Annotated in this window: 41 protein-coding genes, 1 other RNA gene and 1 pseudogene (1 of these 43 only partly in view); 9 read left to right on the forward strand and 34 right to left on the reverse strand. The window is 69.5% G+C overall.

Annotation, left to right across the window (positions count from 1 at the left end; all coding sequences use genetic code 11):
- The 15 genes from ftsA to rsmI form a co-directional block, all read right to left on the reverse strand.
- Positions 1-421, reverse strand: the beginning of a protein-coding gene (gene ftsA / locus AC2EWF_RS05800; RefSeq protein ID WP_483639115.1) for a cell division protein FtsA. Its footprint begins 815 nt before the window's first position; 421 of the gene's 1,236 nt are visible here — the first part of the coding sequence; it begins with the start codon at positions 419-421; the stop codon falls past the left edge of the window.
- Positions 422-434: 13 nt separating this feature from the next.
- Entirely contained in the window at positions 435-1,178 is a 744-nt protein-coding gene (locus tag AC2EWF_RS05805) for a cell division protein FtsQ/DivIB (protein ID WP_483638420.1), read from the reverse strand.
- On the reverse strand, positions 1,175-2,143 hold the full coding sequence (locus AC2EWF_RS05810; protein WP_483638421.1) for a D-alanine--D-alanine ligase: 969 nt from the start codon (positions 2,141-2,143) through the stop codon (positions 1,175-1,177). The genes AC2EWF_RS05805 and AC2EWF_RS05810 overlap by 4 nt, the downstream gene beginning before the upstream one ends.
- Positions 2,143-3,588 carry a UDP-N-acetylmuramate--L-alanine ligase gene (murC, locus tag AC2EWF_RS05815; protein WP_483638422.1) on the reverse strand — a complete coding sequence of 482 codons (1,446 nt, stop codon included), beginning with the start codon at positions 3,586-3,588 and terminating at the stop codon, positions 2,143-2,145. Before murC ends, AC2EWF_RS05810 begins: the two co-directional genes overlap by 1 nt.
- Entirely contained in the window at positions 3,585-4,661 is a 1,077-nt protein-coding gene (gene murG / locus AC2EWF_RS05820; RefSeq protein WP_483638423.1) for an undecaprenyldiphospho-muramoylpentapeptide beta-N-acetylglucosaminyltransferase, read from the reverse strand. The genes murC and murG overlap by 4 nt, the downstream gene beginning before the upstream one ends.
- On the reverse strand, positions 4,658-5,893 hold the full coding sequence (gene ftsW, locus AC2EWF_RS05825; protein WP_483638424.1) for a putative lipid II flippase FtsW: 1,236 nt from the start codon (positions 5,891-5,893) through the stop codon (positions 4,658-4,660). Before ftsW ends, murG begins: the two co-directional genes overlap by 4 nt.
- A 102-nt stretch (positions 5,894-5,995) precedes the next feature.
- Complete coding sequence (mraY, locus tag AC2EWF_RS05830) at positions 5,996-7,096, reverse strand: phospho-N-acetylmuramoyl-pentapeptide-transferase (protein ID WP_483638425.1); 1,101 nt, start codon at positions 7,094-7,096, stop codon at positions 5,996-5,998.
- The gene (locus AC2EWF_RS05835) at positions 7,086-8,453 is read right to left on the reverse strand and encodes a UDP-N-acetylmuramoyl-tripeptide--D-alanyl-D-alanine ligase (protein ID WP_483638426.1); all 1,368 of its coding nucleotides are present in this window, start codon (positions 8,451-8,453) and stop codon (positions 7,086-7,088) included. Before AC2EWF_RS05835 ends, mraY begins: the two co-directional genes overlap by 11 nt.
- Positions 8,450-9,940, reverse strand: a complete 1,491-nt coding sequence (locus AC2EWF_RS05840) for a UDP-N-acetylmuramoyl-L-alanyl-D-glutamate--2,6-diaminopimelate ligase (protein ID WP_483638427.1) — start codon at positions 9,938-9,940, stop codon at positions 8,450-8,452. The genes AC2EWF_RS05835 and AC2EWF_RS05840 overlap by 4 nt, the downstream gene beginning before the upstream one ends.
- Positions 9,937-11,802 carry a peptidoglycan D,D-transpeptidase FtsI family protein gene (locus AC2EWF_RS05845; protein ID WP_483638428.1) on the reverse strand — a complete coding sequence of 622 codons (1,866 nt, stop codon included), beginning with the start codon at positions 11,800-11,802 and terminating at the stop codon, positions 9,937-9,939. The genes AC2EWF_RS05840 and AC2EWF_RS05845 overlap by 4 nt, the downstream gene beginning before the upstream one ends.
- A complete protein-coding gene (ftsL, locus tag AC2EWF_RS05850; protein ID WP_483638429.1) occupies positions 11,799-12,071 on the reverse strand; it encodes a cell division protein FtsL in 273 nt (90 codons plus the stop codon). The genes AC2EWF_RS05845 and ftsL overlap by 4 nt, the downstream gene beginning before the upstream one ends.
- Complete coding sequence (rsmH, locus tag AC2EWF_RS05855; RefSeq protein ID WP_483638430.1) at positions 12,068-13,003, reverse strand: 16S rRNA (cytosine(1402)-N(4))-methyltransferase RsmH; 936 nt, start codon at positions 13,001-13,003, stop codon at positions 12,068-12,070. The genes ftsL and rsmH overlap by 4 nt, the downstream gene beginning before the upstream one ends.
- 48 nt (positions 13,004-13,051) lie before the next feature.
- Positions 13,052-13,498 (reverse strand): division/cell wall cluster transcriptional repressor MraZ, encoded by a 447-nt coding sequence (gene mraZ / locus AC2EWF_RS05860; protein ID WP_483638431.1) that lies wholly within the window; start codon positions 13,496-13,498, stop codon positions 13,052-13,054.
- A 322-nt stretch (positions 13,499-13,820) separates the two neighbouring features.
- An RNA gene (gene rnpB / locus AC2EWF_RS05865) (RNase P RNA component class A) lies at positions 13,821-14,183 on the reverse strand.
- Positions 14,184-14,252: 69 nt separating this feature from the next.
- The gene (rsmI, locus tag AC2EWF_RS05870) at positions 14,253-15,080 is read right to left on the reverse strand and encodes a 16S rRNA (cytidine(1402)-2'-O)-methyltransferase (RefSeq protein ID WP_483638432.1); all 828 of its coding nucleotides are present in this window, start codon (positions 15,078-15,080) and stop codon (positions 14,253-14,255) included.
- Positions 15,081-15,164: 84 nt separating this feature from the next.
- Between rsmI and AC2EWF_RS05875 the strand changes: the two genes are divergently transcribed.
- The 5 genes from AC2EWF_RS05875 to azu all read left to right on the forward strand — a co-directional run bounded on the left by AC2EWF_RS05875 (position 15,165) and on the right by azu (position 20,479).
- Positions 15,165-17,111, forward strand: a complete 1,947-nt coding sequence (locus tag AC2EWF_RS05875; RefSeq protein ID WP_483638433.1) for a penicillin-binding protein activator — start codon at positions 15,165-15,167, stop codon at positions 17,109-17,111.
- Entirely contained in the window at positions 17,111-17,467 is a 357-nt protein-coding gene (locus tag AC2EWF_RS05880) for a YraN family protein (RefSeq protein ID WP_483638434.1), read from the forward strand. The genes AC2EWF_RS05875 and AC2EWF_RS05880 overlap by 1 nt, the downstream gene beginning before the upstream one ends.
- A gap of 169 nt (positions 17,468-17,636) precedes the next feature.
- Complete coding sequence (locus AC2EWF_RS05885) at positions 17,637-19,010, forward strand: FAD-binding oxidoreductase (protein WP_483638435.1); 1,374 nt, start codon at positions 17,637-17,639, stop codon at positions 19,008-19,010.
- Positions 19,007-19,600, forward strand: coding sequence for a uracil-DNA glycosylase family protein (locus AC2EWF_RS05890; protein WP_483638436.1), 594 nt, complete (start codon positions 19,007-19,009; stop codon positions 19,598-19,600). Before AC2EWF_RS05885 ends, AC2EWF_RS05890 begins: the two co-directional genes overlap by 4 nt.
- A 432-nt stretch (positions 19,601-20,032) precedes the next feature.
- Positions 20,033-20,479, forward strand: a complete 447-nt coding sequence (gene azu / locus AC2EWF_RS05895; RefSeq protein ID WP_483638437.1) for an azurin — start codon at positions 20,033-20,035, stop codon at positions 20,477-20,479.
- Positions 20,480-21,318: 839 nt separating this feature from the next.
- On the opposite strand, the gene AC2EWF_RS05900 is transcribed toward azu, so the two are convergent.
- Both AC2EWF_RS05900 and AC2EWF_RS05905 read right to left on the reverse strand, forming a co-directional pair.
- Positions 21,319-22,698, reverse strand: a complete 1,380-nt coding sequence (locus AC2EWF_RS05900) for a cytochrome C (RefSeq protein ID WP_483638438.1) — start codon at positions 22,696-22,698, stop codon at positions 21,319-21,321.
- Positions 22,699-23,187: 489 nt separating this feature from the next.
- Positions 23,188-23,817 (reverse strand): annotated as a pseudogene (locus tag AC2EWF_RS05905) (homoserine/threonine efflux transporter).
- Positions 23,818-23,972: 155 nt separating this feature from the next.
- On the opposite strand from AC2EWF_RS05905, the gene AC2EWF_RS05910 reads away from it, so the two are divergent.
- On the forward strand, positions 23,973-25,259 hold the full coding sequence (locus AC2EWF_RS05910; protein WP_483638439.1) for a nucleoside permease: 1,287 nt from the start codon (positions 23,973-23,975) through the stop codon (positions 25,257-25,259).
- Positions 25,260-25,269: 10 nt separating this feature from the next.
- Here AC2EWF_RS05910 and AC2EWF_RS05915 read toward each other — a convergent pair whose 3' ends face one another.
- Complete coding sequence (locus AC2EWF_RS05915; RefSeq protein WP_483638440.1) at positions 25,270-26,982, reverse strand: GGDEF domain-containing protein; 1,713 nt, start codon at positions 26,980-26,982, stop codon at positions 25,270-25,272.
- 227 nt (positions 26,983-27,209) lie between these two features.
- Between AC2EWF_RS05915 and dusB the strand changes: the two genes are divergently transcribed.
- A complete protein-coding gene (gene dusB / locus AC2EWF_RS05920) occupies positions 27,210-28,196 on the forward strand; it encodes a tRNA dihydrouridine synthase DusB (protein WP_483638441.1) in 987 nt (328 codons plus the stop codon).
- A gap of 7 nt (positions 28,197-28,203) precedes the next feature.
- Here the strand turns inward: dusB and AC2EWF_RS05925 are convergent, their stop codons facing one another.
- Positions 28,204-29,031 carry a UDP-2,3-diacylglucosamine diphosphatase gene (locus AC2EWF_RS05925; RefSeq protein ID WP_483638442.1) on the reverse strand — a complete coding sequence of 276 codons (828 nt, stop codon included), beginning with the start codon at positions 29,029-29,031 and terminating at the stop codon, positions 28,204-28,206.
- Positions 29,028-30,734: a bifunctional ornithine lipid synthase OlsF gene (olsF, locus tag AC2EWF_RS05930; protein ID WP_483638443.1), complete on the reverse strand. Its 1,707-nt coding sequence runs from the start codon at positions 30,732-30,734 to the stop codon at positions 29,028-29,030. Before olsF ends, AC2EWF_RS05925 begins: the two co-directional genes overlap by 4 nt.
- Before the next feature lie 281 nt (positions 30,735-31,015).
- On the opposite strand from olsF, the gene metK reads away from it, so the two are divergent.
- The gene (gene metK / locus AC2EWF_RS05935) at positions 31,016-32,215 is read left to right on the forward strand and encodes a methionine adenosyltransferase (RefSeq protein ID WP_483638444.1); all 1,200 of its coding nucleotides are present in this window, start codon (positions 31,016-31,018) and stop codon (positions 32,213-32,215) included.
- 85 nt (positions 32,216-32,300) lie between these two features.
- Here metK and AC2EWF_RS05940 read toward each other — a convergent pair whose 3' ends face one another.
- Complete coding sequence (locus AC2EWF_RS05940; protein WP_483638445.1) at positions 32,301-35,198, reverse strand: serine/threonine-protein kinase; 2,898 nt, start codon at positions 35,196-35,198, stop codon at positions 32,301-32,303.
- 163 nt (positions 35,199-35,361) lie between these two features.
- Positions 35,362-36,489, reverse strand: coding sequence for a D-alanyl-D-alanine carboxypeptidase family protein (locus AC2EWF_RS05945; protein WP_483638446.1), 1,128 nt, complete (start codon positions 36,487-36,489; stop codon positions 35,362-35,364).
- 218 nt (positions 36,490-36,707) lie between these two features.
- Between AC2EWF_RS05945 and AC2EWF_RS05950 the strand changes: the two genes are divergently transcribed.
- On the forward strand, positions 36,708-38,567 hold the full coding sequence (locus AC2EWF_RS05950; protein WP_483638447.1) for an ATP-binding cassette domain-containing protein: 1,860 nt from the start codon (positions 36,708-36,710) through the stop codon (positions 38,565-38,567).
- A gap of 70 nt (positions 38,568-38,637) precedes the next feature.
- Here the strand turns inward: AC2EWF_RS05950 and AC2EWF_RS05955 are convergent, their stop codons facing one another.
- The 12 genes from AC2EWF_RS05955 to ppc all read right to left on the reverse strand — a co-directional run bounded on the left by AC2EWF_RS05955 (position 38,638) and on the right by ppc (position 57,666).
- Positions 38,638-39,135 (reverse strand): TA system VapC family ribonuclease toxin, encoded by a 498-nt coding sequence (locus AC2EWF_RS05955; RefSeq protein ID WP_483638448.1) that lies wholly within the window; start codon positions 39,133-39,135, stop codon positions 38,638-38,640.
- Positions 39,123-39,362 carry a hypothetical protein gene (locus AC2EWF_RS05960; RefSeq protein ID WP_483638449.1) on the reverse strand — a complete coding sequence of 80 codons (240 nt, stop codon included), beginning with the start codon at positions 39,360-39,362 and terminating at the stop codon, positions 39,123-39,125. The genes AC2EWF_RS05955 and AC2EWF_RS05960 overlap by 13 nt, the downstream gene beginning before the upstream one ends.
- Positions 39,363-39,465: 103 nt before the next feature.
- Positions 39,466-40,797, reverse strand: a complete 1,332-nt coding sequence (locus AC2EWF_RS05965; protein ID WP_483638450.1) for a sensor histidine kinase — start codon at positions 40,795-40,797, stop codon at positions 39,466-39,468.
- Entirely contained in the window at positions 40,787-42,178 is a 1,392-nt protein-coding gene (locus AC2EWF_RS05970; RefSeq protein ID WP_483638451.1) for a sigma-54-dependent transcriptional regulator, read from the reverse strand. The genes AC2EWF_RS05965 and AC2EWF_RS05970 overlap by 11 nt, the downstream gene beginning before the upstream one ends.
- A gap of 28 nt (positions 42,179-42,206) precedes the next feature.
- Positions 42,207-44,621: an ADOP family duplicated permease gene (locus AC2EWF_RS05975; protein WP_483638452.1), complete on the reverse strand. Its 2,415-nt coding sequence runs from the start codon at positions 44,619-44,621 to the stop codon at positions 42,207-42,209.
- Between the two features lie 2 nt (positions 44,622-44,623).
- Positions 44,624-47,065 carry an ADOP family duplicated permease gene (locus AC2EWF_RS05980; protein ID WP_483638453.1) on the reverse strand — a complete coding sequence of 814 codons (2,442 nt, stop codon included), beginning with the start codon at positions 47,063-47,065 and terminating at the stop codon, positions 44,624-44,626.
- 33 nt (positions 47,066-47,098) lie between these two features.
- Positions 47,099-49,513, reverse strand: coding sequence for an ABC transporter permease (locus tag AC2EWF_RS05985; RefSeq protein WP_483638454.1), 2,415 nt, complete (start codon positions 49,511-49,513; stop codon positions 47,099-47,101).
- A 24-nt stretch (positions 49,514-49,537) separates the two neighbouring features.
- Positions 49,538-52,006, reverse strand: a complete 2,469-nt coding sequence (locus AC2EWF_RS05990; protein WP_483638455.1) for an ABC transporter permease — start codon at positions 52,004-52,006, stop codon at positions 49,538-49,540.
- Positions 52,003-52,767 (reverse strand): ABC transporter ATP-binding protein, encoded by a 765-nt coding sequence (locus AC2EWF_RS05995; protein WP_483638456.1) that lies wholly within the window; start codon positions 52,765-52,767, stop codon positions 52,003-52,005. Before AC2EWF_RS05995 ends, AC2EWF_RS05990 begins: the two co-directional genes overlap by 4 nt.
- A 95-nt stretch (positions 52,768-52,862) precedes the next feature.
- Entirely contained in the window at positions 52,863-54,116 is a 1,254-nt protein-coding gene (locus AC2EWF_RS06000; RefSeq protein WP_483638457.1) for an efflux RND transporter periplasmic adaptor subunit, read from the reverse strand.
- Between the two features lie 148 nt (positions 54,117-54,264).
- Complete coding sequence (locus AC2EWF_RS06005) at positions 54,265-54,888, reverse strand: TIGR00645 family protein (RefSeq protein ID WP_483638458.1); 624 nt, start codon at positions 54,886-54,888, stop codon at positions 54,265-54,267.
- A gap of 60 nt (positions 54,889-54,948) precedes the next feature.
- The gene (gene ppc, locus AC2EWF_RS06010; protein WP_483638459.1) at positions 54,949-57,666 is read right to left on the reverse strand and encodes a phosphoenolpyruvate carboxylase; all 2,718 of its coding nucleotides are present in this window, start codon (positions 57,664-57,666) and stop codon (positions 54,949-54,951) included.
- Positions 57,667-57,671: the final 5 nt, after the last annotated feature.

Consider the following 57,671-nt stretch of genomic DNA (forward strand, 5'->3'; position numbering starts at 1 on the left):
CCTGGCCGTCGATGCGGTATTCCTGCGGCTCCTTGTAGAGCACCTTGTGGTCGGCCGGGATCGCCACCGCACTTGCCGCTTCCAGCACCTGCTCCAGGTCGCCGGGCGTCACCTCGCGGTCGCGGATCGCCGCGTTGCCGTGCGAGTTGCGGGTTTCCAGGTGGCTGCCGGAGATCGAGGCGCAGACCGAGCGGATGTCGCAGCCGGCCATCAGCTCGGCCTCCTCCACGGCGCGCTGGATCGAGTGCACGGTGGATTCGATGTCCACCACCATGCCCTTGCGCATGCCCCGGGACACGTGGGTGCCGATGCCGATCACGGTGATCGGCTCGCCCGGCTCGTACTCGCCCACGATCGCGGTCACCTTGGAGGTGCCGATATCGAGGCCGACCACCAGCTGCTTGTCGTTGCGCGTCTTCATATGCATGGCGTCCTCATGAGCGGCGCACGGCTCCTGCTTTGGCGTCGGCGGGCGCTGGCTGCGGCCAGCGCACGGCGAACCCGTTGGTATAGCGCAGGTCGGCGTAGACGAAGCCCTCGTCATGGCCGGCCATCAGTTGCGGATAGACGTCGAGGAAGCGGCGCAGCCGTGTGCCGGCAAGGTCGCGGTCGCCGATCACGATGCGCGCCCCCCCCGCCGTGGTGACGCTCCAGCTGCCGCGTGCGGTGAGCGCCACGCCGTTGATCGACAGATGCGTGCCGGTGAAAGCCTTGCGTACATCGGCGTAGAAACTCACCACTTCGGCGAGGCGGTCTTCCGGCCCTTCCAGGTCGGGCAGCGTGGCGGCGTCGGCGGCGCCGATCGGCGCGTCGAACACCTTGCCCTGCCGGCTGATCAGCTGCTTGCCGTTCCAGCGCGCAAACGGCTGGCGCTCGATCACGCGCAGCTGCAAGGTGTCCGGCCAGCGCTTGCGCGCCTCCACGGACTCCACCCAGGGCAGCGCCGCCACGGCCTGCTGCACGCTGTCAAGGTTCAGCGCGAAGAAGCCCTTGCCGAGGCGCGGCAGTACGGCGGCGCGGATCTCCTCCATGGTCACGTGCCGGAACTCGCCCTGCACCGTGAGCTGCGTCACCGGCCAGCGGTCCGCCGCGAACCAGCCGTTCAGCACCCCCACGATGGGCAGCGCCAGCAAGGCGGCGACCAGGCACCAGGCGACCAGGCGGGCGCTTCCCCTCATGCATCACCCCGGAAGCTCGTCTCGAGCACGCGCCAGCACAACGTCTCGTAGTCGAGGCCGGCGGCGCGCGCGGCCTTGGGCACCAGCGAGTGTGAGGTCATGCCGGGCGCGGTGTTCACTTCCAGCAGCCAGTTTCGCCCCTGGCGGTCGCGCATCACGTCGACGCGGCCCCAGCCGCTGCAGCCCAGCGCGTCGAACGCAATCAGCGCCAGCGCGCGCAACTCCGCCTCGGCCGCGCCGTCCAGCCCCGGACACAGGTACTGCGTGTCCTCCGCGACGTATTTCGCGTTGTAGTCATAGAACGCGCCCTTCGGCACGATGTGGATGGAGGGCAGCACTTCGCGGCCGAGGATGCCGACGGTCAGCTCATCACCCTCGATCAAGGTCTCCATCAGCAGGTCGCCGGGATATTTCGCCGCCAGCTCGACGGCACTGTCCAGCCGGGACTCTTCGAACACGCGGGTGACACCCACGCTGGAGCCCTCGCAGGCCGGCTTCACGATCAGCGGAAAGCCGATCGCGCGCGCGGCCGCGTGCACCGCCGTGGCATCGGCGCCGCGCGCCAGCGCGACGAACTTCGGCGTGGGCAGGCCCAGCGACTGCCATATGCGCTTGGAGCGTGGCTTGTCCATCGACAGCGCAGAGCCGAGTACACCCGAGCCGGTGTACGGCACGTTGAGCGACTCGAGCGCACCCTGCAGCACGCCGTCCTCGCCGCCGCCGTGCTGGCCGTGCAGGATGTTGAACACGCGTGCGAAGTGGCCGGCACGCAACGCGTCGAGCAGCGCCGGGATACCGTCGATCGCGTGCGCGTCGACGCCGCGCGCCTTGAGTGCCGCCAGCACGTTGCGGCCGGAGTCCAGCGATACCTCGCGCTCGGCCGAGCTGCCACCCATCACCACGGCGACGCGGCCGAAGTCCGAGGGATTCGTGATACGCGATGCGGAATGCGTCGGCGCGGTCATCAGGCGGCTCCCTTGGTCTTCAGTTGGCCCAGCTGCGCCAGCTCCACCGCCGCCGCACCGATGTCGCCGGCGCCGAGCAACAGCAGCAGGTCGCCGTCGCGCAGCAGCGCCGGCAAGGTGTCCTTGAGTTCGCGCGGGTGCTCGACCAGTACCGGATCCACCTTGCCGCGCGCGCGCACCGCGCGGGCCAGCGCGCGGCCGTCGGCGCCCGCGATCGGCGCCTCGCCGGCCGGGTACACCTCGGTCAGCACCAGCACGTCGGCCTCGGCCAGCACGTTTGCGAAGTCGTCCAGCAGATCGCGCGTGCGGCTGTAGCGGTGCGGCTGGAAACCCACCACCAGGCGCCGCTGCGGCCAGCCGCCGCGCGCGGCGGCGAACACCGCGGCCAGTTCGCTGGGATGATGTCCGTAGTCGTCCACCAGCAGCACGCTGCCGTGGTCCAGCGCCAGCTCGCCGCGACGGTGGAAGCGCCGTCCCACGCCCTGGAAGTTCGCCAGCGCGTGCGCGATCGCCTCCGCGCCCACGCCGAGCTGCCAGCCGATGCTGGCGGCGGCCAGCGCGTTGAGCACGTTGTGCCGGCCGGGCAGGTTCAGCGTCACCGGCAAGGCTTCGGCACGGCCGGGCAGGTGCAGGTCGAAGTGCATCTCGAAACCGTGCTGCGCCACGTTGGACGCGCGCACGTCGGCATCTGCGGTGGCAATGCCGTAGGTCATCACGCGACGCGTGGTGGTCTTCGCCAGCCGGGCCACTTCCGCGTCGTCCACGCACAGCACGGCCAGGCCGTAGAACGGCAGGCGGTGCAGGAAGTCGGCGAAGGCCTTCTTCACCTCGGCGAAATCGCCGTGGTAGTTCTCCAGGTGGTCGGCGTCGATGTTGGTGACCGCCGCGATCACCGGCGACAGCAGCAGGAAGGAGCCGTCCGATTCGTCGGCCTCCGCTACCAGATACTGGCCGGTGCCCAGCCGCGCGTTGGCGCCGGCCGCGTTGAGCTGGCCGCCAATCACGAAGGTGGGGTCGTAGTTCGCCTCGGCCAGCACGCTGGCAACCAGGCTGGTGGTGGTGGTCTTGCCGTGCGTGCCGGCGATCGCGATGCCGCGGCGGAAGCGCATCAGCTCGCCCAGCATCTCCGCGCGCGGGATCACCGGGATGCGTGCGGCGCGCGCGGCGAGCAGCTCCGGGTTGTCCGGCCGGATCGCGCTGGACGTCACCACCACGTCGGCGTCGCCGACGTTCGCGGCGTCATGCCCTACCTGCACCACCAGGCCCAGCTTGGCGAGGCGTTGTGCGGTGGGCGAGTTCGCCTTGTCCGAGCCCGACACCGCGTAGCCCAGGTTGTGCAGCACCTCGGCGATGCCGCTCATGCCGACGCCACCGATGCCGATGAAATGCACGCGGCGGAACGTGGTCATCAGATCTTCATGGGCAAGCAGCCTGCGGGGCGTCATGCGGCCACCTCCAGGCATGCGCGGGCGATCACCGCCGCCGCATCGGGCTTGGCGAGCGTGCGCGCGGCCTCGGCCATCGCAAGCAGCCGCGCACGATCGGCGAGCAGCGCATCAAGGCGCTGCGCAAGTTGTTCCACGTTCAAATCGCGCTCCTGCATCAGTTCGGCGGCGCCGGCGGCGACCAGCGCCTCGGCGTTGCGGGTCTGGTGGTCGTCCACCGCATGTGGGAACGGCACCAGGACTGCACCCAGCCCGGCCGCGGTGAGCTCGGCCAGGGTCAGCGCCCCCGCGCGGCAGACCGCGAGGTCGGCCCAACCGTACGTGCCGGCCATGTCCTCGATGAAGGGCACCACCTGCGCCTCGACACCCGCCCGCGCGTACGCCTCGCGCGCCTCGTCGAAACCGCGGTTGCCGCACTGGTGCAGCACCTCGGGGCGACGCTCCGGCGGCAGCAGGGCCAGGGCCTGCGGCAGCGCCAGGTTCAGCGCGCGCGCACCGAGACTGCCGCCCAGCACCAGCAGCCTTGCACGACCCGAGCGGCCCGCGAAGCGCTGCACCGGCGCTGTCAGCGCGGCGATCGCGCCGCGCACCGGGTTGCCCACCCATTCCGCGTCCGGCAGTGCACCGGCGAAACCGGCCAGCACCCGCTGTGCGCGTGCGGCGAGCTTGCGATTGGTGAAACCGGCTACGCGATTCTGCTCATGCACCAGCAGCGGGCGGCGCAGCAGGCGCGCTGCCAGACCGCCGGGGCCGGCCACGTAGCCGCCCATCGACAGCACACTGCGCGGCTTCAGCCGACGCAGCACGGCAAATGCGGACAGCAACGCGCGCGCCAGCATCAGCGGCGCCGTGAGGCGTGTCTTCCAGCCCTTGCCGCGCAGGCCGCCGACGCGGATCACGTGCAGCTCGATGCCCTGTGCCGGCACCACTTTCGTCTCCATGCCGCCCACCGCGCCCAGCCACGCCACCGGCACACCCTGCGCGCGCAGCGTTTCGGCCACGGCGAGGCCGGGGAAGATATGGCCGCCGGTGCCGCCGGCCATGATCAGCACGGGGCGCTGCGCTGCGCTCATGCCACCGCCGCCTCGCGCGGACGCGCCGCGTCGTTCACGTCGGGCGCCGCCACCGCCTCGGGCATGCGCTTGGCCATCTGCCGGGCGTCCAGCGCACGGTTGATCTCCCAGGTGGCGCGCAGCAGCACGCCGGCCATCGCGCAGGTCAGCACCATCGACGAGCCGCCGTAGCTGATCAGCGGCAGGGTGAGACCCTTGGTGGGCAGCGCGCCCAGGTTCACGCCCACCGAGACGATCGCCTGCATCGCCAGCATCAGCGAGATGCCGAACGCGACGTAGCCGGCGAAGCGCTGGCCTACCTCGACGCCCTTGAGGCCGAGATACAGGCCGCGTCCCACCGCCAGCGCGAACAGGCCCATCACCAGCACCACGCCGACGAGGCCCAGTTCCTCGCCGATCACCGCGAAGATGAAGTCGGTGTGCGCCTCGGGCAGGTACGACAGCTTGAGCACGCTGGAGCCCAGTCCCACGCCGGTCCATTCGCCGCGGCCGATCGCCATCAGCGACTGGGTGAGCTGGAAGCCGTCGGTGAACGGGTGCTCCCACGGGTTCATGAACGAGGTGAGGCGCTTCACGCGGTAGCTTTCGCCGGTTGCCGCGATCACCAGCAGCGGCATCAGCGGCAGGCCCATCACGAACAGATAGATCGGCCGCGCTCCGCCCAGCCAGACCATCGCGATGGTCACCGAGATCACCAGCGTGGCCGAACCGAAGTCGGGCTGCGCGAGCAGCAGCAGCACAATGACGCCGGCCACCGCGATCGGCTTGATCAGGCCGAGGAACTTCGTCTCGATGCTGTCGCGGTGGCGCACGAGGTAGCTGGCGAGGTACACAACCAGAATGAGTTTTACCGCCTCCACCGGCTGGAAACTGGTCACCGCCAGGTTCAGCCAGCGGTGCGCGCCGTTGATGCGCATGCCCAGATGCGGCACGAACACCGCCAGCAGCAACACGAAGGCCAGCAGCATCAGGTGGAACGCGTACTTCTCCAGCAACTTCAGCTCGGTGCGCATCGCCATGCCGGATGCCGCCACGCCCAGCGTCAGGAACAGCAGGTCCTTCTTCAGGAAATAGAACGCACCCGCGTGGCTGCTGTCGGCCACCGCGATCGAACTGGAGGTCACCATCACCACGCCGACGCTGGCCAGCCCGACCAGCGCGACCAGCAGCCACAGGTCGTAGCTGCCACGCGGCCCGTTCCGGCGTCTGGCCTGGCTGGCAGCATCAAACACGGGCGCCTCCAGGACGGGTCTCGGAAAGGCCGGCGTGACGGAGCGCAGGACTGTGTCCGCACTCGCGGATCCCGATTCGCGATGGACGATTCCCGACTTCCATCACCGCACCTTCAACGTGGCAAGGCCGATCAGCACCAGCACGACGCTGATGATCCAGAAGCGCACGATCACCCGCGGCTCGGGCCAGCCCTTGAGTTCGAAGTGGTGGTGGATCGGCGCCATGCGGAACACGCGCTTGCCGGTGAGCTTGAAACTGCCCACCTGGATCATCACCGAGGCTGTTTCCAGCACGAACACGCCGCCCATCACCAGCAACACGATCTCCTGGCGCACGATCACCGCGATGCAGCCCAGCGCGGCGCCAATCGCCAGCGCGCCCACGTCGCCCATGAATACCTGGGCCGGGTAGGTGTTGAACCACAGGAAGCCCAGCCCCGCACCGGCCAGCGCACCGCAGTAGATCGAAAGCTCGCCCGCGCCTGGGATCGAGGGAATGCCCAGGTATTCGGAAAACAGCTTGTTGCCGGCGAGGTAGGCGAACACGCCGAGGGCGCCGGAGACCAGCACGGTGGGCATGATCGCGAGACCATCGAGGCCGTCGGTGAGGTTCACCGCGTTGGAGAAGCCGACCACGATGAAATACGTCACCACCACGAAGAGCGCGCCCAAGGGGATCGCCACGTGCTTGAACAGCGGCACGTACAGGGCGGTCTCCGCCACCGGTGCGTTGCCGACCGCGTGCGGCGCGGTGAAATACAGGAACAGCGCCGCGCCCAGGCCGAACACCGACTGCCAGAAATACTTCCAGCGCGAGGCCAGGCCGCGGCTGTCCTTCAGCACCAGCTTGCGGTAGTCGTCGTAGAAGCCGATCACGCCGAATGCCAGCATCACCGCCAGCACCACCCACACGTAGCGGTTGCGCAGGTCGGCCCACAGCAGGGTGGCCACGGTGACCGCGAGCAGGATCATCACGCCGCCCATGGTCGGCGTGCCGGCCTTGGAGAGATGCGTCTGCGGACCGTCGCTGCGCACGACCTGGCCCGCCTTCAGCGCGGCCAGCTTGCGGATCAGGGCAGGACCCAGCAGCAGCGACACCGCCAGCGCGGTGAGCGCAGCCATGATGGTGCGGAAGGTGATGTACTGGAACAGGTGCAGCGTGGTGAAGTGCCGCGCCATCCAGTCCGCGAGTTCAAGCAGCATCGGATGCGCCCCCCTTTCGTGCGGCACTTTCCAGTGCCTTCGCCACCTGTTCCATGCCCGACGAATGCGAGCCCTTGACTAGGCACGTCACGCCGGCATGCAGGCCGGCCTTGAGCGCGTCGATCAGCGCGGTCCTGTCGGGGAAATGCGCGCCGGCGGCACCGAAGGCCTCTACCGCTGCCATGCTCAGCGGTCCGACCGCCAGCAGGCGCTCGATGCCGCGTTCGCGCGCCTTCGCGCCCACGCCGGCGTGCAGCGCGCGGGCGTCGGCCCCCAACTCGGCCATGTCGCCCAGCACCAGCCAACGTTCGCCCGCCGCCAGCGCCAGCGTGTCTATCGCCGCGGCCATGGAGCTGGGGTTGGCGTTGTAGCTGTCGTCGATCAGCGTGACGCCGCCGGGCAGCGCCACGCGACGCAACCGCCCCTCGACCGCACGCGCCTGCTCCAGTCCTGCCACGATGGTGGCCAGCGGCACATCCAATGCCAGCGCGATCGAAGCGGCCGCCAGCGCGTTCGCCACGTTGTGGCGGCCGGGCAGCGCCAGTTCCACCTCGGCATCGCCCGCCGGCGTGCTCAGCACGAACAGCGAACCGTCCGCGCGCTGCTGCACGATGTCCGCACCCACGTCGGCCTTGTGTTCCAGCCCGAAGCGCAACACGCGGCGCGTGCCGGCGAGGCCCGCGAAGAACCCGGCGAACGCGTCGTCCGCATTGATGATCGCCACGCCGTCCGCCGGGAGTGCCTGGTACAGCGCGCCCTTGGTCTCGGCCACGCCTTCCACGCTGCCCATGCGCTCAAGGTGCGCGGGCGCGATGATGTTGACGAGGCCGATATCGGGCCGCGCGATGGCGGCGAGATAGGCGATGTCGCCAGGCTTGCCCGCACCCATCTCCAGTACCGCGTATTCGGTGTCTTCCGGCATCGACAGCAAGGTCAGCGGCAGGCCGATCTCGTTGTTGAAGCTGCCGGCATTGACGTGGGTGCGGCCGTGCAGCGACAGGATGGAAGCGGTGAGCGTCTTCACCGTGGTCTTGCCGTTCGAGCCGGTGATGCCGATCACCCGCGCATGGCGCTGCGCGCGCACCGCGCTGGCGAGGTCGCCCAATGCGGCTTCCACGTCGTCCACCAGCACCTGCGGCAACGGACAGTCCACCTTGCGCGCCACCAGCGCACCCGCCGCGCCTGCGGCAGCGGCCTGGGCGAGATAGTCGTGGCCGTCCACGTGCTCGCCCTTGAACGCGGCGAACAGGTCGCCGGCTTTCAGCTTGCGGGTGTCGATGGCGACGCCGCCCACCGCAGCGTCTTCGCCGAGCAGGTGGCCGTGGGTCCACATCGCGATGGCGCCCAGCCGCATCATGTGCGCCGTTCCAGGGCCGCGCGCGCGACCAGCATGTCGTCGAACGGGCGCTTGCCGGCCGCACCCTCCTGGTAGGTTTCGTGGCCCTTGCCGGCGATCACCACCACGTCGTTGGCGGCAGCCATCTCCAGCGCCTGCCCGATCGCGGCGGCGCGGTCGCGCTGCACGCCGTATTCGCGCGCCGCGCCCATGCCGGCCACGATCTGCTCCACGATCGCGTCGCCGTTCTCGCCACGCGGGTTGTCGTCGGTGACGATCGCCACGTCGGCCAGCCGCGCCGCAATCGCACCCATCAACGGGCGCTTGCCCGCGTCGCGTTCGCCGCCGCAGCCGAATACGCAGATCAGCCGCCCGCGGCAATGCGCGCGTACGGCGGTCAGCACCTGCTCCAGTGCGTCGGGCGTATGCGCGTAATCCACCACCACCAGCGGCAGGCCATGACGGCCGCCGAGCCGGCTCATGCGCCCGTTGACCGGCTGCAGGTTCTCCAGCGCGGCCACGATGCGCTCGAACGGCTCGTCCAGCGCACCGAGGCAGGCCGCCACCGTGAGCAGGTTCGCCACGTTGAACCGGCCCAGCAGGTGGCTGCGCAGCGTATGCGTGCCCCAGGGCGTGCGCAGCCCGAAGGCCAGTCCTTCCGCGGAACTCACCACGTTGTCGGCCGCCACGTCGGCTGCTGCGTCGCCGCGCGCGCTCACGCGCAGCGCGCGCACCCCGGCTGGCAATTGCTGCAGCAACTGGACGCCGAACGCGTCGTCGACATTGATCACCGCGGCGCGCAGCCCCGGCCAGGCAAACAGCTTTGCCTTCGCCGCGCCGTAGGCTTCCATCGTGCCGTGGAAATCCAGGTGGTCACGGGTGAGGTTGGTGAATGCGGCGACCTCGAAATCCACCGCACCGACCCGCCCCTGCTCCAGCGCGTGCGAGGACACCTCCATCGCCACGTGGCTGGCGCCGGCGTCGCGGAATTCGGCCAGCAGGCCATGCACGCTGATCGCGTCCGGCGTTGTGCGCTCGCCTTCGCGCAGGCGCCCGTGCAGGCCGGCGCCCAGCGTGCCGATACTCGCGGCGCGATGGCCGAGGAAGGTCAGCGCCTGGGCCAGCAGTTGCACGGTGGACGTCTTGCCGTTAGTGCCGGTGACGCCGATCACGCGCAAGGCTTCGGATGGGCGCCCGTGGAAGCGCGCGGCGATTTCGCCCACGAGGCCATGCAGGCCGTCGATCCACAGTACCGGCACGTCCAGCGGCTCGATCCCGATCGCCGGCCCTTCGGCCAGCACCACTTCCGCACCGCGCTGCACCGCGCCGGCGGCGAACTGGATGCCGTGGCTTTGCGTGCCGCGCAACGCGAGGAAAGCATCGCCGCGGCGCACCTTGCGCGAGTCGAGGGCCAGCCCGGACACCACGATGCGCGCAGCGCCCGGCATGGCCGCCAGCGGCGCGTCGGCGAGGCCCAGCAGCAACTGATCGAGATGACCGGTGCTCATGGCGCACCGCCTTCCATCGGCGCCTCGTCGACCGGTGCTTCCTGGATCGGCACGTCGTTGACCGCGGCCTTGACCGGCGTCTGGCTGCCGACCAGGCCGCCATTGCCCTGCAGCGGGCCGCCCACGTACCAGCGGCCGATGTTGTCCGGCGGGATATCCAGCAGGCGCAGCGCGCCGCTGGTTACCGCGGCGAACGCCGGCGCCGACACGTTGCCGCCGAAGTAACCGTTCTTGCCGGTGGTGCCGTTGATCACCACCGCCGTCACCAGGCGTGGGTTGCTGGCGGGCACGATGCCGACGAACAGCGAGTTGTAGGTGTTCTTGGAGTAGCCGCCGGCGATTGCCTGGTGCGAAGTGCCGGTCTTGCCGGCCACGCTGTAGTTCGCGATGCGCGCCCGTGCGCCGGTGCTGCCGGGGCCGGTGACCGTCTCCAGCATGCTGACCAGTTCGTGCGCCACCTGCGGCGAGATGATCTGCTTACCCGGGCTGTCGTCGCCCTTGATGAAGCTGGGCGTGTGCATCACGCCGTCGTCGGCGATGGTGGCGTAGGCGTTGGCCAGCTGCAGCGGGGTGACGTTCAGGCCGTAGCCGTACGCCATGATCGCCTTCTCCAGCGGACGCCAGTCGCGACCGATCTTGAGGTAGCCGGAGGCCTCGCCGGGGAAGCCACTGCCGGTGCTGTTGCCCAGTCCGAAGGCGCGATAGGTGTCGTACATCAGCGGCGTGTCCAGCGTCATCGCGATCTTCGCCGCCCCCACGTTGCTGGACCGGGTAAGCACGCCGGTGGGGGTGAGCAGGCCGTTCGGATCGTCGTCGCGGATGTCGTGGCCGTAGAAGTACCAGTGGCCGTTGCCGGTATCGATGATCGGGCTGGTCGGCGTGTACTTGCCGCTGGACAGCGCCGCCGCCAGGGTGAGCGCCTTCATCGTGGACCCGGGTTCGACCACGTCGGTGAGCGCGCGGTTGCGCCGCTGCGCCGGCTTGCTGCCGGTCACCGCGTTGGGGTTGAACGTCGGCATGCTCGCCATCGCCAGTATCTCGCTGGTGCGCACGTCGAGCACCACGATCGAGCCGGAGGCAGCCTGGAACTTGTCCAGCGTGGACTTCAGTTCGTTGTAGGCGAGGAACTGGATGCCGCGGTCGATGCTGAGCGTGAGGTTCTGCCCCGGCTTGGGCGCACGCACCTGTTCGAGGTCCTCGACGATGTGGCCCTTGCCGTCGCGGATCACGCGCTTGGCGCCCGGCTTGCCGGCCAGCCAGTCGTCGTAGGCCAGCTCCAGGCCCTCCTGGCCGTGGTCGTCGATGTTGGTGAAGCCGAGGATGTGCGCGGTGACCTCGCCCGACGGGTAGAAGCGCTTGAATTCGCGTTGACCGTTGACGCCCGGGATGTCGAGGTCGAGCACGGCTTGCGCCGCTTCCGGCGCCATCTGCCGGCGCAAATAGACGAACTCCCTGCTCGCGCGCGCTTCAAGGTAGCTCTTGATGTCCGCCGCGTTGCCGCCCAGCGCCTTGGCCAGCGCGGGGATACGGTCGTCGTTGGCGAGCACCTCGGCCGGGTTCGCCCAGATCGAGGTGACGGGCGTGGATACCGCCAGCGGCTCGCCGTTGCGGTCGAAGATGGTGCCACGCGAGACCGGGATCGGCACTTCGCGCAGAAAGCGCGCGTCGCCCTGCTTCTGGTAGAACTGCTTGCGCACCACCTGCAGGTCGAACGCGCGCGCCACCAGGCCCAGCGAGACCAGGCCCAGCACGCCCACCACCAGCACCATGCGCTTGCGCGCACTGGGGCCGGCGCCGCGCCGGCGGCCCGGTGACGGCGTGGCGCGCTGCGGCTGCGGGCGGGTGCGGTCGCGCCAGTTCATCGGCGCAGCAGCCGGATGTCTTGCGGAAGAGGATCGAGCATGCCCAGCTGCTGTCGCGCCTCCTCGTCGATGCGACGCGGCTCGGCGAACGTGGCCTGCTCGAGCTCGAGCCTGCCGTACTCGATGTTCATGTCGTCGCGCTGGTTCTGCAGCGCGGTGAGCTTGACGAACAGCACGCGGCTCTCGTGGCGCGCCCATACCACGCTGATCGCGCTGGCCAGCACGGCAGCGAGCAGCGCGAGCATGCAGAGAGTCTGGATCAGCCTCATGCGTGCCCCGCCCCGGCCAGCTTCTCGGCCACCCGCAGCACCGCCGAGCGCGCGCGGGGATTCGCGGCGAGTTCGGCCCCGGAAGGAAACTGCGCCTTGCCCACTGCGGCCAGTTCGGCCGGTGCCGCAGCTTGCGGCGGACCGCGCCGGCTGCCCTGCACGCGGCCGGAATGGTCGCGGATGAACTGCTTGACGATACGGTCCTCCAGCGAGTGGAAGCTGATCACCGCAAGCCGGCCGCCCGGCTTCAGGCGCGCCAGTGCGGCATCCAGCCCGCGCCGCACCGAATCCAGTTCGCCGTTCACGCGGATGCGCAGCGCCTGGAAGCTGCGCGTGGCCGGATGCTTGCCCGGCTCGCGCCGCCCCACCACGCGCTCGATCAGGGTGGCCAGTTCGCCGGTGCGCGTGAACGGGCTTTCTGCGCGACGCTCCACGATGGCGTGGGCGATCTTGCGGCTGAAGCGCTCCTCGCCGTACTGCCACAGCACGTCGGCGATCTCGCGCTCGGAGGCGTGCGCGAGGAAGTCCGCCGCGCTCTCGCCCTGGCTGGTGTCCATGCGCATGTCCAATGGCGCGTCGACCATGAAGCTGAAGCCGCGTGCGGCCTCGTCCAGCTGCGGCGAGGACACGCCGAGGTCGAGCAGCACGCCGTCGAGACCGGCCGCGGTCTCGTCCCATTCGGCCAGGCTGGCGAAGTTGGCGTGGCGGATCGCGACGCGCGGCTCGGCGGCGAACGCCTCCCGCGCCGCCGCGATGGCTTTCGGGTCGCGATCCATCAGCAGCAGGTGGCCGCCGGGGCCGAGGCGCGACAGCACGGCACGCGCATGCCCGCCGCGTCCGAACGTGCCATCCAGATAACGCCCGCCTGCCTGCACGGCAAGGCCCTCCACCGCTTCGTCCAGCATCACCGGGATGTGCCGCAACTCGGCCATGCCGCACCTCCCGTCCCGTAAACCCGCCCGCAAATCCGTGCGCCACACTCAGAGCTGCAGCGCGGCCATGTCGTTGGTGATTTCGTCTTCGCCGATGGTCTGGCGGATCTTGGCCAGGTGGGCCTGTTCGCTCCACAGCTCGAACTTGTTGCCCATGCCCAGCAGCACCGCCTTCTTCTCGATGCCCGTGGTCGCGCGCTGGCTGGCTGGCAGCAGGATGCGGGCGGCGCCATCCGGCTCGACCACCGCCGCGGCACCGACGATCTTCATCTGCATGTCGCGGTGCGCCTTGACCACCTTGGACAACCCGTTGACCTGGTCACGCACCTTTTCCCACTCGGCATGCGGGAACAGCCACAGGCAGCCCGGCTCGAACGGGTTGTAGGTGATCACCAGCCGGTTCGCGCAGCCGCCCGCCACCAGCTCGCGGTACGCGGTTGGTATGGCCAGGCGGCCCTTGTCGTCGACGGTAATGGCGGTTTCGCCCTGGAACACGCAACAGACTCCACGAAAACCCACGATTTCACACTGAAAACCACGATAGTCTCGCCCCATGAGACTGTCAAGGGATTTTTGCTTGTGAATCAAGGAGAAAGGCGAAGTTGTGGCTGTGTTTCCAGCACTTTCTGAGGAACGTCCCCAAGGTGCTTGAATGCAGGGAAATTTTTCTGCGCGGCATCCAGCACATCGCTCCGCGGAAACCATCCGCCCCGGGTAGCAGGGTGGCTGCGGCATGAACCGCCGTTCACCTCGCCGCCACGCCCGGCGACACGCGCGTGCCCGTCCCGGCGCGCAGGCACCGGGACGGGAGCGGGAAAGGTGGAGTCGGCCTGTAAGCCGGGTTCTGTACGCCTCGCGGCGCGACAGTCATTCCTCTCGGCCAGGCGTCGCCGCCTGGCTCCAGCAACCTACCCGGGGACGACGCGGGCCGCGCCAATGTCCCCCTATTTGGTCTTGCTCCGAGTGGGGTTTACCGTGCCGTACGGCGTTGGCCCCGTACGCGGTGCGCTCTTACCGCACCCTTTCACCCTTGCCTGTGCCCTTGCGGGCCATCGGCGGTCTGCTCTCTGTTGCACTGGCCGTCGGCTCGCGCCGCCCAGGCGTTACCTGGCACTCTGCCCTGTGGAGCCCGGACTTTCCTCGATGCGCTTGCGCGCGACGCGACTGTCCGGCCGACTCCGCGTTCCATTGTAATGGTCGTGGTCCGGGATTGGGAAATCGGGATTCGGAAAAGCAGGCCGAGGCGGCCTCACGATTCATACAAGGCCTTGCGCGGCGCGCCGCTGATTGCCGCGGCGAGCTTGGCGGCCTTCGCCGGCGGCAGTTCTTCACGCAGGATCGCGAAGATGCGCTGCCCCTCGGCGAGCTTCGCATCGGCCTCCTCGCCACGGCCGGCGACCAGGATCACGCACTCGCCCCGCTGCTGGTCGGGGTCGGACGCCACGCGTTCGGCCAGCTGCGCCAGCGGCTCGCCGATCACCGTCTCGAACAGTTTGGTGAGCTCGCGCGCCAGCACCGCCTCGCGCGCCGCGCCGAACACCGCGCACATGTCGGCGAGGCTTTCAGCAACACGGTGCGAGGACTCGTAGAAGATCAGCGTGCGCGGTTCGCCTGCCAGTTCCTGCAGGCGTGCCCGGCGTGCCGCGGGTTTCGGCGGCAGGAAGCCTTCGAACACGAAGCGGTCGCTGGGCAGCCCGGCGACGGACAACGCGGCGATCGCCGCGCAGGCACCCGGCACCGGCGCGCAGCGGATGCCCGCCGCACGCGCCGCGCGCACCAGCCGGAAGCCGGGGTCGGAGACCAGCGGCGTGCCTGCGTCGGAAATCAACGCCACCGAGTCGCCGCCTTCGAGGCGCCGTACGATGGCCTCCACCGCGTCGCGCTCGTTGTGCTCGTGCAGAGCGATCAGTGGCGTGGCGATGTTGTGATGGACGAGCAACGGACGGCTGTGCCGGGTGTCCTCGGCGGCGATCACCGCCACTTCGCGCAACGTCGCGATCGCGCGTGCGGAAATATCGTCGCGATGGCCGATCGGCGTGGCGATCACCCACAGGCAACCGGTCTGGACGGATGGCATGCGCAAGCTCCTGCGGACCCGGGTCACGGAAACGATCGGCTATCATCGCGCACACTCGCCGTGAATACCGACAAGAGAGTTCCGATGCGCCTGCGCTCTGTTCCCCGGCCATCCCTGACGACCCTCGGCCTCGTCCTGTTGTTGGCCGGAACACTCGCCCTTGGCGGCTGCGCCCCCGGCAATACCAGGAGCTCGCCCGCCGAGATCAGTGCAGCGGAAGGCGCCGCCGCACTCGCGCGGCAAGGCCAGTTCGACCAGGCCGTGCAGGCCTATCTCGCGCTGGCCGCGCAGTACGGCAGCCATGCCGACCACTACCGCCTGCTTGCCGCTGAAGCCTGGCGCGAGGAAGGGCGCGTAGAAGACGCCACGCCCACGCTGGCCCAGATCAAGCGCGCCAACCTGCAGGGCGATGATGCCGTGCGCTTCGACCTGTTGCGCGCCGACCTTGCGCTGCGCCGCCACGACGCCGCCACCGCGCTGCGGCTCACCACCCAACCTACCGTGGCCGTGCCGGGCAAGCTGCAGCTGCGCCTGTACGAACTGCGCGCCCGCGCCCAGTCCGCCACCGGCGACCACTGGGGCGCCGCCCGTACCCGCGTGCAGATGGACGACAGCCTGCAGGGATTGGACCGCGCGGAGAACCGCAAGCAGATCCTCGCGGAATTGACCCGGCTCGACGTGGCCTCGCTCAAGCAACGCGCCGCCGCGATGAAGCCGGGCGACCGCATGCTGTCGTGGACCAACGAGGCGCTCAGCCAGCTCGGTGTCGCCGTGGCGCAGCCGCCACCCTCGCTGCAGCAGCCGGTAGGCACCCTGCTGCCCGGGGCCAACGCCGAGGTGCGTGAGGGCTACAAGATGCCCGCCCGCGTGGCCTTGCTGTTGCCCGCCAGCGGTGCCTTTGCCGCGGCCAGCGACGCGATCCGCGAGGGTTTCTTTGCCGCCTATGCGGAAGACTCCCGCACCCACGCACCGCGCGCTTCGGTACGCATCTACGACACACAGGGCAGCGCCAGCGGCGCGCTTAAGGCCTACCAGCAGGCAGCCAGCGACGGCGCGCAGCTGGTGGTGGGCCCGCTCACCCGCGGCGCGGTGGCTGCGCTGTTCGGCCAGGCCAAGCTGCCGGTGCCGGTGCTGGCGCTCAACCACCCTGACAACAAGCAGCTGCCCGCGACCGATGCCAGCGAATTCGGCCTGCTGCCGGAAACCGAAGGCGCGCAGGCTGCCGACCACATGATCGAACGCGGCCTGCGCCAGGCTTACGTGGTGATCTCCGGCGACGACTTCGCCCAGCGCGCCGCCGGCGCATTCAAGGCCGAACTGCTCGCCCGCGGCGGCGAGGTGACCGGCATGGCCACGCTGCCCGCCGGCGGCACCAACTACGCAGAACTGATCGCCAGCCTGCACCTGCCCACCAGCGCCACGCCGGGCGCCGCGACACCCGACGCCTCCAACCCTGCCAGCGGCGCCAGCACGGACGCGAGCGCGTCGACGACAACGCCGAACGACGCCGGCATCTTCATCAGCATGCGCCCCAGCCAGGCGCGCCTGCTGTTGCCGCAGCTGCAGATCGCCAGGGTCACGCTGCCAGTGCTCGGCACCTCACACGTCTACGCCGGCAGCGACAACCCCACCGCCGACGGCGACCTCAACGGTGTGGAATTCTGCGACGCGCCCTGGCTGTTCGACGCCCAGCCGGGCCTGCCACGCCACGACGACATCGCCACCCTGCTGCCTGCCGCGCGCGACGGCAGCGCGCGACTGTTTGCGTTCGGCATGGACGCGTGGAACCTGGTGCCCTACCTCGACTGGCTGCGCGATCACCCCGGCAGCTACCTGCCCGGTGCCAGCGGCCAGCTCACCGCCGACCAGTTCGGCCGCATCCGTCGCGTGCTGATCTGGGCAAAATTCCAGAACGGCCTCGCCCGCCCGCTCGGCGGCAGCCTGCAGGTCGACGACCTGCCGGCGCCCGCCGGCAGTGCGCCGGCCCCGGCCGGCAGCAGCGAACCGCCGGCCGCCGCCTCGAGCCACTGATGCGCAGCACCGGCACCGCCTTCGAGCAACGTGCCGGCGCCGAACTCGAACGCGCCGGCCTGAAGCCGCTGGCGCGCAACTACGCAACCCGCCACGGCGAACTCGACCTGGTCATGCTGGACCGCGACACCGTGGTGTTCATCGAGGTGCGCTACCGCGTGCGCGCCGGCCACGGCGACGCACTTGCCTCGATCACCCGCGCCAAGCAGGACAAGCTGGTGCGCACTGCGCAACTCTGGCTCGCCGCCCACCCGCAACACGCGCAACGCGCCTGCCGTTTCGACGTGGTGAGCTACGACGGACCCGCCGCCGACGCGCGCATGCAGTGGCTGCGTGCCGCGTTCGAGGCCGGTTGAAACGCACCCGGGCTCCGCCTTGCGCACTGGGCAGCGTGATGCCGGAGACTTGTCCGGACCGGACCACTGGACAATCAACCAAAGGGCCGTGGCCTGGCCCCCGGCGTACTTGGCTCGGCACCTCCCGTCACGGACGTGCTCTCCATAGGCTCGGCGTTAAACTGCTGCGATGCCACTGCCCACCAACCTGCTGGATCTTCTGCGCGCGACATTCCCCGCCGACGCCATGGCCACCGGCGAAATGGAACTTCGCACCTATGCCCGCGACAACTCGCGCCATGTGCAGGCACCCGGTGCAGTGGTGTTCCCCACCACGCACGACCAGGTCCAGGCGCTGGTGCGCGCCTGCCGCGAGCATCGCGTGCCGCTCACCGCGCGCGGCGGCGGCACCAGTTCCACTGGCGCCTCGGTGCCGGTGGCGGGTGGCGTAGTGGCATGCTTCACGCGGATGAACCGCATCCTGCGCATCGCGCCGGATGACCGCCTCGCGGTGGTCGAGCCGGGCGTGACCAACGAGGGCCTGCAACAGGCGCTGGCAGCGCACGGCTTCTTCTGGGCGCCCGATCCCGGCTCCGCGCCGTGGTGCGCGGTAGGCGGCAACCTCGCCTGCAACGCGGGCGGCCCGCGCGCGGTGAAGTACGGCAGCACGCGCGACAACGTGCTGGGCCTCGCCGCCGTGGCGGGCACGGGCGAGAGTTTTCGCGCGGGCACGCACACCACCAAGGATTCGACCGGCTACGACCTGACCCGCCTGTTGATCGGCTCGGAGGGCACGCTGGCGCTGATCACCGAGGCGACGCTCAAGCTCACGCCCAGGCCCGCCGCGGTGCGTTCGCTGCGCGCCAGCTACACCGACGCAGGCGCGGCGGCGCGCGCGGTGGCGCGGATCATGGCGCAACCGGCGACGCCTTCCGCGCTGGAGTTCATGGATGCGCTGGCACTCGGGCTGGCGCGCGACTACCAGCCCGAGGCCGGCGTCCCGCAGGCGGGCGCGCTGCTGATGATCGAGGTGGATGGCGAGCCGGAGACGCTGGATGTGGCGGCGGATGCAGTTGCCCGCGCGGCACGCGGCGAAGGGCTGGTCGATCTCGTGGTGGCGAGGGATGCCGCGCAAACCGCCGCGCTGTGGGCCGCACGCAAGGCGCTCTCGCTCGCCCAGCGTGCCGCCACGCAGCACAAGATCAACGAGGACGTGGTGGTGCCGGTATCCCGCCTGCCTGCGTTGGTGGATGGCGTGCGCCGGCTCGCGGAAAAACACGCCGTGCCGATCGTGAGCTTCGGCCACGCGGGCAACGGCAACCTGCACGTGAACTTCCTGCCGCGCGACGTGGACGAGATCGAACGCGCCTATGCGGCCCTGCCCGAGCTGTTCGCGCTGGTGATCGCGCTCGAGGGCACGCTGTCGGGCGAGCACGGCATCGGCCTGGTGAAACGCGATTACCTGCCGCTCGCCCTGGACGCGGGAAGCATCGCCTTGATGCGCGCGGTAAAGGCCGCCTTCGATCCGGACGGCATCCTCAACCCCGGCAAGCTGCTGCCATGAGCCGGAGCGAATCCTTCGAGCAACTGATGGCGCGCGTGCGCGCCTGCCGCACCTGCGAGCGGCAGCTGCCGCTGGGGCCGCGCCCGGTGCTGCAGGCGTCGCCGCAGTCGCGGCTGCTGATCGTGAGCCAGGCGCCGGGACGCAAGGTGCATGAGACCGGCATCCCGTTCAACGATCCCAGCGGCGACCGCCTGCGCGACTGGCTGGGCGTGGATCGCGCCACGTTCTACGACGCCGCGAAGATCGCCATCGTGCCTATGGGCTTCTGCTTTCCGGGTACCGGCAAGGGCGGCGACCTGCCGCCACGCCCCGAGTGCGCGCCCGCCTGGCACCCGCCGCTGCTGCCGCGCCTCCGGCAAGTGCGGTTGACGCTGGCGATCGGCCAGTACGCGCAGGCCGGCCTGCTCGGCGAACGGCGCGGCCGCACGCTCACCGATACCGTGCTGGCGTGGCGCTCGCATCTCGCGCACGGCGTGCTACCGCTGCCGCACCCCAGCCCGCGCAACCGGCTGTGGCTGAAACGCAATCCATGGTTCGAGGCAGAGCTGCTGCCGGAACTGCGCCGGCTCGCAGCCGAAGCTTTGTATTAGGGAAGCCGCACGCCCGCGGTCGCACCTCCCACATCGAACGCAACGGGCCATCGACCGGATGAGACACACCGCCAGGTGGTTGCGGCGGATTGCCGCACGCGATCGCTGCACGGCCCGATGCCCGATGTGCCCGAGGCACCGCCAAGGCACTGCGGCAAGCGTGTGCTCACGCAAGAAATGGCGCGCCTCGATACCGTCGCGTGCCGCGCGGAGCGCGTCATCGACGCTTTCCGCTCCGGCGGAAACGCATGCTCTTTCGGTTTTGCAGACGCCGATCGCGCCGCCGCCGACGGTAGTGGCGCATCTCCTGGCAGGGCTCGTCGGCCAGTGCGCCCGGGCTCGTGGAATGCGAACTTGACTCAGGTCAATGGGCGGTCCGGACGGCGGCGTAGCCTTTGCGTCGTCGCCCGATACCTGATCCGGAGAAGTCCCATGAAACTGAGAATTTTCGCCCTGCTGCTGCTTGGCCTGGCTGCCGCACCGACTTGGGCCGCCACCTGTTCGACCACCGTCAGCGGCAACGACGCCCTGCGCTTCAACAAATCGACGATCACTGTCCCCAAGGCCTGCACCACGTTCACCGTGACCTTGAAGAACGTGGGCAGCATGCCGCGCTCCGTGATGGGTCACAACGTGGTGATCGCCCCGACTGCCGACGAGCAGGCCGTCGTCAACGATGGTGTCGCCGCCGGCATCGATCATGACTACGTGAAACCGAACGACGCCGACGTGGTGGCCTACACCAAGCTGATCGGCGGCGGCGAGGAAGCCTCCACCACCTTCAAGGTCTCGGCGCTCAAGCCCGGCGTTCCCTATGCCTTCTTCTGCACCTGCCCCGGCCATGCATCGCTCATGCACGGCACGATCGAGCTGGAGTAGGGAGAACCGCAGCAACCAGCCAGCCAAGCCGCACGCCGGGCGGCATGCGGACCCGATACCGAGAGACGCCATCTGCGATGGCGTCTCTCGTGTTTTCATCCCCGCTGAAACCCACACGTCGACCGGCTCCAGCCTCGCCCCGGCAACGCGGACGCTCGCTCGGGCCGGGGCCGCAGGTGTGACGCCGCGGCCCGGCCCACCGGCAATTTCACCAGGCGTTTCGGCACGACGCATGCCTGCCGCATCCACGGACCACCGCGCCAGCCGACGACCTGCTGGCGATGACCCCCTCGCGGCCATCCACGGGGCAGTGGATCCCGCACGCTGGAGGAACGGTTGCGACGGCAAAGGGTTCGACCGAGCCGGGGCGACAGACCGGCAGGCGAATGCCTCCATGCCGCCGACCGATGGAACGCGGTCGGCGACCACCGCCACGCCAGGCGTCGCTCTCCAGCGACGGAGGCATGCCCGCCTGGGCCACTCGCGCCGATGCGACGATGCGACCAGCGGGCCACCGCATGCAATCCGCGCGACGGATACCCTCCCCTCCGAATTTTGCTGCCGCCGCCAGCTAGGCAGCATGGTCCTGGTCCGACCGTAGCCGCGGGCAGCGTGGACGATGCATGAGGCGGTCGGTGTGATGCCGCCATGTCACCTCGAAGGGCACGGCGACTCCGACCGCCCAGCGGTGCCCGGATATACCGGCCACGGTGCTACGCCGTGGAAACAAGCAGGGCGTCACGGCTCCGTCCTGGCCCGGATACCTGAAATGAAATGCCCGGCAAGCAAACGGGGCCGGTCTTCGACCGGCCCCCGAAATCGCGCGTCCAGTTTGTTTCTCAGATCGCAAGCCAGATATATGCATACAAGGTGTTGTTGTCGCTGGCCTTGCGCCCGGCACCATCCACGTTGTGAACGAGACCGCTGAACTTGGTGTAGTAGGTGTATTGCAGTCCGAAGCGGACGTTGGCGTACGGTTGCATCCAGGACGTGGCCTTGCCGAATGGGTTGTAGTCGAACTCCAGAATGCCACCTTGGGTATTTGGCGACCCGTTGTTGCCGTAAAGCGTCAGGTCGTTGCTTCCGTTGTTGACGAACTGGCCCAGGGTGAAGCCATACGTGTTGCGGAACCAGTAGCTGCCCTTGATATTGAACGAGTCCAGACTGTCGTGCAGATTCGAGGACCCGCCGCCACCGTAGGTGTTGTTGAGCGTCTGCCTCTCGTGGACGTACAGGCCGTCGACCGTGACGACGTTGTCGCCCTTGAAGTACTGGTAGTCGCCCGAGAGTCCCACGTCGTTGAAGTTGTCGGTCGGGCCGGCCACCGGAATGGCGTTGCCGTTCAGATCGGTACCCAACGGGCCGCGCTTCATGTTCAGCAGGAACCCGCCGAACGTCAGGTTGCCGTGCGGAACCTGCCATGTATAAGCGGCACGGGCATACGGAGCCACCCCGGAGAGCCTGCCGTCATACGGGCCGTTGACATGATGCGCCCAGGCCACCGAGAGAGACCGGTAACCGCCTGCCTCGAGGTAAAGCTTGCCGTCGACCTGGACATACGCCGTGGCGCCGATCGACTGCGCGGCGAGACCGCCGAACAACATGGGTGCCGCCGGAGCGCCCGGAGCCAGGTCGGCGGCCATGTAGGGATAGATCCACGCCGGTGCCGAATTGAAGGCATCGCTGACCGTGGGATTGTTGTTGATCGAAATACCCCAGGTGCCGTTGTGGTCACCATGGCTGAACGGGTTGGCGTAGCGCACATCGGCGTTGTCCCAGCCGAGCAGCCCGCCGTTTTCCGAATAAGTCGCCTGGACAAAGGTGCCCATGTGATCGTTCAGGCGGCCGGCCAGAAATACGGATGCCTGCTGCAGTTCGAGGTTGTTGTTGGTGTCGAAGCCATTCGCCGGTGGCGCCGTCTGCGCCTTCGCCGTCTGCGTGAACGATTCGACCAGCATCAGCGACAACGGCACATCGGTGTCGTTGCCAACCTTCATCGTATAGCCGTTGATCTTGAACTCGCGCCCGAATGACGTCAGCTCGGGACCGAAACCACCGACATGGCAGGCGGCGCAGGGCTGATGGGTCTGCCGCGCATACGTCGGCACCGCCAGGACCAGGGTGGGCGCGAGCAGCAAGCAGGCCGCAGCGGCGAGCTTTTGCAACAAGGAGATGTTTTTTCCCTCTCCTGAAGGGTACCGCTTCATCATCACGGACATGGCAATGAGCTCCATCTGGCGGATTGTTAAGAATTCGTGCGGAAATGTAAGACCAATCGACATCTCCGCACTTGACTACGGTCAATTGAATGATCTGCCAGCGCGCGAAGTTGCAGGGAGTTCTTCAGGTGCCCGCCACGAATACGGGTGCCTGGTCGCCGGAACGACGGGCAAGACCAGTTGTTCGGGGCGTCCTAAAACGCCGCGCCGACCGACCAATCGTCCGGCTCCGGCGGTTGGCCCCATGCCGGTCAGAATGACGCGCGCCGATCAGGGTCGAGGGTTTTGATTCATCCACTCCGTCGGCACCGCGCCGCCATTCGGGCGCGGCGTGGAAGCTCATCAAATCATCCATGCGGGCAGGTCACGCAAAGCGCGACGCTGGTTTCGGCCTTCCCAAGTGCGCCTCAGGGGATTTCGGCTTGACCTGCCGTTCGGCTGCTGAAAACGTCCCGCCGGAATGGCACCAGCGGCAGCTCGGGGCCGACCTCAGGCTGCGCGACGCGCAAAGATCAGGTGCAGCCCGAACAGCATGAACACCGCACCGGCGCAGCCGCCGATCCAGCGACGCAGGCGCAGGTAGCCGCGGCGCATCGCCGGCAGCGCGAACACGCCGGCCACCAGGGTGAACCACAGCAGGGTCTCGGCCACCACCATCGACTACAGCCCCCAGCGCGCCCACGCGCTCTGCCCGTCGCCCACGAAGGCGGAGAAGATGCTGCCGAAATACACCACCACCTTGGGATTGGCGAGGTTGGTGAACAGGCCGTTGCGCAGGGCGCGCCAGGGGCCATTGGCCAGCTTCACCGCGCGCGCCGGTGTACCACCGGGCGGTGCAGCCAGTGCGCCGCGCAGCATCTTCAGTCCCATCCAGCACAGGTAGGCGCCGCCGCACACTGCGATCGCGCGCTCCAGCCACAGCAGACGGTGCAGCAGCAGCTGCAGCCCGAGCAATGCCAACGCCGCCCACAGGGCCACGCCCAGCGTGATGCCCGCCACGCCGGCCAGCGCCTCGCGGCGCGAGTGGCTCACCGCGGTCTGCGAGACGTAGAAGAAATCCGGGCCGGGGCTCATCAGGGCGATCAGCTGCACCACGGCGATGGTGAGGAACAGGCTCATGGGCAGGCTGCGCAACGGCTCGCGGAGGGCGAAGTGTAGCCGCCAGCGGCGGTGCGGCGCGCCTTGCCGGGTTCCCGGAAATTCCTCTACCCTGCCCCGATCCAAGCAGCATGGCCACGGGACCGTCCCCGGCCACACAGGGGATACCGACCGCCATGAGCCTCAAGCTCCGCCTCACCGTCCTGAATTTCCTGCAGTACTACATCTGGGGCGCGTGGTTGCTGACCATCGGCACGTGGTGGTTCCAGACCCAGCACTGGTCGGGTACCAGCTTCGGCGCGATCTTCTCGACCATGGGCATCGCCGCGCTGTTCATGCCTTCGCTGGCCGGCATCGTGGCGGACAAGTGGATCAACGCCGAGCGACTCTACGGGCTGTTCCAGATCGCCGGCGCGGTGGTGCTGTTCGCGATCCCGCATGTCGGCGACCCGCAACAGATGTTCTGGGTGATGCTGCTCAACATGTGCTGCTACATGCCGACGATCTCGCTGGCGATCACGGTGGCGTACAACGCGCTGAAGCAGGACGGCCTCGACGTGGTGAGCACCTACCCGCCCATCCGCGTATGGGGCACGGTGGGTTTCATCGCCGCCACCTGGACCACCAGCCTGCTCGGCTTCAAGGCTTCCGCGGCGCAATTCCACGTGGCAGCAGCCGCCTCGCTGCTGCTGGGCCTGTACGCCTTCACCCTGCCGAAGTGTCCACCCAAGCTGGACGCAGCGCACAGCCGCACCCTGGTAGACCGGCTCGGCCTGACCTCCTTCGTGCTGTTCCGGAACCGCAACATGGCGGTGTTCTTCGTCTTCGCCATGCTGCTGGGCGCGGCGCTGCAGCTCACCAATGCCTACGGTGACGCCTTCCTTTCCGACTTCGTGAAAGTCCCCGAGTACGCCAACCTGCTGACGGTGAAGTACTCGACCATCATCATCTCGATCTCGCAGTTCTCCGAAACCGCGTTCATCCTCACCATCCCGTTCTTCCTGAAGCGCTTCGGCATCAAGGCGGTGATGACGATGAGCATGCTGGCCTGGGTGCTGCGCTTCGGCCTGTTCGCGTTCGGCAACCCGGAGCCGCTCGGCGGCCTGTGGATGATCGTGCTGTCCTGCATCGTCTACGGCATGGCGTTCGACTTCTTCAACATCTCCGGCTCGCTGTTCGTCGAGGGCCAGGCCGATCCGAAGATCCGCGCCAGCGCGCAGGGCCTCTTCATGCTGATGACCAACGGCGTGGGCGCGGTGCTGGGCAGCCTGATCGCGGGTTTCGTGATCGATCACTTCTTCACCAACCACGCCTGCAACGACAGCGTGCTGATCTGCAAGGACTGGCACGGCATCTGGCTGGCCTTCGCCGGCTACGCGCTGGTGATGGCGCTACTGTTCGTGCCGCTGTTCAAGCATCGGCACGCCCCGGCGGCGGCGCCCCGTGCCGTGCCCACGCATTAGCAAGACTGGATCAACCCGCCAACTTGCTCGCCACGACCTGGTCGCGGCCGCCGGACTTGGCGGAATACAGCGCCAGGTCGGCGGCACGCATCCAGCTCGACAGGTCGTGGCAGCGTACGCCGTCGAATTGCGCCACGCCGATGCTGATCGTCAGCCTGGCCACCTGCAGGTCCTTGGGCAGCACGAGTGCCGCCGTGCCTGCACGCAGGCTCTCGGCCAGACGCATGCCGGCCGCAAGACCCGCCTGCGGGCACAGCACGGCGAATTCCTCGCCACCGATACGCGCCACGAAGCTGGCATTGCCCACCGCGTCGCGCAGGTAGTCGGTGAGCAGCCGCAAAACCCGGTCGCCCTGCGGGTGGCCGATGCTGTCGTTGATGCTCTTGAAATGGTCGATGTCGATCAGCAGCAACACGTGCGGCGGCGCCGACGGCTCGCGCGGCCGCCCGAGCAACTCGATGGCGCGCTGCTGGAACGCGCGGCGGTTGGCGATGCCGGTGAGCGGATCGCGCAAGGTCTGCGCCTGCAGTTCGGCGGCATGCCGGCGCTGCCCGCGCAACAGCAGCACGAGCAGGCCGACGATCAGCAGCAAGGCCCCCGCCAGCAGCGCAACGGTCAGGTTGACCAGGCGCTGGCGCCGCTCCTGCTCGCGCCTGCGCGCCGCGTCGGCCTGAGCCGCCTTGAGCTGCAGATCCTTCAGCTCGTTGGCATGCTCCAGCTCGCTGATGCGCAGCTCCTTCTCGCGCACTGCATAGCGCTGCTCCAGTTCGACCTCGATCGCGCGCAGCGCCGGCGTGTCGACGGCGCTGCCGAGCCGCGCCGCCTCGCGCTCGTCGGCCAACGCCTGGCGCAGGTCGCCGTCCTGCTCGGCCAACCGGCTCTCCACCTTCAGCATGTCGATCAGCTGGCCGTTGATGCCTGCCTTGCGCGCCTGCGCCACGGCCTCTCGCATCCGCGCGTAGGCCTGGCGACGATGGCCCAGCGCTGCCTCGGCCAAGGCGATGTCGGTGCTGGAATCCAGTGAGTCGCTGATGCGCCCCGCGGCCAGCTCCTGCTTCAACGAGGCCTGGGACAGGGCCAGCGCCTCGCGGGCACGGCCCTGCTTCAAATACATCTTCGACAGGTTGTCGCCCACCATCACCACCAGTTGCCCCGCCCCGGCCCTGGTGTAGTACTCGCGCGAACGCTCGTAGGCCGCGGCCGCGTCATCGACCCGGTTCAGCGTGGCCAAGGCGATGCCCACGTCATTCTCGGCATCGCCGATGCCGAAGTCGTCGTCGAGTGCGCGATAGGCGGCCACCGCCTGCCGGCACAGCGGCAGGGCCTTGGCGGCCTTTTCGTCCAGCGCGTAGGCGTCACACAACTGGAAGCGTGCCCACGCCGCGATCTCGGGGTCGGCGTGGCCCAGCACCTTGTCCGCCGCGCGCAGGGCCTCGCCAAGGCCTTCACCCAGCCCATTGGCGATATCGTGGCGCGCGCGCAGGAACCCCGCGGCGGCCGCGGCCACCGGATCGTGCGCTACCGCGGCCAGCCCTTCGAGCCGAAGCGTAGCCTCGGCCAGCGCGGCGTTGTCGTTGCTGTTTATCGCGGCTGTGCCCATGCCCCACAGCAGCTCGCGCTCGCGCGCGGATGACAACGTAGGACCCGCCTGGTCGAGCTGCTGGCGAACCGAGAGGATCAGGCCATGCGGATCGCTCACGGCGCGCTCGCGCAGTGCGTTCATGGACGCCGCGACGGCAGGCATCGCCATCAGCGTCAACAGCAGACCCAGACACGCCCCCCGCAGCATCCCAAGCCCCATTTTCCCGTCAAGCACCGCTGCTTGCGATCATAGCTTTTCCCGGCGGCTGTCACACTCACCGGAGCTTGTCCGCCGCCTTTGCGTGACAGCCGCGGCAAGGCAACAAGGGCCATGCGGAGACGGCGAACCGGCTCTTGTACAATGGCCACATGCAGATCGGCCCCTACCGTATCGACCCGCCGCTGGCGCTGGCCCCCATGGCCGGGGTCACCGACAAGCCGTTCCGCCTGCTGTGCAAGCGGCTGGGCGCGGGGCTCGCCGTGTCGGAGATGACCACGGCCGACCCGCGGCTGTGGGGCACCGCCAAGTCGTTGCGCCGCATGGACCATGCCGGCGAACCCGAGCCGGTGAGCGTGCAGATCGCCGGCTACGATCCGGCGATGCTGGCCGAGGCTGCGCGCTTCAACGTGGCCAACGGCGCCCAGATCGTAGACATCAACATGGGCTGCCCGGCGAAGAAGGTGTGCAATGTCTGGTCCGGCTCCGCCCTGCTGCAGGACGAGCCCCTGGTGGCGCGCATCTGCAAGGCCGTGGCGGACGCGGTGGACGTACCGGTGACACTGAAGTTCCGCACCGGCTGGGATCGCGAGCACCGCAACGCGCTGACCATCGCCCGCCTCGCCGAGGACGCGGGCATCGCCGCGCTCGCGCTGCATGGCCGCACCCGCGCGGACAAGTACGAAGGCGAGGCCGAGTACGAAACCATCGCCGCGGTGAAGGCCAGCGTGCGCATCCCGGTGTTCGCCAACGGCGACGTGACCACGCCGCAGCAGGCCAGGCACGTACTCGACACCACCGGCGCGGATGCGCTGATGATCGGCCGTGGCGCGCAAGGCCGGCCGTGGGTCTTCCGCGAGATCGCGCACTACCTCGCCTCCGGCGAGCAGCTGCCCGAGCCGACGCCGGACGAGGTGGCCGCGATCCTGCTCGGCCACCTGGAACACCTCTATGCCTTCTACGGCGAGCAGGCCGGCGTGCGCATTGCGCGCAAGCACCTGGGCTGGTACGCGAAGGATCGGCCGGAGAACGCGGCCTTCCGCGGGGTAGTCAACCGTGCCGAAACCGCGGCCGAACAGCTGCGGCTGACCCGCGACTATTTTGCTGCGCTGTCGGCCGGCGAGCGCCTGGCCGCCTGATTGCGCCTCAGGCAGCCAGTTCGCGTGGCGGCTCCACCGCCGTCAGGCGCAGCCGCGGCGGCAGCTCGGCCTGCACCTCGCCGCGAGGACCCAGGAGGCGCAGCGTGCCGTCCATGTCCTCGGCCAGCACGGTGAGGCTTTCCACCCAGTCGCCGTCGTTGGCATAGACCAGGCCATCGCGCTGCATCAGCGCGGCGCGATGGATGTGCCCGCAGACGATGCCGTCGAGGCCGCGCTGCGCGGCATCGTCCAGCCCGGCCTGCACGAAGCGCGCGATGTAGCGTTCCGCGGCGCCGCTATGCCGCTTCACGAAGGCGGACAGCGACCAGTAGCGCAGGCCGAGCCGCCGCCGCGCCAGGTTCAGCCAGCGGTTGCAGCTGAGGATGCGGTAGTAGATCCAGTCGCCCAGGCGTTCCTGCAGGCCGCCGAACTGGGTGACATTGTCGTAGTCGTCGCCGTGCGTCACCAGCAGGCGGCGTCCGTCGGCGGTGACGTGGATCGCCCGCCGCCGCATACGCAGGCCCGGTATCCACAGGCCGCACAGCCGCCGCAGCGGCCGGTCGTGGTTGCCGGGCACGTAGGTGATCGCCGTGCCGCGCCGGTGCAAGGCATGCAGTGCCTCGATCACCCGCGCGTGCGCACCACCCCAGCAGGTACGCCAGCGCGCGATCCACCACAAGTCGACGATGTCGCCCACGAGGTAGAGCTGCTCGCAGCGCAGGCCGCCCAGGAAGTCCGCCAGCTCCGCCGCATGGCAATGCCTGGCGCCCAGGTGCACGTCGGACAGGAACACCGTCCGCAGCCGCCGCACGGACGGGCCGGACGGGCGCCTCATGCCAACGCATCCTGCCGGCGCTCCAGGTAGCGCTGGCGCTTGCGCGGGCGTACCTGTTGCAGGTCGACCTCGATCAGTCCGTCGATGGAGCCGCTGAAGTCCGGATCCACGCCGAAGGCGAGGAAGCGCGCGCCGCCGGGTTCGCACAGATCGGTGTACTGCTTGTACAGCATCGGCACGGTGGCGCCGAGCCGGTCGAGCGCCTGCCTCAGTGCTTCGTGCGCGGCCGCACCGTCGAGTCCGTCGAACGACGGCTCCTGCTGCTTGAACGCAAACGGCTGGCGGGCGCTGGCCAGCGGCTGCGCGCTGCCGTGGTAGCGCCGGTAATAGGCCACGATCTGTTCGCTGGCCGCGCGCGGCAGCGCGGCGCTGATCGACACCGCGCCATAGAGGTAGCGCACGCCGGGATAGCGCTGCAGGTAGGCGCCGATGCCCTGCCACAGGTAGTCGAGGCTGCGGCTGCCCCAGTAGTCGGGCACCACGAAGCTGCGCCCCAGTTCCAGCCCTGCCGCCAGCCGCGGCACGGCCGCGTCGGCATAGCGAAACAGCGACGCGGTGTACAGGCCGGCCAGCTCGCTGCGCGCCAGCGCCTCGGCGCCGCGCATCACGCGGTAGGCGCCGGCGATGCGCGCCGCCTGCGCGTCCCATACCAGGATGTGGTCGTAGTGGGCGTCATAGGCGTCGAGATCGCGGCTGCGGCCGGTGCCCTCGCCCACCTCGCGGAAGGTCAGCTCGCGCAGCCGGCCGATCTCCTGCAGCAGCGGCGAGCCTCCGGCGGCGCGGGCCAGGCGGATCTGCTTGCCGTCGCTGGTGGCACCGAGCAGTTCGGTGGCAGCCAGCGCTTCGGCCAGCGCACCCGCATCGACGGGCGCCGCCAGCGGTTGCGGACCGGCCACGGCCATCGTTCCACCGCGGCCGAGTGCGTGCAGTGTCTGGCGGATCCGCCGCAGCGCATCGCGCTCGCACTCGTCGACAGCTATCCGCATCGGCTCCCCCACGTGCAGGCGTACCGGCCGGCGCCGGCGGGCGAACATCTCGCGCGCCAGCAGCGCCGTCGATGCCGGGCGGCACAACGCGGAGATCCCGTAAAACAGCGCCGAATTGCGCGCCTCGATGCGCACCGGCAGTACCGGCGCCGACGCACGCCGCGCAAAGCGCAGGAACCCGGGGCGCCAGCGCGTGTCGCGCACGCCACGCAAACCGAGCCGCGAGACTTCGCCGGCGGGGAACACGATCACGCATTCGCCGTCGCGCAACGCGCGCTCCACCCGGCGCAGGCTGGCCGCACCGGCGCCGCCGCCGAACACGCGCACCGGCAGCAGCAGCTCCGCCAGCGGCTCCACCAGCGCCAGCACCTCGTTGGCGATGACGCGCACGTCGCGCCGCACCCGACCCACCATGTCCAGCAGCGCCAGCGCGTCGAGAGCGCCGGAGGGATGGTTCGCGACGATCAGCAACGGCCCGCTGGCGGGAATGCGCGCCAGCGCGGGCGCGTCCAGGTGATAGCGCAGCCCCAGATGCCGCATGGCGGCCTCGACGAAGGCGAAGCCGCGCAGCTGGCCATGCATGGCACAAAAGGCGTCGATGCCGTCAAAACCCGACCAGCGCGCCAGCCCGTGCAGCAGCGGCACCGCCAGGCGGCCGCGGCCGCCGCGGAACCAGTGCGGATAGCGTTGCTGCAGACGCTGCTCGATCGCTTGCATGGCGACGACCCCCGGCTTGGCCTGTCGCAAGATTGCGCGATTTCGTGGACGACGACGTTGCGCCGCCGCGTCAGCAGCATGACAACCCCCGGGGCGCGGCAGCCGCCGCCAGTCGGCGGCGCGCCCGGCTTGCGGGAGGTATCCGCGCCAGCCGTCCAGACGTCTGAACGCGCCGCTAACCTGCAACCCGCCTGAATTTGCGCTGGCTGCAAAATCGGGGACGGCGTTGTATGATGCCGCCTTCTTTTATCTCTTTATCCGTACACGAGGATATAAACGCGATGTCCAGCCATCTGTTCACCTCCGAATCGGTCTCCGAAGGCCATCCGGACAAGGTCGCCGACCAGATCTCCGACGCCGTGCTCGACGCGATCCTCGCGCAGGACCCGCGCGCCCGCGTGGCCTGCGAAACCATGGTCAAGACCGGCGTGGCGATCGTCGCCGGCGAGATCACCACCTCGGCGTGGATCGACCTGGAAGCGATCACCCGCAAGGTCATCCTCGACATCGGCTACAACTCCAGCGACGTCGGTTTCGACGGCGCCACCTGCGGCGTACTGAACCTGATCGGCAAGCAGTCGCCCGACATCAACCAGGGCGTTGACCGCAAGAAGCCCGAGGAACAGGGCGCCGGCGACCAGGGCCTGATGTTCGGCTACGCCACCAGCGAGACCAAGGACTACATGCCGGCGGCGATCTACTACTCACATCGCCTCGTCGAGCAGCAGGCCAAGATCCGCAAGAAGAAGAACTCGCCGCTGCCGTGGCTGCGCCCGGACGCGAAGAGCCAGGTCACCCTGCGCTACGACAACGGCGTGGCCACCGCGATTGACGCCGTGGTGCTCAGCACCCAGCACGATCCGGGCGTGAAGCAGAAGGACCTGATCGAAGCCGTGCGCGAGCACATCATCAAGCCCGTGCTGCCGGCCAAGCTGCTGCACAAGGGCACCAAGTTCCACATCAACCCGACCGGCAAGTTCGAGATCGGCGGCCCGGTGGGCGACTGCGGCCTGACCGGCCGCAAGATCATCGTCGACACCTACGGTGGCTGGGCCCGCCATGGCGGCGGCGCGTTTTCGGGCAAGGATCCGTCCAAGGTCGACCGCTCGGCCGCCTACGCCGCACGCTACGTGGCCAAGAACATCGTGGCGGCCGGCATCGCCGACCGCTGCGAGGTGCAGGTGAGCTACGCGATCGGCGTGGCGCACCCCACTTCGATCTCGGTCACCACCTTCGGCACCGGCAAGATCAGCGACGACAAGATCGAGAAGCTGATCCGCGCGCACTTCGACCTGCGCCCGTACGGCATCCTGCAGATGCTCGACCTGATCCACCCGATGTACCAGCAGACCGCCAGCTATGGCCACTTCGGCCGCAGCCCGGTCGAGGTCAAGGACAAGAACGGCAAGGGTTACACCGCGTTCTCGTGGGAAAAGACCGACAAGGCCGAGGCACTGCGCAAGGCTGCCAAGCTGAAGTAAGCAGGCGTCCTTGCCCATCGGAACGGGCCGCGCAAGCGGCCCGTTTTCGTTTGGATCACGTGCCACGAATGGAGCGAGGGCCGGCTCACTGCCTCAGCATGCGGATCGCCTCGTCGCGCACGCTGCGCATGGCGGCGTTGAGCGTTTTCGGGTCCATTGCGATCACCGGGTCCATGTAGCGCCGGCGCACCTCGGCCGCCTCGGTGCTGTCGTGCAACTCCTCCAACACCGAGTACAGCCGCGAGGCGCTTTCGATGGTGTGCGCGTCGCGCAGCCCCAGCAATTGCTCGCGCTCGTCCAGCGCCCGCCGGTAGGCGTCGCGCGAGGCGTCCCAGTGGTGGGCGTCGTCCTCGATGTCGCCCATCAGGGTTCGCGTGGCGGAAATCATCGGGTGCTGCGGCCCCAGCACGCGCAACTGGCCGGCCAGGCACAGCCTGGCCTCGGCCAGTGCCTGCGCGTATTCGCCGGCGTCGTCCAGCAGGCTGGCCAGGCTGCCGTGCGCCATCAGGGTCTTGGGGTGGTCCGGGCCCAGTTGGCGTTCGTGGGCCGCCAGGATCTGCCGCTCCAGCGCGATCGCCTGCGCGTAGTACACGCGCTGTTCGGCCGAGGCCTTGGCATAGCTGCCCTGCTTGGCCAATAGCCGCACCATCACGGTCTCGGCGGCGATGGTGTCGGGATGGTCGCCGCCCAGTTCGCGGCGGCGTGCGTCGATGACCCGCTGCAGATCCGCTGCGGCCGCGGCGAAGGCCTTGGGCTCCTGGGCGAGGTAGACCTCGTCCGTCGCCACCATGTATGTGGCCGCCAGCGTATCCGGGTGATCCGCACCCAGCCGCTGTGTGCGGGCGGCAGCGACCTGGCGTGCGAGCGCGAGCGAACGTTCGTACTCGTAGCGGTAGTGCAACAGCCGCGCCTGGACCAGCATGGCGTCGAGGGTCTGCGGGTTGTCCGCGCCCAGCGTACGCTGGTCCAGCGCCACCAGAGGCTCGGCCAGCTGCAGCGCGCGGTCGCGCTGGCCCAGCCCGATCAGCGTCATCACCAGGTCGCGCTGCAACTGCATCAGGCCGGAATCGGTGGGCGGGAGGCGCGTTTTCAGTATCGCGTAGAGCGCATCCTGCTTCTGCAGCGCCTGCTGCAGATGTCCCTGCTCGACCAGCATGCGTGCCGCGCCGGCTTCGGCCGCGACCCTCAGCGCACCGGTGGGCGGCTCGGCCTGCGCCAGCTTCTCAGCCTCGGCATACATGGCCGCCGCGTCGGCAGTGTGGCCCTGCTTCTCCAGTGCCTGCGCCAGATCCAGGCGCACGGAGAGCTGGTCGCGATCGCCGGCCGGCAGCAGCCTGACGCGCACCGCGAGGACCTTGCGCAACTCCTCGGCGGCATGCGCGTAGCTGCCGATGCCGAGCAACGCCCGCGCCAGCGACTGGCGCAAGTCGGCGTCCAGCAGCGGCGCGTCGGGGAAGGCGCGGTCCAGGCCATTCAAGGTGTGGCCGATCACGTAGTCGTCCATCGCCTCGCGCGCGATGTCGGTGGCCTGCACGCCGGCGAAGGCCTTCGCCAGGCCATCGTCCGCGGGCCGGGCGGCGCTCGGCGCGGCCCGCACCAGCAGCGCATCGACCTGCCGCTGCGCGGCCGCGACCATGGCGTGCCCCATCGCACCGATGTCCACGCTGTCGTACATCGACTGCTGGAACTTCACCATGCGTTCCAGTTGCTGCTGGCGCTGCTCGGCCAGCCGCTGCTGCACGCGCGCTTGGTGCAGCGAATAGAGCGAGGTGGCGAGCCCGGCCAGCACGCTGAGCACCAGGGCGGTGGTGGCGGTCAACGGCCAGCGGTTGCGCTGCAGGAAACGGCGCAGGCGGTACAGGCGGCGACCGCGCCGCGCCAGCACGGGCCGCTGCTCCAGCCAGTTGCGCAGGTCGGCGGCGAGCGCGCCGACGGTGGCATAGCGCTCGCTGGCCTGGCGGCGCAGCGCCTTCAACGCGATCGCGTCGATGTCGGTAGGCACCGCACGACGCGGCGTCTCCTCGCCGTTCGCCTGCCGCGACTGCGCGCTGCGGCTGGGCGGCACGATCTCGCCGGCGACGATCGCGTGGCTGAGCTGGTGCGGCGTGGTGATGTGCTGCCAGGGGCGCCGCCCCGCGACCAGCTGGTACAGCACCATGCCCAGGCCGTAGACGTCCACCGCGGTGGTCAGCGGCTGCTGCTCGATCTGCTCCGGGCTGGCGTAGGCCAGGGTGAGTGCATGCTGGCCGGTTTCGGTGAGCGTACCTTCGACGGCCTGCGCGTCGATCAGCCGGGCAATGCCGAAATCCAGCAGCTTGGGCTGGCCCTGCGCATCGACCAGGATGTTGGCGGGCTTCAGGTCGCGATGGATCACGAGGTTGCGGTGCGCATACTCGACGGCCGCGCAGACCTTGAGGAACAGCGAGATGCGCTCGCGCAGGTCGAGCCCGTGCCGTTCGCACCAGGCGTCGATGCGCTCGCCCTCGATGTACTCCATCGCCAGGAAGGGCTGGCCGTCGGACAGCACGCCGCCGTCGAGCAGGCGCGCGATGCCGGGGTGTTCCAGCCGCGCCAGCAATTGCCGCTCGCGCGCGAAGCGCTCCAGCAGTGTGGGCGAACCCACCGCGCCGGCGCCGAGCACCTTCAACGCCACCTGCTGCACGAAGCCGGCATCCGCGCGCTCGGCCAGGTAGACCACGCCCATGCCGCCCTCGCCCACGCGGCGCACCAGCCGGTAGCGGCGGGGCGCGGAAGTGTGTGCGTCGAGGCCGCTGAGGTCGACCGTGTCGCCCGGCAGCAACGGCAATGTGGCGGTGTGGCTGCGTTCGATCGCGGCGATCATCCAGCGCACTTCGCGGGCCAGCGCCTCGTCGTCCGCGCATTCGCGCGCGATCGCGGCGTCACGGTCGGCCGCGCCGATCTCCAGCACGCCCGCGACGATGCGCTTTGCCCGCAGATAGCGGTCGGTCAGCTGACCGGTCATGGTTGGCCCCTGTGTGCGCCGCGCGCCCCTTGCATGCGTGTGCAGCCGCCCTGCCGCGCGTCAGCGGCACAGGATAAGCCATCGGTCGGCGCCGGTCGAAGCCGGGGCGCTTCTCGTGTCGCGGGCTGGGCCGCGCGAGCCTGCCGGGAGAGGGAGGGTGCGTTCAGCCGTCCGTGTCGCGGCGCGAAGCGACCACGACGGGCTGCTTCTTGGTCCGCGGATGATGGGCGGCCAGGCGGGTCGCGGCACGGTGGGTGCGATGCGTGGTCGTGCGGCGGCAGGCGGTGCTGCCACGCGAGCCGCAGCTGCGGCTCGCCACGGCCACCGACTTGCCGTGGTGCACCTGACGGCCCGGCGCCGGCCGGCGCTCTGCGGTCGGCAGGGTATCCGCCTCGGCGGTCTGGATCGGCGAGATCGCCTCGAGGATACGTGCGGCGCGACTGCCGGGACGCACGCCGCCGGCTTCGGCGACCAGGATCGGCGGCGTCTGCACACCCTTGAAGCCGTCATCCAGCAGGCGCGCCATCAGGCGGTCGCGTCCCGCCGCGGTGCGGCCGCCCAGCACCACGGCGAACAGGCGATGGCCGTCGCGCACGGCGGTCGAGGCTAGGTTGAAGCCGGAAGCGTCGGTGAAACCGGTCTTCAGCCCGTCCATGCCGGCGTAGCGGTACATCAGGTTGTTGTGGCCGCGCACAATGTGGCCGCGGAACACGAACTCCTGGGTGGCGAAGAAGTGCGCGTACTGCGGGAAATCGCGGTACAGCGCCATCGCCAGCTTCACCAGATCGTGCGCGGTGGAGGTGTTGTTGGGATCGGGCAGGCCGGAGGCGTTCGCGAAGTGCGTGTCGCCCATGCCGAGCAGCGCGGCCTGCGCGTTCATCATCTCGGCGAAATGGCTCTCGCTGCCGCCGATGCCCTCGGCCATCACCGTGGCGGCATCGTTCGCCGACTTGGTGATCATGCCGAGCACGCAGTCCTGTACCGAGATGGTCTGGCCGGCGCGCAGGCCCAGCTTGGTGGGTGACTTGCCCGCCGCCCAGGCGGACACCGCCATCGGCTGGTCGAGACGCAGCTTGCCGCTCTTCAATTCCTGGAAGGTGAGGTAGAGCGTCATCATCTTGGTCAGCGAGGCGGGATAGTCGCGATGATCGGCGTTGACCTGCTGCAGGATCTGGCCGTTGCTGCCGTCGACCACGATGGCTGCGTAGCCGGCATGCGCCGCGCAGGCGAAGAAACTGCCGAGAGCGCACAGCAGCCCCGGCACCAGCATCGCGCGCAGACGACCCAGCATCCGCCCCAGCCTCATGGACTCGATGGCCACCCGAACACCTCGCAATCAAACCGCAGCATTACCCCACGTGGGCGCGACCTTAACGCAAGGTCGCGGCAAATTCCATAGGCAAGACATGAAATAAATTCGTTAAGTCGATGTTCCACAATGAATTGTTTCAGGCGGGCTGCCACCCCCCGGCCATCCGCCTGGGCGGCAAGGCCCGCTAGAATAGGGAAATGTCCCTGATCCAATTGCAGCGCGTCGACTTCAGCATCGGCGGCCCCCTCCTGCTCGAACAGGTCGATCTCTCGATCGACCGCAACGAGCGCGTGTGCATCGTCGGCCGCAACGGCGAAGGCAAATCCACCCTGATGAAGCTGATCGCCGGCGAGCTGAAGGCGGACGACGGCGAGGTGCGCGTGCAGAACGGCATCATCGTCGCGCGCATGGCGCAGGAGGTGCCGCATGGCACCGCCGGCAGCGTGTTCGACGTGGTGGCCGCAGGTCTGGGCGACCTCGGCCGGCTGCTCGCGCGTTACCATCACCTGCTGCACGAAGGCGATCTCGACGCGCTGGGCGACGTGCAGCACGAAATCGAGGCGCGCCACGGCTGGGATCTCGACCGCCGCGTCACCGAGGTGCTGACCCGTCTGGAGCTGCCCGCCGACACCGACTTCGCCGCGCTCTCCGGCGGCATGAAGCGCCGTGTGCTGCTGGCGCAGGCGCTGGTGCGCAAGCCCGACGTGCTGCTGCTGGACGAACCCACCAACCACCTCGACATCGAGGCGATCGGCTGGCTGGAGGGTTTCCTAAAATCCTTCGACGGCAGCCTGATCTTCGTCACCCATGACCGCAGCTTCCTGCAGGCGCTGGCCACGCGCATCGTGGAGATCGACCGCGGCCGGCTCACCGACTGGCCCGGCGACTACGCCAACTACCTGCGCCGCCGCGAGGAACGCCTGCACGCCGAGGCGCAGGCCAATGCGCTGTTCGACAAGAAGCTGGCGCAGGAAGAAGTGTGGATCCGCCAGGGCATCAAGGCCCGCCGCACGCGCAACGAAGGCCGCGTCCGTGCGCTGAAGGCGCTGCGCATGGAACGCGCGCAGCGACGCGAGCTGGGCGGCAACGTGAAGATGACCGCGGCCAACGCGCAGGCGTCCGGCAAGAAGGTGGTCGATCTGGAACACGTGCACCAGAGCTACGGCGGCCGCGTGCTGATCGACGACCTCACCACCACGGTGATGCGCGGCGACCGCATCGGCATCGTCGGCCCCAACGGCGCCGGCAAGAGCACCCTGCTCAAGATCATGCTGGGCGAACTGAAGCCCGAGCGCGGCAACATCACGCTGGGCACCGGCATCCAGGTCGCCTATTTCGACCAGCACCGGCTGCAGCTCGACGACACGCAGAACGCGCTGGACAACGTGGCCGAGGGTCGCGAGTTCATCGAATTGAACGGCCAGCGCAAGCACATCATCGGCTACCTGCAGGACTTCCTGTTCTCGCCCGAGCGCGCCCGTGCGCCGATCACCCGGCTCTCCGGCGGTGAGCGCAACCGCCTGCTGCTGGCCAAGCTGTTCGCCCAGCCGTCGAATCTGCTGGTGATGGACGAGCCCACCAACGACCTCGACGTGGAGACGCTGGAGCTGCTGGAGGAACTGCTCACCGATTACCAGGGCACCTTGCTGCTGGTCTCGCACGACCGCGCGTTTCTCGACAACGTGGTGTCCTCCACGCTGGTGCTGGAAGGGGACGGGCGGATCGGCGAATACGTGGGCGGCTACACCGACTGGCTGCGGCAGCGGCCGGCGGCGCCCGTGCCGGTCGCAGCGCCGACGACAAAGGGCCCGCCGGCACCGCCCCCCGCGGCGGAAACGAAACGCAAGCTCAGCTACAAAGACCAACGCGAACTCGAGCAGCTGCCCGCCCGCATCGAGCGGCTCGAGGCCGACATCGCCGCGCGCGGCGGTGCAATGAACGACCCCAGCTTCTTCCAGCAGGACGGTGCCGCCATCGTCAGGGCCAACGAGACACTGGCCAGGCTGCAGCTGGAACTGGAAAGCGCCTATGCGCGCTGGGCGGAACTGGACGGCTGAACGACCGGCCGCCGCTGGCGGCATGGACGGCCATGCGCTGCCCACCATGCGCGCGGCTGGAGGTCGCGTGCTATTCGATGACGTGCCGGGCGGCCTCGCCGCCCTTCACGGCGCTGGTGACCAGGCGCTTGTCGAAGGTGGCCAGCCGACCGCCATGCTTCACGGCAAGCGCCAGCAACCAGGTGTCGGTGACCTGGCCGGATGCCAGCAGGCGCTCGCGGTCGATCAACGGCGAATCGAGCAGGCTCAGGTCGGCCGGCCAGAACACGTGCCCGGGCTGCCCGCACAGCTCCGCCAGCAGCTCGGCGGCCAGCGCAGCCGAGGCCACGGCGTTGCCGTAGCGCGGATGCGACATGATGCGCAGGGCGCCGTTCTGGGTGAGGTTGCAGCTGGCCCAGGATGCACGTGCGGTAGCGAACCAGGCGTGTGCCGCCGCGTGGTGCGGATGGACCGGATCGAGCAGCGCGAGCAGGACGTTGACGTCCAGCAGCCAGGTCGTTTCCGGCCCCGGCCAAGGCGCACGCGCCTCGCGCACGCCCGTTCCGGCCTTGCGGCTCAGGGCGCCCACGGTGCTTCGTCGCGCAGCTCGTTGATCTGCTCCAACGTCGTCGGCCTGGCGTCCTGGCGCACCGGCATCAGGCGAATGCCGTTGCGAAACCGCGGCGCCGCAGCCACCGGCGCCAAGCCCTTTCGCGCCAGCTCTGACACTACCTCGCCCAGCGTGCGGCCCTGCTGCTCGGCCAGGGCGCGCGCGGCGGCGAGTACGTCTTCGTCCAGTTGCAGGGTGGTGCGCATGATCGGTGCTCCCGCGACGCGACGGCATCGTTGCGGACATCAAGCATCACGCATCACGCATCAGGCGTCAAGCCGCTGCCCGCCTCGTCCGGCGCCAGCTTTTTCAAGCCATGGGCAGCCACAGGATGGCGAGGGCTCCCGTGGCATCGCTGCGCGGGCGCAGGCCGACACCGCCCTCGTGGGCCTCGGCAATCTGCCGCGCCAGCGCGAGGCCGATGCCAGAGCCGCCTGGCTTGGTGGTGAAGAACGGCACGAACAGGTTGTCGCTGGGCGGCGGCCCGGGACCGTCGTCCTCCACTTCGATCACCGCGCGTTCGCCGTCGCGTCGCCAGCGCAGGCGCACGCCGCCGCCGGGCAGCGAGGCCTCCACCGCGTTGCGCAAAAGATTGATCAGTGCCTGTTCGAGCTGGTCGGGATCGGCCTGCAGCGTCAGCGGTTCGCCAGCCTCGACCGTGACCCCCAACCGCTGTTCCAGCTTCGCCACCTTGGCCACCAACGCGGACAGCTCTACCGCGCGCGGCTGCGGCGGCGGCAGGCGCGCCAGCTTGCTGTAGCTGGAGAGGAAGCGCCCCAACGCTTCGGCACGATGGCCGATCAGGTCCAATCCACCGCGGAAATCCTCGCGCCAGTCCTCGGGCAGCGGGTCACGCGCGGCCAGCGTGGCCAGGGTGCCGGCCATCGACTGGATGGGCGCCAGCGAGTTGTTGACCTCGTGGCCCAGCACGCGCAACAGGCGCTGCCACGCCGCACGTTCTTCCTCGCGCAGCACGCGCCCCACGTCGTTGACCACCAGCAACTGGCCGCCCCGTCCGCCGCTGCGCAATGCGGCGTGGCGGACCTCGAAGCGCCCGCTGCGCCCCGGAAACACGTGCGTGAGCAGGCGCGCGGCCGGCCCTTCCAGCAACGCTTCGAGTCCGAGTTCCGCGGCACTCAGGCCGAACAGGCGATGGCGCTCGGCGTCCAGCAGACGCTGTGCCGCCGGGTTGAGCAGGCGCAGCCGACGCCCGTCGTCGAACACGAACACCGCGCTGTCCAGCGCCGCCAGCGTCTTGCCGAGCAGGTAGGAGGACTCCTCGAACTCCAACCGCTCACGCTGCAGCCGTTCGGCCAGCGCGTTGATGTCGTAGATCGCGTCACCCAGTACCCCACCCTGCACGCCGCGCAGGCTGTAGTCGCCCTGGCGCAGTGCCTCCAGCAGGCCCGACAAGGTGTATAGCGGGAACACCACGCGCCGGTACTGCCAACGCGCGAGTAGCAGCGTGGCGACGACGGCGCCAACGATGCAGGCCCAGCGTATCGAAGCATCCCACGCAGCCTGGGCCAGCACGAGGGCGGCGAGCAAGCCCGGCGTGGCCACCAGCAGACTGCCCAGCAACACGCGCCGCTCGAACCGCGGCATGCGGCCGGCGCGCTGCGCAGGGTGTTCAGCAGGCATCGCCGCCCGCGTCGCGCAGATCGTGCTTCTCTAGTCGCCGGTACAGCGACTGGCGGGTGATGCCCAGCGCATCGGCGACGCGCTGCAGGTTGCCGTCATGGCGCTCCAGCGCGCGCTGCACCAGGCGCGCCTCGACCTGCTCCAGCGTCATGCCGTCGAGGTCCGCCGCCGGCTGCGCCGCAGCTTCGCCGAAGGCCAGCGCGGCAGCGCTCACCTCGTCGTGCTCGGCAAGCAGCGCGGCGCGCTCCATCAGGTGCTGCAGTTCGCGCACGTTGCCGGGCCAGCGCCAGCCGGTGAGCGCACGCTCGGCCGACGTCGCCAGCCGCAACCCGTCACGACCGTAGCGTTGCGCGCTGCGGGCAAGGAAGGCGCGCGCCAGCGGCAGGATGTCCTCTGCGCGGTCGCGCAGTGGCGGCAAGCGCACTTCCAGCGTGTTGAGGCGATAGAGCAAGTCCCTGCGGAAGCGGCCTGCGGCCACCTCCGCGGCAAGATCCGCATTGGTGGCCGAGACCAGCCGCACGTCGACCTTCTGGGTGCGCGACGAACCGAGCCGCTCGAACTCGCCATCTTCCAGCACGCGCAGCAGCTTCGGCTGTTGCGCGACCGGCACGTTGCCCACCTCGTCGAGGAACAGCGTGCCGCCATCGGCCAGCTCGAAGCGGCCGATGCGCTCGCTCTTGGCATCCGTGTAGGCGCCGCGCACGTGGCCGAACATCTCCGACTCGAACACGCTCTCGGCGATGCCGCCCATGTTGATCTTGACCAGCGAACGCGCTGCACGCGGCGAACGTTGGTGCAGTAGCTGGGCGACCACGCCCTTGCCGGTGCCGTTCTCGCCCAGCACCAGCACGTTGGCGTCGCTGGGCGCGATGCGCTCGACCAGTGCCAGCACGCGGCGCATCGCCGGCGACTCGGCGATAAACTCCTCGCCCGCCTCTCCGCGCAGCAGCGCGTTCTCCGCCTCCAGCCGGCGCTGCCGGCGCGCGCCATCGGCCAAGGCAATCTGTGCGCGCAGCACGCTGACCAGGCGCGCGTTGTCCCACGGCTTCTCGATGAAGTCGGCGGCGCCGCGGCGCATCGCTTCGACAGTGATCGGCACGTTGCCCCACGCCGTCATCGCCACTACCGGCAGCTCGGGCGCGAGCTGCCGCAGGCGCTCAAGCAGATCCAGACCCTCCTCGCCCGAGGTGGTGTCGCGCGAGTAGTTGCAGTCGATCAACGCACAGGCAAACTCGCGCTTGCGTACCGCCTCCAGCACCGCCGCGGGATCGGCCACGCCCACGCTGGCGATGCCCTCGGCCTTCAGCAGCAGGCGCAACGCCTCGCGCACGTCGGCCTGGTCGTCGGCCAGCAGGATGGTGGGGGTCGGTTCGCGTGCCATGCCTTCGCTCATCCATGCAGTGTAGCGATCACTCGTAGCGCAGCGCGACCGCGGGATCGACGCGCAGCGCGCGCAGCAGGGGCACCAGCGCGGCAAGCACGGACACCCCGAGCACCAGCAGCAGCACGGTCGCGAATACCGCCGGATCGTGTGCGCGTGTGTGCAGCCCCGGATCGGCCAACATGTTCGACCCCGGCAGCGCCAGCACGAAGCCGATGCCGAGCCCGATGCCGAGTTGCCAGGCCAGCTGCCGCGCCACCGTGCGCACTACCGCGCCGTGTCCGGCGCCGATCGCGCGGCGGATGCCGATCTCGCGCGTGCGCTGCGTCACCGAGAACGCCAGCACGCCATAGAGGCCCGCCGCCGCCAGCAGCAGCGCGACCAGCCCCAGCGCAGCGAACACCTCAGTCAGCACCAGCAGCTTGAGCCGCGTCATCGCCATCACTTCCGCCTGGCTGTACGCCGCGTGGACGGCCGCCTGCGGATCCACTTCGCGCACCAGCGCCGTCAGCCGCCGCACGTAGGTTTCCGCATCCGCGTGGGTGTGGATCGCCAGGCCTACGCCACCCAGCGGCGCCTGCGTCGCCGCCTGGTCCAGCGGCAACAGCAGGCCCGGCAGCGGCTTTTCCAGCGCGCTGTCCAGCCGCAGCGGCTCGATCACGCCAACGACAGTCAGCGCGAGGGCCTGCGCGCGGCCCGGCCACAGCACCAGCTTGCGACCCAGCGCATCGCCGTGCGGCCACGTCGCCTCGGCCAGCTTGGCGTCGACCACCGCCACCGGCGTGCTGTCCGCGCGGTCACTGGCGTCGAAGAAGCGTCCTTCGCGCAAACGCACACCGTAGGTGGCCAGGAAATGCGGATCGACGATGCCCATCTGCACCCGCGGCCAACCGTCGGACGGCTGCGGCTGGCCCGGCAGGGACACGTTCTCGTGGCTGCCCAATGCGGCGCTTGGAATGGTGTCCGCAGCGGCGGCGTCGATCACGGCAGGATCGCTGCGCAGGCGTTCGACCACGGTTTCGAGGAAACGGATGCGCCGTCCGCCGTCCGCGTATCGCGCCGACGGCAGCGCCACGCTCGCCGTAAGCACGTGCGTGGCATGCGCGGCCCCGACCGAGCGCTCCGCCAGCAGTCCGCCCAGTGCGCGCACGAACATGCCCGCGCCCACCAGCAGCACCACGGTCAGCACCACCTCGGCTACCACCAGCACCTTCGCCACCTGGGCGAAGCCGCTGCCGGAACCCTTGCCGCCGTCGCGCAGCGCGTCCTGCAGGTCGGCGCGCGCGGCGCGCCAGGCAGGTACCAGTCCGGCCAGCGCGGTGCTCAGCACGGCCACGCCGAAGCCGAACAGCAACACCCGGCCATCGATGCCGAAGCGGAAGAACATGTTCGGTGGATCGTTGCTGGCGACGAACACGCCGACCAGCCAGCGATTGCCGAACTGCATGATCGGAACGGCCACCGCCAGCGCCGCCACTCCGAGCAGCAGGCTTTCCGCCAGCACGCCGGCCATCAGGCGCCCGCGGCCGCCGCCCAGCGCGCTGCGCAAGGCCAGTTCGCGGCGCCGGTTCAGGGTCTGCACCAGCTGGAGGTTCGCCACGTTGACGCAGGCCAGCAGCAGCACCAGCCCGGTTGCGCCGAACATCAGCCAGACCCAGCCGCGCTCGTCTTCGGGAATGAAGCTCACTGCCAGCGGCTTGATCATCAGCGGCCGCTTGCGCAGGCCGGGCGGCAACGCACGCTGCATCGCGTCCGCCCGCGCGGCAAGTTCCGCACGCGCTTGGCGCAGCTCCACCGCCGGCGCCAGCCTGCCCACGCCGGAAATGCCGATGCGCTGCCCCAACCTCAGCCGCAGCGGCATCCACAGCTGGCTGGCCTGCGGAAAGCCGAAATCCGCGGGCAACACACCGATCACCGTGGCCGGCTCGCCGTTCACCTGCACCGCACGGCCCACGATGCGCGGGTCGGCATGGAAATCGTGCCGCCACGTCGTCTCGCTCATCAGCACCACGGGGGCCGCACCCCGTACCTCGTCGGACGCGATGAAGCCGCGGCCGAGGATCGGCTCCACGCCCAGCAGCTGCATCATCGAGGCGGTTAGGCGGGCGCCAGACAAAAAGTTCGCGCCGTCGCCAGCGTCCAGATTGAAGCCGGTGGAGACATAGGCGCCAAGCGCGTCCAAGCTGCGCAGATGCCCCTGCAACTGCAGGTACTGCCCGCTGTCGATGTCGCCGATGCCGTAGCCGTTGGACGGCTGCGCACCGATCGCTACCAGCCGGTCCGCCTGCGGAAACGGCAACGGCTGCAGGATCATGGTGTTGACCAGGCTGAACAGGAACAGCACCACGCCCAGCCCCACGCCCAGCATCCCCACCGACAGCAGCGCATAACCAGGTCGCCGCCGCAGCCGGCGCCATGCTTCGCGGAATTCGCGCAGGATCATCGTCACTCTCCCCTCAAGGCGCGCATCGGCGCCACGCGCGCCGCACGTAGCGCAGGCAACAAGCAAGCCAGCACGCCCGCGATGGCAAGCACGGCGCAGACGCCGAGCACCACCACCGGATCGAATACATTGCTGCGGCCAAGCAGGGTCATCAGCAGCACGGCCACGGCGTGCGAAGCGGCCAGCGCGGCGGTCACGCCGATTGCCAGTCCCAGCGTGATCTGGCCCAGCCCGCCGCGCAGCACCAGTCGCAGCAACCGCCACGGTGCGGCACCCAGCGCCATGCGCACGCCGAACTCGCGCTCGCGCGCGGCCACGGCTACCGCCATGACCGCATACAGACCGGCAGCCGCCAGCAGCAGCGCCAGCGCGGCGAACAGGCCGATCAGCCACAAGCTGAGCCGTGCGCTTGCCGTGGTCTGGTGCACGATGTTCTGCATCGTGCGCAGGTTGGCGATCGGCTGCTCGGGTGCGATCTCGGCCAGCGCCACGCGCACGCCAGCCTGCCAGTCCATCGGGTTGCCGTGGCCACGCAGCGCGAAGCGCAGCGGCTCCAGGCGACGGAAGATCGCCATCATCTGCGCCGGCATCTGTGCCAGCGGCACGTACACAACTGGCTGCTTCGGCTGCAACGCACCACGCTGGTAGGTTCCACCCACCACGCCGACGATACGCAGCGGCCACACACCGCCGCCGTCACGCGGCACGTCGATCACCCTGCCTATCGCGTGACCACCGTAATACGTATCGGCCAGATCCTGACTGACGATGGCCACGCTTTCGCCACCGGCCACGTCGTTGCGGTCGAGGCCACGTCCTGCGCGCAAGGGGATATTGAACAGCTTGAGGAAATCCGGTTCGATGCCGTGGTACTGCGCCACGAACTCCCTGCCATCCGGCGTGCGCACGCTGCTCTGGAGCTGGCCGTACATGTCGTCGCTGGCGGGCAGGTTGGTGGTCGCCGCGGCGACGGTGACGCCGGGGATCGCGCGCAGCCGCTGCGTCAGCCGCTGCGACAGGTTCCACACCGACGCCACGTCCGGGTAATCCGCCTGCACCGGCGCCAGCTCGAAGGTGAGCACGTTGCTGTCGTCAAAACCCAGTTGCAGCCGTGACGCGTCGTAGAGCCCATGCATGAACACGCCAGCCGCGCACAGCAGCACCGCCGCCAGCGCCACCTGCGCCACCACCAGCAGGCGGCCCAGCCGTCCGCTGCGCAGGCCGGCGCCGCTGCGGCCACCCTCGCGCAACTCGTCCACCGTTGTCGCGCTGCGGCTGCGCCACAGCGCCAGCCCTGCCGCCAGCAAGGCGCCCAGCAGCCCCACGGCGAAGGCCAGCAGCCACGCCGCTGCGCCGACATGCAGGTGCCCGCCCCACAACCACTCGACGGGAATGAAACCCTGCATCAATCTCAGACCGGCGACGGCCAGGGCCATGCCCAGCAGCGCACCCGTGCCACCAAGCAGCAACCCCTCGCCCAATGCCGGCAACATCAGCCGCAACAGCGACGCGCCCAGCGCGCCGCGCACGGCGACGTCGTGGCTGCGCGACAGCGCGCGCAGCAGCATCAGGTTGGTGAGGTTGACCAGCGCGATCAGCAGCACCAGCAGCGCGCTGGTCATGAACAACAGCAGCATCGGTCGCGCGTCCTGCTGCACGACCGAGGCCAGGCCTTCGGCACCGAAGCGTGGCTTTTTCCAGTTGCCCCCCATGCCCATGTCGCGATACATCGTGCGTTCGCGCGCATCGGCCTGCGCCGACACCGCGGCGATATCGGCACCCGGCGCCAGTCGCGCGAGCGCCACGGTGCCGTTGTGGTTGTAGTCGCGGCTCCCCACCGGCAGCGCCGTCGGCAGTACCACATCGCCCGGCCCCAGCACGGTATTAAAGGCCGCCGGCAGCACGCCGACGATGGTGTGCGGTACGCCTTCCACCTGCAGGCTGCGGCCGATCACATGCGGATCGCTGCCGTAACTGCGCCGCCAGAAGCCGTAGCCGAGGATGACCACGGTCGGTCCGTGCGGACGATCCTCCTGCGCGTCGAAGTTGCGCCCCAGCACCGGCTGCACGTCCAGCGTGGGCAACAGCCCGCGGTCGACGTAGATCACCGGCAGCTGTGCCGGCGCGCCGGCGCCCGCGACGTTCACCGTCGAGCGCGGCCGCCACAGCCCCAGCGAGGCCACGCCGTGGAGCTTGTCCAGATACTGGTATTCGTGCGGCGAGATGCCGCCCACGTGGGCGTTGTCGTGGATCTGGCCCAGCACCACCAGCCGCGACGGCTGCGGTACCGGCAGCGGCCGCCACAGGCTGTTCTGGATCAGCGCGGCCACCGCCACGCTCGCGGCTATGCCCAGCGCCAGCACGCCGGAAGCCAGCAGCAGGAAGCCAGGGCGGCGCAGGCTGGCGCGCCAGGAGCGCCAGATTTCGGTGACCCAGATGTTCATGCAACCCTCTCCCCCGAAGCCGTTTCCATCGCCCTATTCCCCGCGCAAGGCATGCATCGGCGCCACGTGCGCCGCGCGCAAGGCCGGCAGCAGGCAGGCGGCGAGGGCCGCGAGCACGAGCGCCCCGCACACCCAAGCGACGATCAGCGGCGCGAAGCCGATATCCGCCACCGATTCGACCATTCCGCGCAGCCATCTCATCAGCAACCAGCCTGCGCCGGTGCCGAGCACAAGGCCTGCCAGCACCTGGAGCAGGCCCGCGCGCATCACCAGGCGGCCCAGTTGCGCAGGCGACGCGCCCAGCGAGAGGCGCACGCCGAATTCGCGTTGCCGCGCGGCCACGGCCACCGCCATCACGGCATACATGCCGGCCGCTGCCAGCAGCAGCGCCAGCGCCGCGAACAGACCGACCAGCAGCAGGCTCAGGCGCACCGGCTCGGTCATGCCACGGGCGATGTCCGCGAGGCTGCGCAGACTGGCGATGGGCTGCCGGGGCGCGACCTCCGCCACCGCCGCGCGCACCGTGTTCCGGTAATCGCCAACCGTGCCGTGCACTCGCAGCGCGAAACGCAGCGGCATGAAGTCGCGGATCATGCCCATGACGGTGTCGGGCACTTGCGCCAGCGGCACATAGACGATGGGCGCGGCCGGCTCCAACGGGCCGAACTGGCGCGTATCAGCGGCCACGCCGACGACACGCACCGTCGGGTTGCCGGTGGCGCCGAACACAAACTCCAGCGTCTTGCCCACGGCCTCGCCGCCCAGGTACGCCCGCGCATACGCCTCGTTGACCACGGCCACGGCTTCGCTGCCGGCGCCATCGGTACGCTCGAACCCGCGGCCGCTGCGCAGCGGGATATCAAAGGCGGCGAAATAGCCGGGACTGACACCACGGAACTGCACGGCTTCCGGCTCGCCTCCCGGCGCGCGCAGCGGCATGTTGAGCTGATCGCCGACAGGCAGGTTGGTGGCGGCGGCGACCTCCGCAACACCCGGTTCGGCACGCAGGCGCTCCAGCAGGCGCTCGGTCAACCGGTGCACCGATGGCACATCCGGGTAGGTGGCCTTGACCGGCGCCAGCTCGAACGTCAGCACGCCTTGCGTGGAGAAACCCAGCGGCGTCCGCGCCGCGTCACGCAAGGCGTTGAGGAACAGTCCGGCCCCGCACAGCAGGGTCGTGGCCATGGTCACCTGCGCCACCACCAGCACCTTGCCCAGCATGGCTCCTTGCCGCCCAACCCCGCTGCGACCGCCTTCGCGCAGATCGTCGAGCGCGATGGCCGCGCGGCCACGCCAGAGCCCGAGCGAGGCCGACAGCAAGGCGCCGGCCAGGCCGATGGCCAAGGCCACGCCCCACATCGCCCCGGACGCGTGCAAGGCATCCGCCTGCCACTGCGCCGGCATGAACCCGCGCAAGGCCGCCAGCCCCAGGCTGGCCAGGCCCATGCCCACCACTGCACCCAGCAACCCCACCAGCAATCCTTCGGCAAGCGCCGGCCAGGCCAGACGCACCGTCGACGCCCCCAGTGCGGCGCGCACGGCGGCATCATGCCCCCGCGCCAGCGCCCTGAGCACCATCAGGTTGGCGAGGTTCACCAGTGAGATCAGCAGCACGAACACGGCGCTGACCATGAACATCGACAGCACGTGCCGCGATCCGGCGTGCAGTGCGGAGCGCAGGCTCACCGCGTCGTAGGACGTGCGCAAGCCGGCTTCACCCTGGCGCCCGCCCATCGCGGCGTACATCGCATGCAACCGCGTGGCGACCTCCGCACCCAGCGCAGCGAGGCTGGTGCCCGGCGCCATCCGCGCCACCGCGAAATAATTGGTTCCGTCGTCGCCCGACTGGGCCGGCAGCGCCGCCGGCAGCAGGATGCTCGGGCTGCCAAGCAAGTCGAAACCACGCGGCAGCACGCCGATGATGGTGTACGGCTTGCCTTCCAGCGACAGGCTGTGCCCGATGGCACCCGCATCGCCGCCGTAGCGGCGCTGCCACAGGTCATGCGACAGGATCACCACATCCGGTCCATGCGGCTGGTCCTCCCGCGCGTCGAAGTTCCGTCCCAGGACAAGGCGTACGCCCAGCGTAGGCAGCAGGCCCCGATCCGCCACCAGCGCCTCGACCTGCTCGGGCTGGCCTGCGCTGGTGATGTTGGCGGGTACCAGGTCATCCTTGACCAGGCCCATGGAGGCAACGCCGGCAAGCGACTGCAGATGCTGGTACTGCAGCGGCGAAATCGCCTTGTCCTCGCCTTGCCGCCCCAGGCTTGCCAGCTGCCCGGGCTGCGCATAAGGCAACGGTTTCAGCACCACCTGATCGACCAGCGCGAATACCGCCACTGTCGAAGCTATGCCCAAGGCCAGCACGCCCGAAGCCAGCAACAGGAAGCCGGGGCGACGCAGGCTGGCGCGCCAGGAGCGCCAGATTTCGGTGAGCCAGATGTTCATGCGAGAACTTCTCCTCTCATTGATTCATTCCCCGCGCAAGGCATGCATCGGCGCGGTGCGACCGGCCCGCACGGCCGGCGGCAAGCAGGCCAGGACGCCGGCGCACGCCAGCACCGCACAGGCGGCGAGAATGGCCCACGGGTCGAACACGCTGCGCCCCAGCTGCACCACCACCGCGCGCAGCACGCCCGATCCGGCCATACCCAGCACCACGCCTGCCGCAAGGCCCAGCACGATCTGCAGCAGGCCGCCTCGCAGCACCAGCACCAACAGGCACTGCGGCGATGCGCCCAGCGCGGCACGCACGCCGAACTCGCGCTCGCGTGCGGCCACCGCCACCGCCATCACCGCGTACATGCCCACGCCGGCCAGCAGCAGCGCCAGTCCACCCAGCAGGCCTACCAGCATCAGGTTGAATTCCGTGTCGGTGGTGATGTCGTGTACCACCCACGCCATGCTGCGCACGCTGTTGACCGGCTGGTCGGGCGCCACTTCGGCCACTGCCTGCTTCACCGCATCGCGGTAGCGGTCGGGGTCGCCCTGCACCTTGATGGCGAAACGCAACGGCTCGTAGGTGCGGAATGCGCGCAGCACGTCCTCCGGCATCTGCGCCAACGGCAGATAGAGGATGGGCGTGGCACCTTCGGGATCCTCCGGGCCGAACTGCCAGGTGTCGGCCACCACGCCCACGATGCGCGCGGAGAACATGCCCGTACCCGAACCGCGCTGGATGATCTGGCCCAACGCGCGACCGTGATAATGCTGGTCGGCGAATTTCCGGTTGACGATGGCCACGGCCTCGCCGCCCCGCACATCGGTATCGGCGAACAGGCGGCCTTGCAGCAGGCGTATGCCGAACACCCCGAAGAAATCCGGGCTGGCCGCATGCAGCTGGGCATTGAAGTCCTCCCCACCCTGCACATGCATGTTCATTCGCCACTGGCCGCTGAAATCGCCCGTCGGCAGGTTGGTGCCGACTGCGACCTGGCGCACGCCGGGAATCTGCCGCAGGCGCTCGACCAGCCGCTGCGACAAAGCCTGCACGGCCACCGCATCGGGATAGGTCGCCTTGACCGGCGCCAGCTCGAAGGTGAGCACGCCGCGCGCGTCGAAACCCAGGTCCGTCTTCGCGTTGTCGAGCAAGGTGCGCAGGAACACGCCGGCCGCGCACAGCAGCAGCGAAGCCAGCGCCACCTGTGCGATCACCAGCACGCGGCCCAGCAGGCCGCCGCGGCGACCGAAACCGCTGCGGCCGCCTTCGCGCAGGCTATCCACCGACAACGCAGCACGGCCACGCCATAGGCCCAGCGCCGTGGCAAGCAACGCGCCGAACAGGCCCACTGCCATGGCCAGCATCCATGCCGATCTACCGAGGCTCAGGCCGCCGAGACGAAGCCACTCGGTGGCCATCCAGTCGACCGGCATCCAGGTGCGCAAGGCCCGCAGGCCCAGCGCCGCCAGGGCTTGCCCCAGCAACACGCCGAGCAAACCGACCAGCACGCCTTCCGCCATCGACGGCAATGCCACGCGCCATGCCGACGCGCCCAGCGCGCCGCGCACGGCCGCCTCGTGGCCGCGTCCCATCGCGCGCAACAGCATCAGGTTGGTGAGATTCACCAATGCGATCAGCAACAGCAGCGCCGCGCAGGCCAGCCACATCAGCGAGGTGGCACGCGAACCCTGGTGCTCTTCGGCGCCAAAATCCTGTACGCCGTAGTGCGCACGCAGCCAGAAATCGCTGGCATAGGCCTTGCCTCCCTGCGCGGCGTAGAAGGCATGCAGCCGCGTATCCACCTCCGACGCCAGCGCTTCGCGGGTGGCGCCCGGTGCCAGCCGCGCCACCGTCGTGTAATCGTCGGAATCATTGGCGGTGTTCGCGGCGAAGGCCAGAGGCAAGGCGATCGATGCCTGCCCAAGGTCGAAACCCGCCGGCAGCACGCCGACAATGGTGTGCGCCACGCCCTCCACCTGGATGGTCTGGCCCACCACGGCGGGATTGCCGCCGAAGCGACGCAGCCAGAAACCGTGATAGAGCAGCACCGCCGGCGGCCCGTGCGGCTGGTCTTCCTGTGCGGTGAAGTTGCGTCCCAGCGCGGGCCGCACGCGCAGCGTGGGCAGCAGGCCATGGTCGATGCCCTGCGCCTGCACCTGTACCGGTTCGCCGTCGCCGGCGATGTTGGTGGCGGTCGTTTCGCTCTTGAAGCTGCCCAGCGCAGCCACGCCTGGCAAGCCGGCCAGTTGCTGATATTGCTGTGGCGGCATGCCCACCACGTTGCCCTGTTCGAGTCGCCCCAACGCCACCAGCCGATGCGGCTCGGGATAAGGCAGAGGCCGCAGCAGCACGCCGTCGATCATGGTGAACACCGCGCTGGCCGAGCCCACGCCCAGCGCCAGCACGCCTGCCGCCAGCAGCAAAAACCCGGGACGACGCAAGCTGGCGCGCCACGCGCGCCAGATCTCGGCGATCCAGACCTTCGCCGGCGCGACGTTCACGCACCCACCTCGATGCGCTGGCCGATCAGCGCGTCGAGGCGCGATTCGTCCTCGCGGCGCAGGCGGTCGTAGGTTTCCTCGTCCACCACGCGGCCGTCGAACAGGCGCACCTTGCGCTGGGCCAGCTCGGCGTAGCGCGCGTCGTGCGTGACCATGCAGAGGGTGGCACCGCCCTTGTGCAGTTCGTCGAGCAGGGCCATCACCGCCTCGCCGTTGCGCGAGTCGAGGTTGCCGGTGGGCTCGTCGGCGAGCAGGATCGCGGGCTTGCCGACCAACGCGCGCGCCACCGCGACGCGCTGCTGCTGGCCGCCGGAGAGCTGCGCGGGGTAGTGGCGCATGCGGTGTGCCATGCCCACGCGCTCCAGCGCCTCCTGCACGCGGGCGCGGCGCTCGGCGGCGTCGATGCCGCCGCGGTAGGTGAGCGGCAGCTCCACGTTTTCCTGCACGGTGAGGTCGCCGATCAGGTTGAAGGCCTGGAAGATGAAGCCGATCTCCGCGTTGCGGATGCGCGCGCGCTGCGCGGCGTTGAGCGCGGCGACGTCGTGGCCGTTCAGCACGTAGCTGCCGGAACTGGCGGTGTCGAGCAGGCCCAGGATCGACAGCAGCGTGGTCTTGCCGCAGCCGGAAGGCCCGGAGATGGAGACGTACTCGCCGCGCTCGATGTTGAGGTGGACTTCACTGAGCGCGTGGGTTTCCACCTCGTCGGTCTGGAATACCTTGCGCAGGTCCTTGAGGGTAATGACGCTGGCGGAGTCGGTCATAAAAGCTCCATGAGATTTGTGGGAGCGCACCCTGTGCGCGATGGGTCATTCGGCGAAGAGCGCGATCGCGCACAGGGTGCGCTACCGCGCGGTGTTCATTTCAAGCGGATGCGGTCGTATTTGTCCCACTGGCTGGTGTCGGAGAGGATCACCCGGTCGCCGGCCTTCAGGCCGCGCAGGATCTCGACGCGGTCCACCGAGGCCGCGCCAATGCGTACCGGCACGCGGGTGGCGGTGTCGCCGCCGGAGTCAAGGCGGAACAGGCTGAGGTCGCCGTCGGCCTTGGCTAGTGCGGGGCGGCCCACCGACAGCACGTCATGCAGCTGGGCGATCAGGATGCGGCCATCCACGGAAAGGTCGGGCCGCGCGCCTTCCGGGAGCTTGCCGGCGAGGTTCACGTCCACCTGCACGCTGCCGTTGCGCACGGCGGGATCGATGCGCTCCACCTTGCCGTCGACGAGGCCGTTGTGGGTATCCACGCTCACCGGCATGCCCATGGCCACGTCCTTGGCCTGCACCTCGGGTACCTGCAGGCGCGCGATCAGCACGTCGGGCCGCGCCACCCGTGCGAGGTTGGCGCCGGCGGCGACCTGGGCGCCCTCCTGCACGGCCACCTCCTGCAGCACGCCGGCGATGCCGGCCTTCACTTCCAGCGCGTCCGCCTGGCGCCGGCGCAGCTGCAGGTTGCTCTGCTGCTGCACCAGCGCAGCCTGCGCCGCGTCGATCTGCGCCTTCATGCTGGCGGCGAACGCGGCCACGCGCTGCTGTTCGATCTGCATGCGCTCGTGCAGCTGCTTCAGCGCGATCTGGCCCTGCTCGTATTGCACGAGCGGGATCAGATGCTGCTTTATCGCAATGCTGTCGGTATCGGCCTTGACCTTGGCCGAGGCATAGTCGGATTGCGCCTGCGCCTGGGCGGAACGCTGGTCGAGCAATTGCGACTCCAGCTCGGCGCGCTTGGCCGCCACCTCGGCCTGCGCCGCCGCGACCTGCGCCTGTGCGTTGCGCAGCGCATCCTCGGTCGCCGGGTCGGACAGGCGCATCAGCACGGTATCCGGCTGCACGGTCGTGCCCGGCCACACCAGGATCTTTTCCACAGTGGCAGGCGTGGCAGCGGCCAGCCAGCGGATCTCGCGCGGCACCAGGGTACCGGTGGCACGCACCTCGCGAAGCATGTCGCCCTGCTGCACGGCATCGATCCACAGGCTGCTGCGGTCTGCCATCGGCAACGCCGGCCCCAGCCGCCACACCAGCACGGCCAGCGCGGCCACCGCCAGTGCCGCACCGCCCACCATCAGCCTCAGGCGGCGGCGCTTGCGGATGCCATAGATCGGGTTCGCGATATCCATGCGGCATCCTTGGCAAGCCGCGTGCCAGCCGACGCCGACGATAAAAATCCTTGCCGATCAGGGCCTGGCGCCCGCTTGCCGCGGTGCCCGCCGCGGCATGCCGTCCGCATCCGGAACGCGGCGTCCGCAAACGGACGCCGCACCGGGTTCAATGCGCCTCCCGCAGCTTCTGCGCGCCCGCGTGCATCAGGCGGTCGGTCCAGGCGATGCCGATCGCCGAGAGGATGAACACCACGTGGATGATGGTCTGCCACATCACACCCACCGGGGTGAGCGTGGAGCATTTCAGCGCGAAACCGGCATTGACGTTCTCGGCGATGCCGGCCAGCACGTCAGGCGAGCAGAACGGCAGCCCCTGCAGCGCGCCGGCGGCGATGAAGGTCTTGAGCAGGTGGATCGAGGAGATGCCGATGATCGCCATCGCCAGCTTCACCTTCAGCACCGAGGCATTGACGTGGCTCAGCCACTCCGGCTGGTCGGGGTGGCCTTCCAGCCGCAGGCGCGAGACGAAGGTCTCGTAGCCGCCCACGATCACCATGATCAGCAGGTTGGAGATCATCACCACGTCGATGAGACCGAGCACGATCAGCATGATCTCCTGCTCGCCCAGCTTCGGCGCCTCGTGGATCAGGTGCCACAGCTCCTTGCCGAACAGGAATACGTAGACGCATTGCGCCACGATCAGGCCGAGGTAGAGCGGCAGCTGCAGCCAGCGCGCGCTGAAGATCAGCAGGGGCAGCGGGCCGAGCCGGGGCGTCGTATTTTCCTGCATGAAAAACTTCCGGACGGCGTGGCAGCGTAGCGGGCACGCCACCGGGCTGCCAAGCCCCGTTCAACCGGTGTTCTGCAGCCCTTGCGCCACGCCGTTGACACAGGCCACCAGCGCCTGCAGCAAGGCGTCGTCCTGGCGCTCGCCCGCGCGCCAGCGCTTGAGCAGGTCCACCTGCAGCAGGCTCATCGGATCGATGTAGGGATTGCGCAGGCGGATCGAGGCGGCCAGGCGCGGATCGCCCTGCAGCAGCTCGTCCGCGCCCTTGAGCCTGAGCACCCAGGCGCGGCTGCGTTCGAATTCGGCACGGATCAGCGCGAAGAACGGCTCGTGCAGATCGCCGGCCAGTCGCGAGAAAGCCTCGGCGATGGCGAGGTCGCACTTGGCCAGCAGCATCTCCACGTCGTCCAGCGCGTTGGCGAAGAACGGCCAGTCGCGCGCCATCTCGACCAGTGCCTGTTCGCCGTACTCGGCCACGCCCCATTCCAGCGCACTGCCCAGGCCGTACCAGCCGGTGATGATGGAGCGGCACTGCGTCCACGCGAACACCCAGGGGATGGCGCGCAAGTCCTGCACGCCGCGCATGCTGCGGCGGCGCGAGGGGCGCGAGCCCAGCGCCATGCGCTCGATCACGTCGATCGGCGTGGCGCTGCGGAAATAGTCCACGAAGCCCTCGCGCTCGACCAGCGCGCGGTAGGCCTGCCGGCTGCGCGCGGACAGCGCGTGCATGCGCTCGCGCCACAGCGTTTCGCGCGACTCCTCGTCGCGCGGGCGCAGGCTGGCGCGCAGCACGGCCCCCACGGTCTGCTCCAGGTTGCGCAGGGCCAGGGCGCGGATGCCGTATTTGCGGTGGATCACCTCGCCCTGCTCGGTGACGCGCAGCACCCCGGCCACCGCGCCGCGCGGCGAGGACATCAGCGCGGGCGTGATGCGGGCGCCGCCGCGGCTGGCCGAGCCGCCGCGGCCGTGGAAGAACGCCAGCGCGATGCCGTGTTCGCGCGCCACGTCCAGCAGCTCCACCTGGGCGCGCTGCAGGCCCCAGCGCGACGCCAGGGTGCCGCCGTCCTTGCCGCTGTCGGAATAGCCCAGCATCACCCACTGGCGGTCCCCGCGCGCGGCGAGGTGGGCGCGGTAGAGCGGATCGGCCAGCAGCGCGCGCAGCGTGGCCGGGGCGTTACCGAGGTCGTCGATGGTCTCGAACAGCGGAGCGATGTCCAGGGGAACATGACTCGTCGTACCCATTTCCTCGACCAGGCCGCCATGCCGCGCCAGCGCCAGCACCGCCAGCACGTCGGCAGCGGAGCGCGCCATGCTGATGATGTAGAGGCCGGTGGCCGCCGCGCCGTAACGCCGGCGCGCATCGCGCAGCGCGGCGAACACCGCGCGCAGCGAGGCCGCCACGCTGTCCTCGCTGACGACGAAATCGCGCTCGCCGCGCAGGCAGGCATGCAGCGCGGCCACGCGTTCGTCCACCTTGCGCGCGGCCCAGTCGGCGTCGCCGAGCAACGCGGCCAGCGCGTCGTCGTGCACGCGCGAGTCCTGCCGCGCGTCGAGCCGGGCGAGATGGAAGCCGAAGCTGCGCACGCGCCAGACCAGCCGCTGCACCGCGTAGGCTCCCGCGTGCAGGCCGCGGTGGTCGACCAGGCTGGCGGCGATCAGCTCGAGGTCGTCGCGCAGCTCATCGGCGGAGGCGTAGGCCTCGGAATGTTCGTCCTCGTGGGTGGCTTCCAGCCGCGCGCCGATCAGGGTCAGCAGGCAGCGGTACGGCATGTCGGCGTAACGCGGGCGGATGCGCGCCGCGGCCTGCGGAAAGCGCGTCCGGTAGTCGTCCAGCCGCCGGTGCAGGCGCGGATCCACCTGCACGCGGCCCTCGGTCTGGCTGAGCAGGCGGGCCAGCGCGGCGACGTCGGCGATGTAGCGCTCCAGTACCTGCGCACGCTGGCTGGCGAGGCTGGCGGCGATGGTGTCGGCGCCCACGTTGGGGTTGCCGTCCATGTCGCCGCCCACCCAGGTGGCGAAGGAGAGCAGGCGCGGCAGCGGCACCGCCACGCCGTAGACGGCCTGCAGCGCGTCGGCCAGCGATTCGTAGAGCGCCGGTACGATGCGGTAGATCGGGTCGGCCAGGTAGAAGCCGACGTGGTCGCGCTCGTCCTGCACGCTGGGCCGCACCGGCGAGGCCTCGGCAGTCTGCCAGCCGGCGGTGAGCGCCATGTGGATGCGCTCCTCGTCCTCGCCGCGCTCCTGCGGCGTGCGACCGGCGTCGAAACCGTCGACCAGCGCGCGCACGATGGCCTGCTCCTTCTCCAGCAGCGAGGCGCGCACCGCCTCGGTGGGATGCGCGGTGAACACCGGCTCCACTTGCAACCGCAGCAGCCAGTCGAGCAGCTCGGGCGCGGTCACGCCCTGTGCCTTCAGCCGCTCCAGCACATCACGCAGGGACTCCGGCTGCGGCGCACCGCCTTCGCGCTGGTAGTCACGGCGACGGCGGATGCGATGCACGCGTTCGGCGATGTTCACCGCGTTGAAATAGGTGGCGAAGGCGCGCGCCAGCGCCTCCGCGTGCGCCACGGCCAGCCCGCCCAGGGGATCGGCCAGCCCCGCCAGCGGCGCTCCCTCCTGCCGGCGCGCGATCGCGGCGACGCGCACGCGCTCCACCTCGTCGAGGAAGGCCGGCGCCACCTGCTCGGCCAGCATACGGCCGACCAGGGCGCCCAGCCGGCGCACGTCGTCGCGCAGCGGGGCATCGGGCAACGCGGGTTCGGGACTGCGGGAGGCGTTCATCACGA

This window comes from Rhodanobacter sp. sgz306013, assembly GCF_057031145.1.

Coding starts and splice junctions, on each gene's coding strand:
- AC2EWF_RS05875 (WP_483638433.1), top strand. CDS start 15,165: ATGCGCCTGCGCTCTGTTCCCCGGCCATCCCTGACGACCCTCGGCCTC.
- AC2EWF_RS06000 (WP_483638457.1), bottom strand. CDS start 54,116: ATGGATATCGCGAACCCGATCTATGGCATCCGCAAGCGCCGCCGCCTG.
- AC2EWF_RS05805 (WP_483638420.1), bottom strand. CDS start 1,178: ATGAGGGGAAGCGCCCGCCTGGTCGCCTGGTGCCTGGTCGCCGCCTTG.
- AC2EWF_RS05960 (WP_483638449.1), bottom strand. CDS start 39,362: ATGCGCACCACCCTGCAACTGGACGAAGACGTACTCGCCGCCGCGCGC.
- mraY (WP_483638425.1), bottom strand. CDS start 7,096: ATGCTGCTTGAACTCGCGGACTGGATGGCGCGGCACTTCACCACGCTG.
- AC2EWF_RS05940 (WP_483638445.1), bottom strand. CDS start 35,198: ATGACCGGTCAGCTGACCGACCGCTATCTGCGGGCAAAGCGCATCGTC.
- AC2EWF_RS05975 (WP_483638452.1), bottom strand. CDS start 44,621: ATGATCCTGCGCGAATTCCGCGAAGCATGGCGCCGGCTGCGGCGGCGA.
- AC2EWF_RS06005 (WP_483638458.1), bottom strand. CDS start 54,888: ATGCAGGAAAATACGACGCCCCGGCTCGGCCCGCTGCCCCTGCTGATC.
- AC2EWF_RS05810 (WP_483638421.1), bottom strand. CDS start 2,143: ATGACCGCGCCGACGCATTCCGCATCGCGTATCACGAATCCCTCGGAC.
- AC2EWF_RS05995 (WP_483638456.1), bottom strand. CDS start 52,767: ATGACCGACTCCGCCAGCGTCATTACCCTCAAGGACCTGCGCAAGGTA.
- AC2EWF_RS05845 (WP_483638428.1), bottom strand. CDS start 11,802: ATGAACTGGCGCGACCGCACCCGCCCGCAGCCGCAGCGCGCCACGCCG.
- AC2EWF_RS05910 (WP_483638439.1), top strand. CDS start 23,973: ATGAGCCTCAAGCTCCGCCTCACCGTCCTGAATTTCCTGCAGTACTAC.
- murC (WP_483638422.1), bottom strand. CDS start 3,588: ATGACGCCCCGCAGGCTGCTTGCCCATGAAGATCTGATGACCACGTTC.
- AC2EWF_RS05980 (WP_483638453.1), bottom strand. CDS start 47,065: ATGAACATCTGGGTCACCGAAATCTGGCGCTCCTGGCGCGCCAGCCTG.
- murG (WP_483638423.1), bottom strand. CDS start 4,661: ATGAGCGCAGCGCAGCGCCCCGTGCTGATCATGGCCGGCGGCACCGGC.
- AC2EWF_RS05885 (WP_483638435.1), top strand. CDS start 17,637: ATGCCACTGCCCACCAACCTGCTGGATCTTCTGCGCGCGACATTCCCC.
- metK (WP_483638444.1), top strand. CDS start 31,016: ATGTCCAGCCATCTGTTCACCTCCGAATCGGTCTCCGAAGGCCATCCG.
- dusB (WP_483638441.1), top strand. CDS start 27,210: ATGCAGATCGGCCCCTACCGTATCGACCCGCCGCTGGCGCTGGCCCCC.
- rsmI (WP_483638432.1), bottom strand. CDS start 15,080: ATGCCATCCGTCCAGACCGGTTGCCTGTGGGTGATCGCCACGCCGATC.
- ppc (WP_483638459.1), bottom strand. CDS start 57,666: ATGAACGCCTCCCGCAGTCCCGAACCCGCGTTGCCCGATGCCCCGCTG.
- AC2EWF_RS05925 (WP_483638442.1), bottom strand. CDS start 29,031: ATGAGGCGCCCGTCCGGCCCGTCCGTGCGGCGGCTGCGGACGGTGTTC.
- AC2EWF_RS05880 (WP_483638434.1), top strand. CDS start 17,111: ATGCGCAGCACCGGCACCGCCTTCGAGCAACGTGCCGGCGCCGAACTC.
- AC2EWF_RS05970 (WP_483638451.1), bottom strand. CDS start 42,178: ATGGCACGCGAACCGACCCCCACCATCCTGCTGGCCGACGACCAGGCC.
- AC2EWF_RS05890 (WP_483638436.1), top strand. CDS start 19,007: ATGAGCCGGAGCGAATCCTTCGAGCAACTGATGGCGCGCGTGCGCGCC.
- olsF (WP_483638443.1), bottom strand. CDS start 30,734: ATGCAAGCGATCGAGCAGCGTCTGCAGCAACGCTATCCGCACTGGTTC.
- AC2EWF_RS05965 (WP_483638450.1), bottom strand. CDS start 40,797: ATGCCTGCTGAACACCCTGCGCAGCGCGCCGGCCGCATGCCGCGGTTC.
- AC2EWF_RS05840 (WP_483638427.1), bottom strand. CDS start 9,940: ATGAGCACCGGTCATCTCGATCAGTTGCTGCTGGGCCTCGCCGACGCG.
- AC2EWF_RS05900 (WP_483638438.1), bottom strand. CDS start 22,698: ATGTCCGTGATGATGAAGCGGTACCCTTCAGGAGAGGGAAAAAACATC.
- AC2EWF_RS05950 (WP_483638447.1), top strand. CDS start 36,708: ATGTCCCTGATCCAATTGCAGCGCGTCGACTTCAGCATCGGCGGCCCC.
- AC2EWF_RS05985 (WP_483638454.1), bottom strand. CDS start 49,513: ATGAACATCTGGCTCACCGAAATCTGGCGCTCCTGGCGCGCCAGCCTG.
- AC2EWF_RS05945 (WP_483638446.1), bottom strand. CDS start 36,489: ATGCTGGGTCGTCTGCGCGCGATGCTGGTGCCGGGGCTGCTGTGCGCT.
- azu (WP_483638437.1), top strand. CDS start 20,033: ATGAAACTGAGAATTTTCGCCCTGCTGCTGCTTGGCCTGGCTGCCGCA.
- AC2EWF_RS05835 (WP_483638426.1), bottom strand. CDS start 8,453: ATGATGCGGCTGGGCGCCATCGCGATGTGGACCCACGGCCACCTGCTC.
- rsmH (WP_483638430.1), bottom strand. CDS start 13,003: ATGGCCGAGTTGCGGCACATCCCGGTGATGCTGGACGAAGCGGTGGAG.
- ftsL (WP_483638429.1), bottom strand. CDS start 12,071: ATGAGGCTGATCCAGACTCTCTGCATGCTCGCGCTGCTCGCTGCCGTG.
- AC2EWF_RS05915 (WP_483638440.1), bottom strand. CDS start 26,982: ATGAACGCACTGCGCGAGCGCGCCGTGAGCGATCCGCATGGCCTGATC.